The organism is Cryomorphaceae bacterium 1068, from assembly GCA_027214385.1.
GTDB lineage: Bacteria > Bacteroidota > Bacteroidia > Flavobacteriales_D > Cryomorphaceae > JAKVAV01.
This window is the reverse complement of sequence record JAPVXR010000020.1, coordinates 1-57671: the sequence shown is the minus strand read 5'-3', so window position 1 is coordinate 57671 and position 57671 is coordinate 1. Positions and strand designations below refer to the sequence as shown.

Sequence of the window (57671 nt, the reverse complement as noted above, 5' to 3'; positions counted from 1 at the left end):
GGCGGGCGAATGGACGCTGACGATAGTGGACAATCTCAATCTCGACGATGGAATGGTTTTCGGAATTTGTTTAACGCTAAACGGAGTACCCTGCATTGCATCAGTAGAAGGAAAAGCATTTTACGACTTTAATGGAAATGGCGTGCAAAACGATCCCGAACCCGGTTTTTCTTATGCCTTTATTGAAAACTCGATTAGCGGCGACCAATTCTTTGCCGGAGCTGACGGAGACTTTTGGAATTGCTCTGAAGAAGGAAACGGAACACTAGAAGTTCTTAACGTGCTTGAATACTACGAGGCAGCTGACGTCGACATTTCATTAATAGATGGCGATCAACTCGAAGATGTTTTAATTCCTATAACCGCTTCAGAAATCATCTCGGATGTAGCAGTCGATCTCATTTCTCTACAACCAAACAGACCTGGCTTTGAGGCAAACTACTTGGCGCAGATAAGCAATGTGGGAACCATCTGCGAAGATGATATCAGTGTCGAAATCATATTTCCCGATTATGTGGAAATTGTCAGCTCTCCTAATCCCGACCTGATTATTTCCGAAAATTCGGCTTCAATAGAGGTCGATCAAGCTTGTCCTTTCGGGCCATTTGAATTTAATCTGACGATTCTACTCGACGATACTGTAAGCCTCGGAACGATGCTTGAAGCAACCATTTCTGCCAATGTTTCAGCGGATGATCCAAATGAACTGAACAATACTTTCACCTCAGTAACGGAAGTAGTCGGCTCATACGACCCCAACGACAAGCAAGTGAGTGCGACAACCATCGGAGATGAATTCCTCGAAGATGGTTCGCCGCTTAAGTACACCATCCGCTTCCAAAACACGGGAACTTTTTACGCCGAGCGAGTGGTGATAGCCGATACCATCGACAGCGATCTCGACATTAATTCACTTCAAATTATCTCCACTTCGCATAACATGGAGTTGTCCCGTGAAGGAAACGTGCTATACTTCGAATTTGACCAAATCTTCCTTCCCGACAGCGCCACTGACTTTGACGGAAGTATCGGACATTTGCGGTACGAGATCGATCCGCTACCGACCTTCAGCGAAGGTGAGACCATCGAAAATACTGCCTACATCTATTTTGATTTCAATGAACCCGTTGTGACCAATACGGTGGTTACGGAATTTGGAAATCCATTGAGCGTATCGAATGAATCTGCGTTTGAAACACGCCTTTTCCCGAATCCCACCGATCAAAACATCACCATTTCTTGGGAGCAGGATGTGGAAGTGGATCGAATTGAGATTTTTGATTTATCGGGAAGATTGCTTCAAGGAAACAACATCAACAACTTATCTCAAACCACGCTTGATGTTTCTGATCTGGCAAGTGGAATTTATTTGCTGAAAGTGAATTCCAGTGGATTAATCAGTACGAGTATGTTTATGAAAAAATAACCAAAAACTCCATCATCATGAAACAGATAATTCTCATTCTATTAATTGCCTTATCGAGCACTACAGTTAAATCTCAATGCGAGCCCCCTGAAATAATCGATTGGGTAGTATTACCTGAATGGGAATGGACTTACGGAATCACGTTTTATGCCCCGGAGGCAGGCTCTTACACACTAACCGTGGAAATGGATTATGGACCGGCCGAAGGCGGTTCGGTTTCGTACCAAGTAGAGGCGGAAACAGTAGGTGTTAATTACGTGGTGATGTACCTCACAGCTCTTTACTACAATGATGAGGAAACCTACTATTTCAAATGCCTCTTGGTGCGCGACTGTGGTCAAGAAGACACCGGTACAGCAGAATTTTATATGAGCAGTCATTCATTATTGGGCGGTAATGATTTCGAGTGTGAAAACTTGGTTATGCCATTCGCGAAATTCTCAGAACAACCGGAAAACGTAGCCGAGACCATTCTCACCTATCCCGGTGACGGCGAGTTGGTTGAATCTTTTGAGATTTTTGTTGATATCGGACACGATAACCGCACCGACTTATCTATCGAGCTTGAGCACCCATCAGGTTTGACTATTTCGCTTTTGGATTTTGATGGGAATGAAGAAGGAAATAAGGACTTCAGTGTATTGTTCAGTGATCTCGGAATAGAGTCTCCCCAAGACTTCGATAATTTTATGGGACCAAGAGGTCGCTATCTTCCGGCTGAACCATTATCAACTTTCAATGGGCTACCTGCTCAGGGCGATTGGATTTTGAGAGTTACCGACAATACGGAAAACGACGATGGGGTCCTGTACGGAGTATGCCTTTCCCTTACATGTAGCCCAAACTATCGAGGTCACACCTATTATGATTTTAACTCAAACGGTCTATTGGATGAGGGTGAAGTTGCCTTTCCATTTCCGAGTATATTGAATTCAATAGATGGAAATGAACTTTTCGGAGCAGTTAATGGGGATTTCGCAGAATGCGGCGAAACGGGTAGTGGTGCGCTAGAGATACAAAACGTACCAAATTATTTTACTAGCGATCCCGTGAGTATAACTTTAGAACAAGGAGATCAATTTGAGGAATATTTAATTCCAATTATAGCAACAGAATTGGTCTCAGATGTAGCAGTCGATCTCATCTCGCTAGAACCTAATCGACCTGGGTTTGAGGCTACTTATCTCGCTCAAGTCAGCAATGTGGGAACCATCTGCGAAGATGATATCAGTGTCGAAATCACATTTCCCGATTATGTGGAAATTGTAAGCTCTCCTAATCCCGACCTAATTATAACCGACAATTCGGCTTCAATAGAGGTCGATCAAGCTTGTCCTTTTCTACCATTTGAATTCAATCTGACCATTCTACTCGACGATACGGTGAGTCTCGGAACGATGCTTGAAGCAACCATTTCTACCAATGTTTCAGCGGATGATCCAAATGAACTGAACAATACTTTCACCTCAGTAACGGAAGTAGTCGGCTCAATCGACCCCAACGACAAGCAAGTGAGTGCGACAACCATCGGAGATGAATTCCTCGAAGTTGGCGCTCCTTTGAAGTACACCATTCGATTCCAAAACACGGGAACTTTTTACGCCGAGCGAGTGGTGATCGCCGATACCATCGATTCCGATCTCGACATTAATTCACTTCAAATTATCTCCACTTCGCATAACATGGAGTTGTCCCGTGAAGGAAACGTGCTCTACTTCGAATTTGACCAAATCTTCTTGCCCGATAGCACTACCGACTTTGACGGAAGTATCGGACACGTGCGCTATGAGATCGATCCGCTACCGACCTTCAGCGAAGGAGAAACCATTGAAAATACTGCTTACATCTATTTTGATTTCAATGAACCCATTATGACGAATACGGTGGTGACGGAATTTGGAAATCCATTAAGCGTGTCGACTGAATCAGCATTTGAAACACGGCTATTCCCAAACCCCGCCGATCAAAACATCACCATTTCTTGGGAGCAGGATGTGGAAGTGGATCGAATTGAGATTTACGATTTATCGGGTAGGCTTGTGAAATCGCAAATTACCTCTGCCAACAACATTTTTCTCCTGGAAGTAAATGATTTATCGGATGGGATGTATCTGCTTAATCTGGTTGCGGGCAATTTGCAAAGCAGACAAAAGTTCATGAAAATAGCTGAGCGATAATTTCATCGTACCTTTCGGGAAACAGTAAACTACATGCGCATTTTCATCTACGTCGGATTAGTCATCATCTTTCTCGTGTCTCTTCTGATTGCACAAATCACAACACCAAAGAGAACGCCCTTCAGAAAAGTATTCACCAAGGGTCTGTACTACTCCATTATTGGTTTGGTCGGATTCTTAATCGCCATCGGAATTGTCGCCTTGGTCAACGACGTGCAATCGCGTAAGGGCAGTGGTGATGACTTTGCAAGAATGACCAAGGAACAAAAAACCATCTTGCGCGATTCGCTGCGAAAGGCCCTGCCAAATCCCACTTTCAAAGAACTCCAATCCACCTTTGTGGACTACAACTTCAATGGTGTTTTGATTCCATGCTATGAAACCGTGCACAAGCTGGACATAGCTTCTCTACAAGAAATAAAATCATTCCAAGTGGGTGACTCAGAACTGTCGGGCAATCTCTACGAAATAGAAACAGAAGCCGAGTTGACCGTCAATCAACCCGTCACCGACTTTCATTTCAAAGGCAAGTTCAATGTGCAATACGAGTTCTATGAAGGAGATTCCGACATCGACCCGGGTTGGAAGTTCTCCAAGATATTGATCAGCCATTGTCAAGTCATTTCGGCTCCCGAAAAGGAAAAAATAATTGGCAACTCTGAGTACTATCCCGATTTGAATCGAGACTAGCCCCCCTGTACCGCTGGAAGAATTTATCACTATTTTGGCGTTTGAATCCTTTAGAATATGTTGAGTTTATTTAGAAGGACACGAGCTAAATTGATAAAACAGGAGAAAGTGAAGAAGTATATCCTCTATGCTGTTGGAGAGATTTTTTTGGTGATGGTCGGAATCCTGCTTGCCCTACAGGTGAATAATTGGAATCAAAATAAGCTGGATAGAAAACAGGAAGTTCAATTGCTCCAACAAATTAAAGCCGACTTGCAATCAAATTCGGCTGAAATAAAATCGATGCGCTCCAAAATGGAGATTATCAAGGCTTCGGCAGACTCATTGCTGGAAGGCTTCCGCACACAAGAAGAAATCAGAGGTGTTGCATTTCACACTTCCCTCTTGCACCGCAGGTTTTTCTTCACTATGGCCACTTCGGGTTATTCACAATTGAGCGGATCACTCGGTTCACTCATCCAAAATAGTGAGCTGCGGAACCGCATCGCCCAGCTCTACGAAGGTGATTTTCGCGACATTCAGAAACGGCAAGAAATGCTCTCAAATCACATTGATAACCATCTTAGCCCGCAGTCTAACAGATTGTTTATAATCAAACAAAGAGTGGAATTCAAGATCCCTGATTTCGATGAATTTTCCATGGACTTCTATGATCCGAAAAACTACCAAGAGCTCATTCACAATTCTGAATATGCGAATACGGTTATCGTTCAAAAGAAATTGTACTCCATTCAAATAGCTCAATTGACAAAAACTTCAGAACACCTTGATTCTGTGCTTAGCTTGCTTGAATCGGAGATGAAAACGAGGAGTTTGTAAATATCCGAAGTCGCACTTTTTTGAAGATTTTCGAGTCTGTATCTCCACCAAATAATATCCTATTTTTGTCAGCTAACCCAATCAGTGATGAAGAAGCTTATCTCAGGCATTGTTTGCCTAATCGTTCTTTTTTCGTGCAAAGAAGAACAAGTTCAGGCTCCGCCTCCTCCGACCGTGCAAGTAGTAAAAGTTATAGAAGACACTGTCAGAATTGAAAAAGATTTTGTCGGTCAGGTATACGGAATTATCGATATTCCCATTCGGGCCAGAGTGGAAGGTTTTTTAGAAGGGATTCATTTTAGAGAAGGAATGAAAGTCACTAAAGATCAACTCCTCTATTCGATCGATCCTCAGCCATTTCAAGCATTGCTGACTGCCGCTCAAAGTCAATTGGCAGAGGCAAAAGTTGGTCAAGTTCGCGCCTCAAATGATTTGGATCGCGTTGAACCACTTGCTGATATGAAAGCAGTTAGTGAGCGTGATCGCGATGCGTCTATAGCCGAAAGGGATGCTTCTGAAGAAATGGTCAACGCTGCTGCAGCCAATGTAGAAATGCAAGAAATCCAGCTTAGCTACACTCAAATCAAGTCGCCTATCAACGGGCTTATTGGAAAAACACAAGCAAAAGTTGGTGAGTTCGTTGGTCGCAGCCCAAACCCCGTATTGCTGAATACGGTTTCAAGAATTGATTCAGTAAGGGTAGAATTCTTCATCACGGAAAATGACTACTTGCAATTGGCCAAGGAAATAAGAGAAGATATTTCGAATGGTCATGAGCGTGAAGTTTTTGGACTCAAACTCATCCTGTCCGATGGAAGTGTTTTCGCACATTCGGGGAAAGTAGATTTTATAAATCGAGAAGTAGATTCCAACACTGGTGCTCTATTGATTCAAGCATCGTTTCCAAATCCAGACGGGCTTATACGACCTGGTCAATTTGCCAGAGTTCGTGCTGTGATAAACGAGCTGGATAATGGCATGCTCGTTCCACAAAGAGCGGTTTCCGAATTTCAAGGCAGGTTTAGCGTAATGGTGGTAACAGATAGCAGCACCGTTACTCAAAAACCGATTGATATTCTCGGTAAGTACAAAGATTACTACATCATTTCGAAGGGCTTAACCAAAGGGGAATCCATTGTTTTTGAGGGAATTCAAAAAACCAAGGATGGCCAAAAAGTAAATGTGGAAGTCATTGAGTTTGAATCGCAGTATACCGAGTTGAGAAGCGCAAACTAGATGGAAGATAAGAACGACATCTTTTTTGTCCGTAGGCCAATAGTCGCCATAGTCATTGCTCTCTTTATGATCATCATCGGTGGCGTATCGATTTTGGGGTTACCGATCGAGCAGTATCCGAACATTACACCACCCGTTGTGCGAGTGAGCACCTCTTTTACAGGAGCGAATGCCGTAAGTGTGGAGCAATCTGTCGCCTCACCTTTGGAGCAAGAAATCAACGGCGTAGAGAATATGCTCTACATGAAGTCGACCAATGCCAATGACGGTACAATGTCTTTGGATGTGACTTTCGATTTGGGTACTGACCCTGATATGAACACGGTTTTTACTCAAACAAGGTCATCGGCGGCTACTCCAAAACTCCCTGAAGAAGTTAAAAGAATCGGTGTTAAGACCCAAAAGTCAATGCCCAACATTCTCATGCTCATTTCTATGACATCTCCGGACGGGCGCTATGATCAAAGCACCTTGGGTAATTACGCCATTATCAACGTGAAAGATGAGTTGGCGAGGATCAAGGGAATTGGCCGTGTGGATGTACTCGGAGCGAGTGATTACTCTATGAGAATATGGGTCAAACCTGATAGATTAGCCAAATTGGGTATCACCATTCCCGAAATAACCACCGCTATCCAAGAGCAAAATGTGATCTCTCCCGGTGGAAAATTCGGAGCAGAACCGGCACCAAAAGGAACCGAATTCACTTACACCGTTCGCCTGCCGGACAGATTAGTTACGGAGAAAGAATTTGAAGAGATAGTTATTCGATCTGCCGCTGATGGAAGTCAGGTTAGAATCGGAGATATTGCTCGCGTCGAACTCGGAGTAGAGAGCTACAATGCTTTTACTCGTTTGAATGGTGAACAATGTGCCCTCTTGTCGATCTACCAAGCTCCCGGTTCTAATGCGGTAGTCTTAGCAGAAGATGTAATAGCTGCCATGGATAAGATGGCTGAAAATTTCCCGGAAGGTATCGGCTACACCGTTTCTCTGGATGCGACAGAACCCATCACCGCAGGGATAGACGAAATCATTGAAACGCTTATTATCGCGCTTATTCTGGTTGTGTTGGTAGTGTTCATCTTTATTCAAGACTGGCGCGCCACACTTATCCCAACATTGGCTATCCCCGTTTCGTTGGTCGCGGCCTTTATGTTCTTCCCCCTATTGGGATTTACCATCAATACACTTTCTCTTCTCGGTTTGGTATTGGCCATCGGAATCGTGGTAGATGATGCCATTGTGGTGGTGGAGGCTGTGCAAGTGAATATGGACAAAGGAATGTCTGCCAAGCAGGCTACTTCTGCTGCCATGCGCGAAGTGACAGCCCCTATTATAGCCACCACCCTTGTGATGATTGCAGTATTTGTGCCTGTTGCCGCAATGGCGGGAATTACGGGTAAACTCTACCAACAATTTGCCATCACCATCGCAGTATCGGTTGTTTTTTCATCCATCAATGCACTGAGTTTATCACCGGCCCTCTGTTCGCTTATCCTCAAACCTAAGAGCAAAGAATCCGAAGAGAAAAAGCCAGGCCCTTTGCAACGATTTTTCAATTCGTTCAACCGAGGTTTTGATAAAACAACGGAATCATATTCAGCCACAGCGCGAGTCGTTACCGGTAAGTTTAAACGCGGAATAGTTTACGTGGTTATTGCGGGAATTGCAGCGGGTGTTTTCGGCTCACTCGTCCCTGGAGGCTTCTTACCGGAAGAGGATCAGGGCTATTTTTATGTCAACATTCAGCTGCCCAATGCATCTTCTCTTCAGCGAAGTGACGCCGTTTCAGAAAGGATTGAAAATCTGCTCATGGAACGCGAGGATGTAGAATATGTAACTACCGTCGCAGGATTCAGCCTCTTGGCAGGTGCAATGATCCCAAACACCAGCTTTATGTTCGTGAAATTGACCAATTGGGATCTTCGAGAGAAAACAGTAGCAGAAGTGATGCGGGAAGTCAATGTGATGCTTTCTCAAAATATAAATGAAGCTCAGGCAATGGCTTTCGGCCCGCCTGCCATTCCGGGACTAGGAAATGGCTCTGGTTTCAGTTTGATACTGCAAGATCGTGGGGGTAATGATCCGGTTTATTTGGCACAAAACACTTACAAGTTTATTGCTGAAGCTCAAAAAAGGCCGGAGATAGCCTCGGCGTTTACCACCTTCCAAGCCACTGTCCCGCAGCGCTCGATGGAAGTCAACACCGACAAGATTTTGAAATCCGGGGTAGCCATTGGCGATGTATACAGCACATTTGCCGCGTTTTTGGGCGGTGCTTATGTCAATGATTTTAATCGGTTCGGTAGACTCTACAAAGCGTATGTGCAAGCCGAACCCGAGTATAGGCAAAACGAACACGGACTCGAACTCTTCTATGTGAAAAATAAAGAAGGAGAGTCAGTACCCGTTTCTACTTTCGTGACGGTAAAAAATACGTCGGGTCCCGATTACACCAATCGGTTCAACCTATTGCGAAGCACCGAAATTACAGGGTCACCTGCACAAGGATTTAGTAGCGCTCAAGCACTAGATGCACTGGAAGAAGTCGCTGCCGAAACGCTCCCTGATGACATGACTTACTCTTGGAACGCAATGAGCTTCCAAGAGAAAAAATCCTCCGGACAGGCAGGAATTGTATTTGCCTTCTCGCTGCTTTTCGTATTCCTGATTCTTGCAGCACAATACGAAAGTTGGTCCATGCCTTTCGCCATCCTATTGGGAACGCCCTTCGCATTATTCGGGGCATTCTTGTTTTTGTGGTTCTTCCGGCTTTTCAGCGAAAGCTACCTTACAAACATCTTCGCACAGATCTCACTGGTGATGCTTATAGCAATGGCCGCCAAAAATGCCATTTTGATCGTAGAGTTTGCCAAAATGAAATTTGACGAAGGCCTCTCTTTAATTGAGGCTGCAGTGGCAGCAGCAAAACTTCGGTTCAGGCCCATCTTAATGACGGTATTCTCTTTCATTTTAGGAATTCTGCCTCTGCTGTTAGCTTCAGGGTCTGGGGCTGAAGCCAGGAAAGTAATGGGTGTGGCACTGCTAGGAGGCATGGGCATTGCCACAGCACTGGGAATTGTCTTCTACCCCATGCTTTTCGTTCTGGTTGGAAAAGTAGCTAAGTACGAACAAAATCGCGACGCCGAACTAATTAAAGAAGGAGGAGCATCATGAGAAAATTCGTTTTGATATTCTTAGTTCTTGCAGTTGCTTCCTGCAAAATGGGAAAAAACTACCAAGGCGCGGAACTAGAAATTCCTGATGGATACCGATTTGCAGAAGCAAACGACATTCCGGAAGAGTTCTTGGTAAATACCGATAGCCTCGAACCGGACACCACCATCGATTATGATTGGTTTGCCATTTTCGATGATCCTGTTCTCGATTCGCTTGTAGTAAAGGCCTTGACCTATAATCAAGATTTGGCGATAGCTGGAGAAAACATTGTACAAGCTCAATTGGCTCTTTCCAACCAAAAAACGGAGATGCTTCCCGAGTTCAGTTATCAAGTCGGAGCTTCTCGAGGAAACTTTCAGCAAATCGTGCTGAGCGAGCCTCAAAATCTATTCACTGGTTTCGGAACGGTAGATTGGGAACTCGACTTTTGGGGTAAATTTAGACGACTGAATGAAGCTGCCAGAGCAGATTTGATGGGTACCGTAGAAGGGTATAGAGCGGCACAGATTAGCCTTACCTCTACTGTGGCAGATCTTTATTTCCTCTTACTCGAATACGAAGCCAGGCTCGAAATTTCGCAGCAAACCGTGGCATTGCGAGATAGTATGCTCGGCATCATTGAATTGCGTTTTGATAAGGGTATCATACCTGAAATTGATGTCAATCAAGCTGAAATACAACTAGCTATAGCGCAGACGCAAGTTCCTGTTTGGCGAAGAGCAATAGCTCAAACGGAGCACCAGCTTAGCGTGTTGACAGGGCAAAACCCAAGATCTATTGAAGTTGGAAAACCTTTGACTCAGCAAGAGTTTAATGCTGACATGCCCGAAGGACTTCCTTTGGACATATTGTCGAGAAGACCCGATGTACTGGTGGCCGAACAAGCCCTCGTTGCACAAAATGCCCTCGTAGGTGCAGCTCAAGCAAACCGACTACCCAGTATCAGTCTTACCGGATTAATTGGAGTGGCTAGTAATGAGATAGACGGATTAGGAACCAATGCACCGGTTTGGAACGTTGGAGCTTCACTGCTAGGTCCGCTATTTTATTTCAACAGGCTTAAGCGAGTGGCCGAAATCGAAAAGAGTAAAAGAGACCAAGCACAATTAGCATATGAGCGAACTGTTCTCGAAGCATACCAAGAAGTAGAAGACGTTTTGATTGGCATCGAAACGTTGAAAGATGAGCTTATAGCGAGAGAGGCACACGTAACTGCCGCCACGAATGCCCAGAGACTCTCCGAAGCCAGATATTCGGAAGGAGTGACAAGCTACCTTGAATACCTTGAGTCGCAGCGTCAAAAATTTGAGGCTCAACTCAATTTTGCAGGTACCAAGCAGCAGCTACTCTCCTCCTATGCTCAGCTTTACCGAGCGCTAGGTGGCGGATGGCGAATTAATGAATAATAAGCTGAAGCTGCGCGATTGTTTGCTCAGCTATCTGTCTATTTTTTATCCAAGCTTTCATTCAATCTGCGGCGCATATCATTGTGCTCCTTCCTGATTTGCGTGGTCATTTCCATGACATATTCATGATCAATATCCATGTGTTGATGATCGTGCTTCATGGAGTCTAGTTTGGCTCTAAGCTCATCATCGGAAATCTTACCTCCGTCGTATCGTTTCTTAAAAGCCACATGCTCTCTCATGATGACCGAGTGGTTCTTCATGATGTTCTCATGCTCTTTGTAAAACTGAGTATGTCTTGCCGCATCGTTCATCAATGCAGTATCGGGTTTTTCCTGAGAATTTAAAAACTCCATCAACTCTTCGTGATTGGCCAGCATGACTTCATGCCGTTTATACACAAGCTCATGATAGTGATGACTGCTATCATGTTTCGCTAGCCAATATGAATATTCTTCCTGAACGGGAGATTGAGATGGCTCACAGGAAAAAAAGGCCCCGAGGAGCACAACGAATAAAACTGAAATCATAGTAGTTTTCATGTAGAGGGTTTTAAAAGTTTAATATGAAGTTAGCGATCATAAAATCAAATCAGAATGACATTCGTCATTTTTCAAATTGACTTTTTGACTATTGGCGGTATATTTGAGAATGTAGAGTCGTTGAAAGTCTCTAGCACATCAGAAAGAATCAACTGTTTTAAAGTGTTTTGACTTTCCAGCATCACTCAAATTAAATCGTTAACCAAAACAAATCATCATGAAAAGAATGTTACTTTTTGTGTGGCTCATAGCCGCCAACGGGCTTTTGGCTCAACCTACCCTAACCTTTCCGTTTTCCAATGACCTATTGGAGTCTGAACCGACTTTTAATGTCGGTGATGCAGTAGAACCCGGACCTGATGGTGAAAACCAAGTATGGGACTTTTCGTCAGGAAGCTTTCCTGAAGTACAAATGACCACTTTTGATTTACCGGAAAATACTCCTTTCGCATTGGCCTATCCCAATTCAGACCTTGTTGGAATTGCTGAAGCAGCAGGAGGTAACACTTATATCTTTTATAATTTTGAATCTGATGGGGTATACACGGCTGGTCTGGAGGTCATTGGCTTTGTTTCACAAGTTTATTCAAACCCGAGACGAGACCTATCCACTCCAATGACATTTGGGGATTCCTATACTGACTTAGCAGAGTTTACGACTGAATCTTTCGGTTTTGAAACCGAAGGAGTTTCTGAATACCAGTTGGAGGTAGATGGCTATGGTACTTTAATTACTCCCGATGCCACTTATCAAAATGTGCTTCGCATCCACACAGTGGAGACCACCGAACTTACATTCGACGTAGGTATAGGAGAGCCCATTGTTTCCGAAACGATTCTTGATAGCTACGGCTGGGTGATCGACGGATATCCCGTTCCGATTTTCTTGACCTTTCAACAATCTACTGACGGAATTTCTGATGGTGGAAACGCGCGATACCTTTCAGGAGTGCCATTGCTTACTTCAGATTACAATTCCCTGAAAGGAGTTTCTATTTATCCCGTTCCTGCGGTTGATTTTGTAAACCTCGATATGGGTGACAATCAAACAGGAGAAGCAACGATCAGAATCTTCGATATCCGCGGTGCGGTGATCAAGGAGTTTACCCAAGGAATGGCTCAAGTGACACGTTTTGACGTTTCTGATTTAGCATCGGGTTTCTACTCGATCAATATTCAAACAGAAGAGGGAATGGCGACTAAGCACTTTACGAAATAGAGCAGACCATTCTGCTAATATGAAGAGGAAGGGGTGGAGAGTTATCTCTGCGCTTTTTCAATTTCTATTAACCAATTCCTGATAGATTTTTTGACACTTTTCTAAAAGAGGCTCCAACCTTTCGGGAAAATCAATCTCCTTTTCGAAGTATGGTCGAAATCCAGTGGACTTATGCACATTACCATACCAGTACTCAGCCCAAATACCGTCTTCCGGTATCGGACCCACTTTCCATGAAAGCATGCCATCTTGAAAAGAAATTCCAATGGTATCGCAAAATTTGGTCAGGGCAGTTTTAGGATCAAGCAATATTTCCTTTGAATCCAAAACGATGGCCTTCTGTCCTATTCGTTCGAGATGATCCATTAGCATCAAGTGAGCTTCGTAGCCCACATCTTGCATGGAGGGATTGGGAATGACCTTGTCAAATGACACCAACATTTCGCGAGGATCGCGTGTCAATATTACATTAACACAGTCTTTCAAAAAGTCCAGCTTTAAATCGAACAGATGATGGGTCATGTGCTTGAAAAACGCCACGGGCTTCTTATGAGAGCCCATCATCATTTCCACCACTTTCTCACCGTCGTTTTCCATCGTAGACAGAATCTCATCTGATCTGGGGTGATATTCGTGTGCATCAGTATGACTGAGGTAATGAGCGTACAATGGTTCATCAAAAACCCGACAATCACTTCGCTGTGCGAAAGAATACATTAGTGCGGTGGACACATTACGAGGTCCCGACCAGAGACAGATTCGTGTAGTATTATCAGCCATTGCTTACTTCTTCTTTTATAAGTGATTGATAGAGTTGGTGAAGCTTTTTCGTCATTGGCCCATAGGTTCCTTCGCCGATTGTTCGTCCGTCAATTTTGGTCACTGGGGTAAGACCTCCAAAGGTTCCCGTTACAAAAGCTTCGTCAGCTCCATAGACATCATAGAGTGAAAAATCCTTCTGATGACAAGGGATTCCGTTTCGCTCACAAACCTCGATCACCTTGGCTCGCGTGATTCCGTTCATGCAATATTGACCGGTCGAAGTCCATACTTCTCCTTTTCTTACGATAAAGAAATTAGTGGCGTTGCACGTTGAAACAAAACCGCGGACATCGAGCATCAGCGCTTCATCTGCTCCCGCCTCCAAAGCTTGGATAAGGGCTTGAACTTCGTGGAGCTTGCTGTGGCAATTGAGTCGCGGGTCAAGGTAGTCGGGAGAACCTCGACGAATCGTAGAGGTGAAAAGAGTGATTCCTTTTTCCCGCGTTTCTTCGGAAGCCTTTTTGTGCTCGGCTATGATCACCAAGTTAGGTCCGGAAATGGTCAAACGCGGATCTTGAGAGGGAGTCTTCTTGATTCCACGCGTTACCATAACTCGCACGTGGACATCGTCTTCCATTTTGTTTGCGTGAAGCGTCTTTCTGATCGTCTCTACCAATTCTTCTCTCGAAAAGGGAAGCTGCATTCCTATAGATGCGGCACCTTCCCAAAGACGGTCGAGGTGATCATCAATAAAGCAGAGTACTCCGTGGTGTAGTCGGATGCCTTCCCAAACACCATCGCCGACCAAATAGCCACTATCAAAAACAGAGATCTTGGCGTCTTCACGAGGTAGAAGTTCATTATTGATGAAGATTAAAACTGAGTCGTTGCGAGAGTCAGAAAGTGCATTGTGGGTGCCATGTATCATAAGCTCAAATATGAGAAAGGGATTTCGAAAATAGAATTCTTTTTTGGTACAAACTCCCTTTTCCTATCTTGCTCACATGTTCAGGCACTTTACCCTTTTTAGTCTGCTATTGATTCTGATTTCATGCGGACAAACATCCCCGAAAGCACCCATCGAGCCAGTTTCCATCGAGGAGAATTACACCCAATTTGTCAATCCATTTATTGGCACAGGTGGTCACGGACATACTTTCCCTGGTTCTACTCTTCCCTTTGGAATGGTTCAACTCAGCCCTGATACGCGCCTCGACGGATGGGACGGATGTGGAGGATACCATTACAGCGATTCTGTGATTTATGGATTTTCACATACCCATTTGAGCGGAACGGGAGTGAGCGATTACGGCGACATTCTGCTAATGCCTACCAATGCGGTTGTTTTCAATAATGGCGCCGATGGTGAAGTGGGTTATTCGTCTTCCTTTTCTCATGAAAATGAAGAAGCCAAAGCGGGTTATTACAAAGTGAATCTTGATGACACCGACATTGAGGTTGAATTAACGACCACACTCAGAGCTGGAATTCATCGCTATCATTTTCCAACTTCAGAAAACCAAGTCATCATTTTGGATTTGGAGCACCGCGATAAATTGCTCGATCATAAAATAGAAAAAACCTCTCCCACTGCCCTCTCGGGGTACCGCCATTCTCAGGCTTGGGCAAATGATCAGCGTCTATTCTTCTATATCGAGTTTTCACACCCCATCGAGAGTGAAGTATTCAATGCAGATCAAAAGCCAACCAAAGGAGCCTTTGTCCTTGACAATCCTGAGAACGAACCAGTCATTGTAAAAGTGGGTATTTCGGCCGTCGACGAAGAAGGGGCAAAGCAGAATATGCTCGAAGAAATAGGCGGCTTGAGCTTCGACGAAGTGCGGAAAAATGCGCAAGACGCGTGGAATACTCAACTCTCAAAGATCGCGATTGAAGAAAGCGACCTGGATCGAAAAACGACTTTTTACACCTCGCTCTATCATACGATGATTGCGCCAAATCTCTACCAAGATATCGACGGACGTTACCGTGGAATGGATTTAGAAATTCACGAGACCAAGGACTTCGATTACTACACGGTATTCTCACTTTGGGACACCTACCGCGCGGCACATCCGCTCTTCACCATCATCGAGCAAGAGCGAACAAATGATTTCATAAATACCATGCTGGCGAAGTACGAAGAAGGTGGCATCATTCCGATTTGGGACTTATCGGCAGGCTACACGGGTTGCATGATCGGCTACCACGGCATTCCGGTTATTGCCGATGCTTACCTCAAAGGAATTAACGGCTACGATGAGGAACTCGCCTTCGAGGCCATGATGCATTCCGCCACAAGAGATCACTTGGGACTGGAAGGCTACAAGAAAAATGGCTTTGTAGCGGTAGAATCCGAAAGCGAATCGGTTTCCAAAACATTGGAATATGCCTATGACGACTGGACCATTGCCCAAGTGGCAAAAGCCATGGGTAAAACGGCTGATTACGAAACGTACCTCGAACGAGCACAGTCATACAAAAACCACTTTGACCCGTCTACCGGATTCATGCGGGCGCGTTTTAGAAATACATGGTTTAGCCCCTTTGATCCCTATGAGGTTAACTTCAATTATACCGAAGCCAACGCTTGGCAGTACAGCCTCTATGTGCCACAGGATATTTCGGGTCACTTTGGATTGATGGGTGGAAAGAAGAAGTACGAAGGGCATCTCGACCAACTCTTCAGCGCCAAAAACGAAACGGCCGGAAGACACCAAGCCGATATAACCGGATTGATCGGTCAATACGCGCATGGCAACGAGCCAAGTCACCACATGGCTTACTTGTATAATTTTGTAAACAAGCCATCAAAATCTCAGGAGATAGTCAACGAAATTCTCACCACTCTGTACTCTAACTCCCCCGATGGTATTTCGGGAAACGAGGACTGTGGTCAAATGAGCGCTTGGTATGTTTTCTCGGCATTGGGTTTTTACCCCGTCACACCAGGAAGCAATCATTACATCATTGGTTCTCCACTCGTAGAAAAAGCAACCATCAACCTGGAAAACGGAAATCAATTTACCATAGTAGCCAATGGAGTTGAAGAGGGCTATAAGTACATCAAGTCTGCAAGCCTGAATGGAGAATCCTTGGAAAGAAGTTACCTGGAGCACAACGAAATTGTAGCTGGCGGTACATTGGTTTTTGAGCTTTCGCCAAATCCCACCGACTGGGCTTCGACAGATGCCGACATCCCTCAAACGGAGATAAAAGAACACCTTATTCTCACCCCTCCATTTATCGCAAACGGAGAATCGGCCTTTAAAAATACGACTTTGGTCGAGCTTGGTCATATCGACCCTACAGTAGAAATTTACTATCAATGGAATGAAGCAGAGTTCCTTCTCTACAAAGAACCATTTGAGCTTTCTGAAAAAGGAAAGCTCAGCGTTTACGCTAAAAAGGATGAACAGGAAAGTGTTCGCTTGGAAACGGAGTTTTTTAAGATCGATCCGAATGTGACAATTGAACTGGACAGTGAATTCGCTAATGAATACAGCGCAGGTGGCAACGATGCCTTGATCGATGGAATTCGCGGAACGAGTGATTTTCGAACGGGGTCGTGGCAGGGGTATCAAAATCAGGATGTCGTGGCTACGATAAATCTCGGAGATATGAAAACAGTGAGTCATATCGAAACAGCTTTCCTGCAAGACCAGAAGAGCTGGATATTTTATCCAACTTTGGTGACGCTGGAAGTCTCAGCCGATGGTAAGACTTGGGAATCCGTCAAAACAGTTGAAATTCAATCGACCGCTCAATCTGACGAAATTGCGGTGAAAGAAATTCAAGTTGATTTTTCCGAGAGGAAAATAAAACGGGTAAGACTTACCGCAAAAACAGTAGGCCCATTGCCTGAATGGCATATTGGCTATGAATACGAAGGGACCGCTTGGGTATTTATTGATGAAATAAGCGTTGAATAATGGACCGTAGAAAATTCATCCGATCAACAGGTCAAGTAGGACTTGGACTCGCAGTAGTAAGCTGTGGCGTTAGCCCTGAATCCGAGCAAAAAGCAGCTCCGGCGAAGGTCAATTCAGGAGGCCCTATCTCAATCTGCACCTGGGGATTTGTGGATGCAAATCAAACTTCGGGCAACGCACTTGAAAAAGGAAAATCAGCGCTAGATGCTGCCATTGAAGGTGTTTCAGTCGAGGAAGCGGATATCAAAAACACGACCGTTGGAAGAGGCGGAGCACCCGACCGTGAGGGCAGAGTAACTTTAGATGCATGCGTCATGGCTCCTGATGGAAATGCCGGAAGTGTTGTATGCGTGCAAAACATTACTCATGTCGCATCCCTAGCACGAAAAGTAATGACCGACACTCCGCACGTGATGCTCGCAGGAAAGGGGGCCGAAGAATTTGGATACCAAAATGGATTCCCTAAAGAAGATTTATTGACGGAAGAAAGCGAAGCCAAATACAAGGAATGGTTAAAAGAAAAAGACTATAAACCAATAATCAATATTGAAAATCACGATACCATCGGGATGTTGACTCTTGATAAAAACGGAGATATTGCAGGAGCATGCACTACTTCGGGTCTCGGATATAAGATGGCCGGCAGAGTTGGCGATTCGCCTATCATTGGAAGTGGTCTTTTTGTCGACAATGAGGTGGGCGGTGCCTCAGGAACAGGATTGGGAGAAGAAATCATGAAACAAGTCGGAAGCTTTTTAATAGTTGAGCTAATGAGGAACGGAATGAGCCCTGCCGAGGCGTGCAAAGAAGCGGTAATGCGGACCGTTAAAAAATCCAAGGATATTAAAGACTTTCAAATTGGCTACATCGCAATAAATAAAGCTGGTGAAACGGGAAGCTACAGCCTTCATGAAGGATTCGCCAGAATGGAGTTTCGTGGTGGGAAGAACAATAGAATCGCGTCGGAGTTTTACTTGGGTTAACTTGTTGGTGTTACATGTTTTGCTATTGGTTACACCGAGCTCTCCGAGATTTTTTTGACTGATGTGCTATTCAATCTGAGAGCACAGAGCTCGCTAAAGCTCGAAAGAGTATTACGAGATATTAATTGACAAACCTTTTTATGCCATGCTTCAGAAGTCGCACATTAAAATTAATGAGCAACGCTTTTTTGTACTTGGATAATTGCAGGTATGTTAGAACTTGGGCAGTATGAACGTCCAATATTACTTCGACATGCTTTAATTCAACAATCGCTTCTTCGTTTACTACCATATCAAGCCGATACCCTTGATCCATCTTAATCCCTTTATAGTGCACAGGCTGCCACACCTGTTTCTTAACTTCAAAACCGTTTAGCACCAATTCATGAGCTAAGCTTTTCTCATAAACAGATTCGAGGAGACCTGGGCCAAGTGTTTTATGAACTTCAATAGCAGCTCCAATAATAGCCGAAGTCAATTCATCTTTTTTCATTTTAAAGGATGCCTATTTAATTATTTGGTTCTCCTTCGAGCTCTAGCGAGCTCTGTGGCCTCTCAATTAACACGCCTGAGAATCATCAAAATCTCGGCGGGCTCGGTGTAACAGCAGAATTGCTAAAGTCTATATTTGCCAACTCTTAACAAGATAAACTTTTAAAATTGACAAATAGCTCTCAAGTGAAAAGCAACAAATACACCGTTCCTTTTGCCATTATCACCTCTCTCTTCTTCTTGTGGGGGTTTATTACCGTTTTAGTCGATAGCCTCATCCCGCGATTGAAGGATGTTTTTGAACTCTCCTATTTCGAGGCGGGGTTGGTTCAGTTTGCCTTCTTCTTGGCTTACCTTTTATTGTCCATTCCGGCGGGATTAATCTTAACTCGAATTGGCTACCAAAAAGGAGTAGTACTAGGTCTTTCGACAATGGCCATAGCCTGCCTCCTCTTCTACCCCGCTGCAGGAGAGCGGATTTTCGGGCTGTTCATGCTGGCCTATTTCACCCTTGCGGGTGGAATGACAATTCTGCAAGTAGCGGCTAATCCCTATGTGGCCGTTTTGGGCGATGAGTCAAAAGCCTCTAGCCGACTCAATCTGGCACAAGCATTCAATAGCGTGGGAACGACCATCGCACCGATCGCGGGCGCAGCCTTCTTGCTGAGTGACTCCATTAAGACCCAAGCTGAAATTGATGTCTTGGACGAAGTAGCTCAAATGGACTATTACATTTCAGAAGCGAGTGCCGTTCAAGGACCCTTTCTTTGGTTGGCCGCGGCAATCGGATTCTTGGTTCTATTCTTCATCGTGGTTCCCCTTCCGAAAATCATTAAAGACCATCCGCAAGGTGGCTACAAGGAGGTGTTGCAAAACAGAAAAACGCAACTTGGAGCACTTGGGATTTTTCTCTACGTGGGAGCGGAAGTGGCTATAGGAAGCTATTTGGTGAGTTACTTTCTCGACATGAATTTGGTCGAACCAATTCGCGAAAGTCAATTCATGAATTGGATAGCCTCCATTTTTTCCGGTGGAAATCTGCAGTCTATTGATGGAAAAGCAGTAGTGGGAAGTTTTGTATTCATTTATTGGGGTGGCGCCATGTTGGGGCGTTTTATCGGGAGCTTGCTAACCAATGTTCTCTCACCGAGCAAAGTACTTGCGGGTTTTGCAGTCATGGCCGTTTTGATGGTAGTGATTTCCATGAGCACCGCAGGACTCGTTTCTATGTTTGCCATCTTGTCGGTTGGGCTTTTTAACAGCATCATTTTCCCAACGATATTCTCGCTCACACTAGAAGGTCAAGGCGATTTGAAACCGCGAATTTCGGGAGTGCTTTGTACGGCTATTTTCGGAGGCGCATTGATCTCTCCGCTCTTCGGCGCATTAGCAGATGGACTTGGTTTTAAGTTGGCCTTTTTACTGCCGATTGCTTGTTACGGCTATGTTTGGTGGTTCGCAAGAAGATCTCGGTCGGCAGCGTGATTTCACTTGTGAAGCTCAATTCATCTCTGCGAGCTTCCCCAACCGCATACGATGATGGCGCTGCAAGATCACTGGGTAGAGATTTCCAATAAGATTAATCCCTGTCGCCATAGTGGCCATCAGATAGTATTCGTCAAAAGCCAAGATGACACTGAGAATTCCAATCACAATAAGAGCCGCCAAGTGACCAAATTCCGATTGTTTTGTTTGGTAGATGAAATTCCGAATCCCACTGCGCGTACCATCAAAATACTTTTGACGATTTTTCGCAGTCCCCCAAAAAGTAAACATCAATAAATTTCTAAAGGCAGCAACTCCTAGCGAGCGAAACCAAAAAGAAATGATCGCTGGATTTGAGATGGAATAATACTTTTTTGGCAAAAGCCGATAAGTAGGAAACCCAAATCCAACGAAGGCAAAGATCCCGGTGGTAAAAAGGTTGAGCAGAAAGGCGAGAATCAAGTCTAGGTACCAATCGAACTCTTGACCTTGGATAGCGGTAAGACTCACCATCAAACGCCAAGTCTGATAAATCAGAAATACTGAACCTAAAACCAGTAGTATTTTTCGAAGAGTTCCCAAGAGAATATTTTGCTACAATCAACTACTTCTAATTGTAACCAAGAAATTTCGATCGAAAAATTTAAAATCACTAATTGTAAAAAAGCAACGCCAAACGACGTTGCTCATTTTCATTTCTAATTCTATTCAACTACGGTTCCATCAGCATCATTTGATCTCCGCCACCGATAATGACTTTGGCATTGGGAGACTTGGAGAGTTCACGATAGGCTTCAATGGTTTTGTATTGAATGATCTGTGGCGTCAAGCCTTCAGAAATGATGCGATTGGCATCTCTTATTCCTTCAGCTTCGATGGTGCGCCGCTCAGCTTCTTGGCGCTCCTTCTGCAGCACCCACTCCATACGTTGCGACTCCTGCTCGGCTTGAAGCTTGTCTTCGATGGAGGCGTATAACCCCTGCGGTAATTGGATACTTTTCATGAGTACAGCTTCAATGACAAATCCGCGATCACCGATAATTTTCATCATTTGCTCTTTAATCTCTGTTTCGATTTCGTAGCGATTACCCGTGTGCATATCCTTGGCCATGTAACGTGCCGATACATCAGCGGCAGCTGCCCTGAAGACCGGAAGAATGACCGTGCTTTCATAATCCATCCCAATGTTGCCGATTACATCAGTGGCTTTTTCTTTTTCGACGTGATAAAGGATAGAAATTTCTGCATTGACATTAACACCTTCTTTCGATGGAAGATCTAGATTCACTTCGAGGTTTTCCGTTCGAACCGGAACGACGATAATGCGAGTGGCAAATGGATTATAGGCTTTTGCCCCTGGAGGAATAACCTTTTCATCAATTTTTCCGATGGTCCTTTTAACACCTACGGTTCCTTGACGAATAGTAACACAACTTGAGAGAAAAACAACCGCGGCACATAGCAGCGATATTCGAATGGTGAGCGCTTTCATGGTTTTATCGTTTTGCGAAAGCATGACACTCATTTAGGTCTATGAACAACAGCTCATCTAATTACCTTATGCCTATACTTTCAGTTAATAACATAATTTATTTTTTATGTATTATCAAAACGGATGCCAATATGGATTTGTTTACAAAGCGACTATGATACCGAAATCAACTGCTGTATCTTCGAAGACTAGTCTCTATATTTAAACTTCTGGAAATCTAACTTCAATTATGAAACGTCTTTTTTTAGTCTGCTCGCTCGCACTGATAAGCTATCAAGCACAATCGCAGATTTTGATTTCACTTTTATTCGGGGATAAGTTGAACTCGCCCAACGTAGAATTCGGTCTTGAAGGAGGATTTAGCTGGTCTGAAATGAATGCCCTTGAAGCAAATAAGGCCCTGTCCAGTTTTAATCTCGGCCTTTATTTTGACATTAGAGCCAAGAATAATCTTTGGATTTACACTGGCCTATTGCTGAAGTCAAATTTGGGAGTGAGCAAATTGTCAGAAAAAGACTTGAATGCAATCGAAGCCAACTACTATGGCGCAGATGGGACATACAGTCAGACGTTGAATTATTTTGTCGCTCCCCTTTTTGCGAAATACAGGTTTGACAATCATATCTATGTAACTCTTGGACCTCAATTCGGATTACTCAAAAATGGACTTGTTGAGTTTGAAACAGAAATGGATGATGTTTCAACAGTTAGCGAGCAAACCAATACGGATAAACTGAATCGCTTCGATATGGGTTTTTCTTTAGGGACGGGCTATACTCTGATGAAAGGAAAAGGAATGTCTATTGGTGTTCGGTACTATTATGGTCTTTTTGATGTTTACAAATCAATATCGGGCTCGCACAATAGCAGTTTATACCTCCAAGCCAACATTCGTATAGGAGCAGGAAAAAAGAAATCTACATCGGATAATTAAGTAGCATCACCCACTTTTTAATTCTCATCAAGTAGCAAGAAAATCACCAAGAGCCACATCAATCCCTATCTTCGCAACTCAAATTCTTCGAACTCTTATTCTTAAAGAATCACGGTATGAAAAAGATACTCGTCTTCGTCAACTTCATTGAAGCGTCACAACGCGCGATAGATCAAGCGGTAGCATTTGGCCGGATGCATGGATCTGAAATCTTTGTCAGTCATATTTCTGATGGCAAGAATGATCCCGAAAAGCTCAAGTCAGATCTACAGCCTTATTTGGATCAAGTGAACGAAGCAAGCCTTAAGTCTGAACTGATTTTTAAAGAAGGTGGATTTTTTGAAACAGCAATACAAATTGCAAACGGAGTGTCACCCGATTTGGTAATCGTTGGCACCAGAGGTGCTGAAGGCTTTGATATGAGTTTGCATGGATCAGCCATTTACAAACTGGTCAGTGAGTTGCCATTCAGCTCATTGGTTCTCCCTACCGACTCTCATGTAGCAGAAGAGGGTTATAGAAAGGTGATGTTTCCCGTCTCACCTCACCCCAAATTCTTGAAAAAGGTGATCGAGACCAGAAAAGTTCTTGCTGAAGACGGTGAGATCGTTGTACTTGCTGTGCTCAGAAAAGGGGTAGAACTCGACGAGGATTCAAGAGCCAACTTGGATTCAACAATGGCGTACCTCAAGGAAAATGAAGTGAAATCAAGTGTAATTGAATTCGAAAGAGAAAACAGAAGCCACGGCTACGCTGCCATCACTCTAAAGAAAGTCAAAGAAGCAGGAATGGATTTAGTCTCTATCATCTCCAATGTATCGGAGCGTAATAAGCACTTTGGAAAGATGGAGAAAGAAGATGTCTTACTCAATGAGCAAGGGATACCCGTGTTTTGTGTAAATACGGCAATTGACTAGCTACTATCGCCTTCCGCGATTTTGCCCACCGCTATTTCTTCTCCCTCTTCCGCCACCATTCTCCTTATTTTTCTTGCGATTGGCAAAAAACTCTTGTTTGCGACGCTGCTTTTCTTTTTCCGCTTCTTTCTTCTCCTGAGCGTTCATAGGCCTATCCGTTTGCGGGAAAGGATTGTCCTTAACTACCTCAATTGTTTGCCTGGTCAACTTCTCAATATCTCGAACATATGCATTCTCTTCAGGCTCACAAATGGAGATGGAAACACCCTCTTCTCCTGCTCTTCCACATCGACCAATTCGATGCACATAGGTTTCAGGCTCATTCGGGATATCATAGTTTATCACATACCGAAGCTTGTCGATATCGATACCTCGAGCAGCAATATCCGTCGCTACCAAGAGTCTGATTTTACCGTCTTTGAATTCACTTAAGGCTCTTTGCCGCTGACCTTGACTCTTATCACCATGAATGGCTGCACTTTCAATTCTTTTCTTCCGAAGATCTCTCACGATTCGATCGGCACCGTGCTTGGTACGCGAAAACAGCAATACCTGATCAAGATCGGGGTCTTTGAGCAAATGGAGGAGCAATTCCTTCTTGCTCGACTTATTGGTCATATAAAGTTTCTGTTGAATGGTCTCCGCTGTTGACGAAACCGGACTTACTTCTACCTTTTTCGGGTTTCTCAAGATTTCATTAGAAAGCTTGAGAATACTCTTCGGCATGGTGGCTGAGAAAAAGAGCGATTGACGCTCTCGTGGTAATTTCTTTAAAAGCTTTTTGATATCGTGGATAAACCCCATATCAAGCATACGGTCTGCTTCGTCCAGAACGAAATACTTCACATCGTTTAGCGAGATATAACCTTGATCCATCAGATCGAGTAGTCGACCGGGAGTGGCCACCAATACATCTACTCCGGAGCGGAGCGCATTGGTCTGAGAACCTTGAGAAACACCTCCGAAAACGACTGTCGTTTTTACGTTGGTATATCGCGCGTATGCATCAAAGCTTTCACCAATTTGTATTGCGAGCTCCCTTGTCGGGGTGACGATCAACGATAAAATTTTGCGTCGTCCGTGAGCTCTGTCTTGATCTTGTTCTAAATGTTGAATAATGGGAATTGCAAACGCTGCTGTTTTCCCTGTTCCCGTTTGAGCACTGCCTAGCACATCCTCTCCATCTAAAATGAGCGGGATGGCTTGAGCTTGTATATCGGTAGGTGAAGTGTAGTTTTCATCCCTCAATGATTTGAGGATGTTGGGTATTAACTTTAATTGTTCGAATGTCATTTGTGTAATTGAAAATTAGCTCGCACAGAATGTAAAACCGGTAATTGACGGCTGCGAGACTTGAGAACAGGATGTGAAAAGATGCAATGATTTGATTGTAATACGTCAACACTCCCTAACTCGGAATGCACAAAGGTAGCAGAACTTGTCAGACTCATGTACTAAAAAAAATCAGTCGACTACTTCTTTTTCAGAACTCCCGATTCGATCAACTGCTCAAACCCCGCATACATGGTCTCCTGCAAAGGTCTGTAGGTAACGCCAAGCTCCTTCTTACTCTTGGTGTTATCCGCTTTCCAATTCATATTGATATTATTTCTCACCCATCTTCGTGTCACTACCTTATTTACAATAGGACCTATAATCATGAGTAACCATTTGGGTAAGGCCTTTTTGGGAACGGGATAACGGTCGCCAAAATCCATGTTAAGAATCTGTGCCAATTCCAAAAAATTCGAGTTATGACCACTTACGATATGTCTTCCTTCGGCAGTAGGCCTGAAGCCTGCTTGATAATGAGCTTCGGTCAAATCACGCACATCTACAACTCCCACACCTGCATTGGGCACACCCGACTTCATGGTTCCATCACCCAACTGCTTGAGCAAATTCATACTTTCCGAAGTATTGGTTTTCGCATTCAGCGACGGGCCCATAACCATGCTCGGATTCACTGCTACCAAATCCCATCGTGTTTGCTCTGCCTGAATGCGCCAAGCTTCCCTCTCTGCAAGGGTCTTTGAATAAGAATAAGGTTGGTGGTTCAGAGAAGCGGTTGTGTTCCAAATTTCTTCTGTAAACACACCATTTGGCGTAAGCTCCAAATCACTGCAATCAGTGTATATCGCAGCACAACTACTGGTTAGAACTACTCGTTTCACCGATGGTGTTTTATTGGCTTGCTCCAAAACATTTTCGGTACCTTTTACAGCCGGATCGATCAATTCCTTTTGTGGGTCTTTCACATCAGTGGTGAAAGGCGATGCCGTATGGAAGACCAATTCGCAGCCATCCATTGCCTCAGCATAAGAACCGTCTTGCAATAAGTCAGATTTGAAATACTTGATCTGTCCGCTCGAATTTGAAGCTATTGACTCTAAATGTGCTAGCTTTTCTTTGTTTTCGGGATTTCTAACGGCTGCGTGCACTGTCATTCCTTCTTCCAAAAGTCTTTTTACCAGCCAGCCCGCCACATAGCCCGTAGCACCTGTAATCAGGATAGGTTTCGTCTTATCTATTTGCATTTTATCAGCTTATACATTCTACAACAAAGGAAATGGTTTAATGACAATGCCAAAGTTTAAACCGTTGTATTTGTTTATTAAAATCCAAGGTTGGGATTACTTGGATTAAAATTTTCTACACAAAAGTTAACAATTGACTTATCTTGCAGTTTCTTAAAACATTGTGATGAATCGATCTGCGCTGACAACCTTATTCTCCATTTTCTGCCTTTTAGCTTTTTCCCAGTCAAACAACTCTCCTTACACCGATTTGGTATGGTCTGATGAGTTTAATGGAAATGGCTCTATTAACACAACCAAGTGGCACCATCAGACCCTATTGCCTAATGGCAATAGCTGGTTTAACGGGGAACTTCAACACTACACTGATCGAGATGAAAACTCCTATCAGGAAAATGGATCATTATTTATAAAAGCCATCAATGAATCCTTTTCTGATCAAGGTGTCACCAAGCAGTACACCTCCGCGCGACTCAATTCAAAATTTGCCTTTACCTACGGTCGGGTTGTGGTAAGAGCTAAGCTTCCTCAAGGTGCCGGAACGTGGCCTGCCATTTGGATGCTGGGTAAAAACATTACAGAACCCGGAGGATATTTTTACAATCAATTTGGTACTGTGGGATGGCCGGCTTGCGGCGAAATAGACATTATGGAGCATTGGGGTGTCAACCCAAACTATGTCTCCTCCGCACTGCACACGCCATCATCTTTTGGAGGTACCTTCAACGTAGGAGGAACAAACCTTCCGGATGTCTTCAACACTTTTCACATTTATGAGATGGAATGGAGCCCGGAACGTATTGTTTTCAGTGTAGACGGCAATGAGTTTTATACTTATGAGCCTGAAGTTCAAAACCCCGACACGTGGCCATTCGACAGCGATCAATATCTATTGTTGAACGTTGCCATCAATGGTGACATCACTCAAAGCTTTGATGAGTCGGCAATGGAAATAGATTATGTAAGAGTATACCAAGAGCCCTCAGCCGATCTCAGCTTCAATCCTACTTCACAGGTTTTCGTGAACGGCGTTTTGCTTTCTTGGGATCTTCCTGAAGGTGCCATTGGCTGCGAAGTTCGCGGAGGCCAGGTAGGCGGAAATGACGGTGCAAGTCTTACGATTCTCAATTCAGATCCTTCCTTCGCTTTTGTAAATTCAAACGCCCTTGGAAATGGTGATTACCAATGGAAGGTGCGTTGTGCAACGGCGATTAATCCACCACAAGGAATTACGGAATTTTCTATCTACGACACCTTTTCCTTTCCACTTGTAAACGGAGCAATCGAAGCGCCCGACGACGTGTATAACGAGACCATTGGCAAATGGTAGCAAGCGCTTTCCTTATTTACTGCTTCGCATTAGGGGTAGCAACTTAGGGACAAAGGAGCAATCTCACCAAAGGTAAAACAAGCAAAGCAGAACGAGACAAGAACACACTGTTCTTTACCCCCGCCAAGCACATCAATTATATTCCAAAAAATTATTATTTTCACGGTATAGAGCCGACCTCGCATCGTAAGTATCACAGAAGTACAAACGCAGCAGGAGAAAGAGTGTAGAACGTTTTTATTGGAGATACGCAGCATGTGGGTTGGTTAGTCGTTAACCAAAACCTACTTGATGTGAAAGACAAAGCACTTTTTTTAATCTACAAGTCCAAGAAAGAACTATCGTTCAGTTTTAGATCCAAAGGCGGATACACCTTGCTGGACTGGATGGAGGTAGAAGACGAAAAAACCCTTAAAAGAAACCTGCGCTGCATACGGCGAGCCAATAATACCAATTCTTACATCAGGGAATTGACTACAAATAAGACCAAAGAAAAATGGGTTTATATCTTGAGAAACAGCGACGGTGACGAAATTCTCAGAAGTAGACCTTACTCATCTCGGCAACGCTGCGATGAGGGCCTGGTCAACTTCATTGAGCAAAAAAAAGCCGCTAAGGAATGTGATGTTACAGAAAGGTTTTAGCAGATTGAGTTTGATACTCCTTCCTCCGCTCCGCAGGTGGTAGATAGTAGCTAGAATTCTTCTTTCAGCATTTCACAATACATATTATTACGCCTCTACTTTCTGATGTCTATCGCTAAATTGTCACTACAAGATGGTTCGGACGTCGTGCAGCAATACCGGTAAAAAGGGTATCACGATAAGTTGAACATGGTAGAGCAATTTTCCAATCATGTAGAATGAAGTTTGCCACTGCGCGCGTCACTTTTTTTCCGGGGTTTTGCGCATTAACGAATTGTACCCTCAAGTTCGCTTTAACTTGCGCAAAAATTGCCTTTCGACGGCCTTGAATTTTGTTTACTTTGTTTCAACCGAAGGCGGTGCAACCGACTGAGCTCACGAATACCGATTAAAGCCAACAATTCATGAGTAACACAAAGTAAAGAGAAACAGAATTTTTCGAAGCACCATACTCCCTTACACCCGCTCCGTAGTCGAAGGTAAAACCAAAACCCCCGAATCGCAAATCGCCATTCGGGGGTTTTAGCATAAGAGGAGAACGAGGTTTCTCCGTAACAAAGGCTGTCAGGCAGCCATGATTTCTGCAGGGTCGCTGAAACCACTCTTGTCCGTGCGGCCCACGGCCTGCACTTTAAACCAGTAAGTCTGCCCGCGGTTAAGGTTGCTTATTTCTGCTTTGCTTCGCGAGGTAAGCGCCACAGCTGTCCAGTCCGATAAGGGCAAAGCCGGGTCGGTAGACATCAACACCTGGTAGTTCAACGCATTCTCCACACGGGCCCAATCCAGCTCGATCATACCCCTGTGGTCGGTGTACATCGCCTTAAGCGATTGGGGCACGCTAAGCGGCGGCACGGGCTCCGACGTATTTCTGATTTTAAACCCCGATGACAAGATGATGCTACCATCGCCGGCTGCCACCATACTTACATAATTTGCCAGCACCCGTATCATATCCTTCAGTTCAGTGGCCGCCTGATTGCGGTCAAACCTGTCCTGCCTCGTACCGTCGTCAGCTGCTATAACCAGCGCGTCGAGCTCATCCTTCTTCGCGGTAAGGTCTGCGAGCGAAGGTTGCGGATCGGCAAAGTTTGCATTCCCCGTCATCCGTGCGATTAATTTTTCCGTGAAGTCAATCAGCGCTGTTGGGTTGAGCCGCGCTACGCTCATCTTCACTTTGTACATGATAATTTGATTTATAAAAGCATTGGCTACGTTGCCGCCGCAGTTGCCTGATAAAACGGGAAGGGCTGCGAAACGGTTACGCATCTACCTGTATTGCAGCACTTTGCGGAGCTGCTAAAATCCACGTTTCCAATCACTGTTAAATTTTGACGTCAAAATTTAACAGTCTTTCGTTTTATGGATCTTCATCTCTGCTATGCCTTCGCGCCCTAAGCTTTTAGAAAATCAAACTGTTAAATCGCCTTTTTTTTGACCGCCCGTATTGCGCTCTTTTCAGGCCCGCTCAGAAGGGGCCATTTAACAGTTTGCACCCCGAAAAAAAAATTCATTTTTTTTTGAAACCGTGCATATGCTTCCGCAAAAAAAGCCTCAAATCCCCACCCTATTTTGCCTCTTCCAAGCCTCCGATTCCATCCAAATCGGGTTCCGATTCGATCAAAAAAGCACTTTTTCACACGTTCAAAAGTGTTTTGCACACGTTCAAAATGTTTTTGAACACATTCAAAAGTGTTTTGCATACGTTCAAAAAGTCTTTGAACACATTCAAAAGTTTTTTGCACACATTCAAAATGTTTTTGAACACATGCAAAAGTTTTTTGCACACGTTCAAAAAGTTTTTGCACACATTCAAAAGTTCTTTGAACACATGCAAAAGTTTTTTGCACACGTTCAAAAGTTCTTTGCACACATTCAAAAAGTCTTTGAACACATGCAAAATGGCTTTGCATACATTCATCGGGATTTTCACCCAGGCAAAAAGCCGGTGCATCCATTCAAAACCGCTTTGAACGAATGCCATCGGGAGATAGGCTTGGGAGAATACCCTTAGCCGTTAGAAAATCTGTGGCTTAGAATGGCATCCGAGAAAAAGGAATTGGTATTTTGTGGGGGATCAAAGGCTCACGAAAAATCTGTAGAATAGCCCTGCATCTTTGGAGATTTCCTATTTTGTAAGCGTAAATTAATTCAGCAACCACAAGGGAGTGTAACTGTTATTCCATAGGCAGGATAATGTAGTGGGATGCGCTTATTTAGTTGTTGGCATTAATTAGAAAATGAGACAGAATAAACGTTTGACAACTTGGATGCCGCTCATAATCTTTCTAGTGCTAGCTAGCAGTTTGATTATAGTCCCAGATTTTAGATCGGCCATTCATCTTGAATATCTCGAGTGGAAAAGCAGCCTAGTTGAACCTAAAATAATTCCTGGAATGATCGCGAAGTTTGAAGAAAACAAAGTGAACCTGTACGCACTGCTGGATGAGAGTTTTAAGCTCAACGAAATTTATTTAGTTGAATATCGAAATGAAAATCGCGTTGAAGTGCAAGCTTTCTTTCCCCCTCTCAAATACGATGAAAACTGCTATGGGCTTTACGAGGAGTATTTTCCACTTTCATTAGACGAAGAAATCAGCTCGGCATCAGGATATGAAATCACATTTGTTTCGGCAGATAGCATTCAATTGAAATTTGACAATGAAAACGTGACCTTGAATTCTTGGTCTTTACATGTCACCGATTCCTTGGACAATATTCTAAACAACGAATACTTAAATCGATTGGGTTTGACGAATCGAATAAGGAATACTATTAATCTACTTGATTCGGTCAACTGCTATGTAATTCAAAATGGATGTGACTTTAAGTATATCGGACACCTTGGTGAGTACAGTTATGTTGTAAATCTCATGGATTCTTCAAAGATGAAGAAAATAGGAATAAAACCTAGCGAAAATATTTTGGACAGTACATTTCACATTTCAAAAGTTAACTATGGCTCGGCATCCTCGGATGTCTACTACACGAAATATGAATAAACTAATGCCAGAGAAACTGAAAATATTGATGTGCTTCCTGATCTTGACGACCAGTATCAAATGTCAAGAATCAATTGATGAACAATTAATTAACTCAATTGTACAAACGGAATTACAGTTTCACAAAGATCAGCAAATCAGGATTACAAGTTCGGTCGACAGTTCAAGATTAAATCATCATTTGAGAATTATTGATTCATTGAAAGAAAGTAGTCTTTTGTCTAGAAATCGTGAAGACACACTTGTACTTAACCCTCAAGAAATTCAGATGATTGAAGACTTTTTTAAAGATATGACAAACCTATCCATACCAAATATTAAAGATTTAGAGCATATTCCTGGAGATGAATATGTTAAATACTTGATGAACCGTGACATTGATTATGTTGTAATTTCAGTCTCTAGACCACTTTTCATTCGAAACAATGAATTTGGAATATGTTATTTTTCGAGTTTATCAGGTAAAGGAAACATTACTGGACCGACATCAATCAGCGTCTATAAACAAAAGGACGGCATTTGGACACGAACGTACGATTTGAGTTCTGGAATTTTTTAAAAAGAGAAACACTAATGCCAACAATACCTAAGAATACATGCCCTTCGGGACACGTTTCTTAGCTGAGCGTCGTATTTAATTATTGGAAGATGACTATTAAAGTGAGATATGAAGCAGATGAATTCAAAGAAGATTTTCGAAGGTACCTGATATACGTGCATAAAAGGCAGTGGATAGAAATTCTAATTGGTTCAATTGTTCTATTCATTTTCCTCTTTGTTGACCATTTAAACTCTGTTGAATATTTTAATTTTTACCCTATGGTCTTTCAAATTGGACTACCTGCTGTGGCTGTAGGTGTTGGGATACTCGTATTATTTGAAATCGTATACCTTACCACTGGAATGATTGATATACAGAAAACAGCGAGTAATATCCCAACAAAAGATGAATCAATAACACTTTACAAAACACATATTGAGTTCAGTTGGAAAAGTGAAAAATTCAGTTGTTTCTGGAGTTCATACAAAAAAGCCGTTCTCTTGAAAAATTCTATCTTCCTAATCCCAAAGTCCCGAAAAGGAATGCCCGTCAGAGTTAACTCAAAAGAAGTTGGGCAAGGGGGATTTAGTTTGATTATGGGTGAGATTCGAAAACACTATAAAATAAAAGACTGAATACATCAGCATAAAAGAACCCATAGCTTCCCCGGAAATGACAGGTGGTTTTTTAACTTTTAATTGTCGTGGAAGGTCAATTTGGGGTAGATACCAAAGGTTTCCAAACCCTGTTGGCAGTGGTAGTTTTTAGCTTATTAGATTAATCAATTTTCTATTCTGCTCTAAGAATGTATCCATATCAAATTGCCCTTCTGAATATTCTTTAATTTCCTTTTCAATACCTTTTATTTTCTCTTCTTCACCTAATCCTAAATACGCTTGCGCTAGACTCTGATAAATCCAATGTTTGTCTTCTCTTGTTTTAAAGTCTTTATCAGCAATTAGCTCATTGCAAATCTCAATTACTTTTTCTCTTACAATTCTTGCCTGAACGAAATAGGAGTCAGCTACTTTTTGGTCAGAAGAATGTTTGGATAAAACATTGAATAGATAGGCTAAGTTAATTCCGTTATAATAGTCATCATTAATATGAAATCCCTTTTCGTAGAATTTAATTGAACTTTTCAGAAAAGAAATATCACCTGTTTCTTCGAATAGTCTTTTATCAATTGCACCTGACAACCCAAGTGTCTCAATGTCAGTCGTATCTTCAGGGTTCAATGGTTCTAATATTTTTGCTGCATTAATTAATGCTTGTTTTGGGTTTGGACTTTTGGATTTATAGGTGACCAAAGCCAAGCGCTGTATTAAGAATCTATTGTTTTCTTCAAATCGCAAACATATTTTATATAGCTCTTGAGCTATCTTGAATTCGTTATTGTTCTTTGCTTTTTCTGCGTCTTGAATCAATTCTGAGAGAGTCGGTTCAGCATTGGTTCTCTCCTTAAGGACTGGCTTTGTTGCACCCTTAAGTTGAGGTGGCTCTAAATCTGGCAGATAAGTGTAAACCGGACTATCTTTTCTTTCATCTTCAAGTATTGATTTGACTTTTTTCTTAAGTTCTCTTTTAAACCTTTTAGATTCTGTCACTCCAATATCTTTACCAAGGTGTTCATATGGTTCGATTACTGTATGGTTCACATCAAAAGGATATTTACATTGGTCTTCTGAAATAACAATAGTTGTATATGGCTTCAAGGCATGTCTCACTCCTAACTCATACAATGCGTTTGCATTTAGGGTGGACAAATCAGCTACGACAATATCAGCCTTATATATCCATTCATACATTGGAACATCAATAACACCTGTATGTCGAATATCTTTTGCCCGAAAACATTTGATTTTCAGATTATCGAAAACGGGTTTTATCAAGTTTTCAAAAGTTTTATCAAGGTCTAAGGTACGCCCACTCTCATAGTCCTTTTTAGGACCATAGCCCATTATAACAAAGCAAGTTTTTTCCGCGTAATCAGGCATTATTTATAGCGTTGGTAATAGATAAATGTGTAAATGACATAGCCCAACTAACACCTATACCATATAACCCTAAAGGAGTTGTGTTTGAGCGATCGGTTTTTACAGCAATTATTTTTTTACCGAGCGAATGAGCTTTTTCAATTTCCCAATTAACCCAATTGCTTCTGTAGGTACTTTTACCTACAATTATTAAGAATCTGGAGCATTCATTAATTTTTCTACTCAAAACCGCCTTAATGGTTGTTGCCCTAGTACTATTGATTGATACATCAGCAGAGTGATCGCTAATTGAAAAATCAAACTGTCGATTTCCATCCCAAGCCAATAACAGGTTCTTAAAATGTCTATCATTGTCGTAATCGTAGCTTATAAATACTTTCTTTTTTGCCATTTATTTTCTTTTTTTTGTTTTCAAATCACCCCCATTAACTGCATACAACCAAAACTAAAGCAGTCTATTCATTACACCCCTCCTATAAGAGGGATAATATGAATAGAAGAATAGACCTATTGCGTATATCCCCCTTCTGTCTTGTATAGCCTTATGGCCATTTCCCATTTACGTGGTTAACGACTCAAAAGTCTGCTCCCAAGATACCCCTTGTCTTTCAAACCCTCTACAGGAGATTTCCTGTATTTTGAGAGGAAAATTCCTGTTGTTTCAGGGGGTAAAACCCTGAGGTTTGAGGGGGTGATTACCTCTGCTCCGCTGGGTCTGCGACCCTGCGGCAAGAACAGGCACCGCAAACCATAATCTAGCTCCTCAGGATTTGCAATCCTGCGGTACCCGATTTATTTCCACCTGATTACCTTAGGTTCCCGAACCCAAAGTAGCAGGAAGTCATCTCTCCGGTTTTTCCATTTTATGTATATCTTGTGTGTCAGCATAACCTTAAAACCTTTTTTGTCATGAAACCAAAACGACACACCCTTATCTCAGCCGCTGAGTTGGCACCGCATGTAGGCCGCAGAAGCATAGTACTGATAGATGCCCGTGGCGGCAAGGACCCCAAAGAAGCCTACGAACAGAAACACATCAAAGGAGCTCGCTACGTGGACTTGGAGTATGAACTATCCGATATAAAGAAAGACCTCTCCAAAGGAGGTCGGCATCCCCTGCCCACGCCACGCGCTTTTGGCAAGGTATTGGGTCGGTTGGGCATTACGCCTCAATCGCGCGTGGTGGTCTACGACGATCAGGGCGGAGCCAATGCCGCGGCCCGCTTTTGGTGGATGCTGCGCTCCATCGGTCATAGGCGCGTGCAGGTGCTCAACGGTGGCCTCCAAGCCGCCGAAAGGGAGAATATACCCATGAGCAGCACTGCACCCCGCTTTGAACCTGCCCCGCCCTACCCCGCCAAAGAATGGCAATGGCCCACAGCCACTATGGCCGATGTGCGCACCATGCAGAAGGAACGGGAGGCTGATAAGAGCTGGTATAAGATGAAATACAATGTGATCATGGACGCACGGGAAGACCACCGCTACAGGGGACAGTCAGAACCGATAGATTTGGTAGCCGGCAGTATTTCTTATGCTATCAATACTCCCTACACGGATACTATGAACGAACAGGGCATGATGCTGCCTACTGCTGAAATAAGGGAGAAGTACGAGGATTTTCTTTGGGATTGCAGTCCTATGGTTTGCTGCGGCTCGGGTGTTACGGCCTGTCACCTTATCCTGGCTTTGGAGTCGGCGCGCTTTGAGCCTCCTGCACTGTATGTAGGCGGCTGGAGTGAGTACAGCCGAAACAAGAATAAGGCAATGCTGTCTGAATCGGATGAGATATGGAATGAGAAAGAGAAACGCAATGAGGTATTTACAAAGTATGGCACGGTACCCGACTTGCACGTCGAGGAAAGCAGAGTATCTTATAGGATTGACCTATAAAGATCAATTTGGGGATAGATGCCACAGGGTTATTACTCAGCGTCGCCGGACGAAGTTCAATCCCGTAGATCCGTACTTCAAAATAAGCCGCACATTGGCCCCGTCTCAGAGAAGATTTTCTATTTTGTGTGCAATTCAAAAAATACACAATCGGAGGCAGGCACCCGTCAACCCAAAAGCCGGATAAGACACACTAGTGTGTTATATTCGTCAATATTAGGGGTAAAAGCACACTAGTGTGTGATATTTGCTTGTTAGCTACAAGCTAAATCAAACAACTAAATTTTAAATACAATGACACTAGAAAAAGCTCAAAAATCGCTTTTAATTTTAGCTGGTATTGGATTAATTCCGATTGCTTTAGGATATGGTTTTATGCCAGAAAAAACATTAACCCCTCTTTATGGATTTGATGTCGAAAACGTAAATCTAAAACACATCATGAGAGCTGTAATGGGGTTGTATTTTGGACAAATAATTATTTGGTTTCTAGGAGTTTCTAGTACCAAATTGAGAATGCCTGCGATGTATTGTTTGGTTGTATTTATGCTAGGCTTGGCAGCTGGGAGAGTATTAAGCCTTATTCTGGATGGAGTTGCACATTGGCTATTGATTGTTTACTTGGTTTTAGAATTAACTATTGGCTTAATTGGGTTAAGTTTGATTAGGAAGGAAAACAAAACAAAGTAAAACCAGTAGCTAACAATGTATAAACTGCATAAAAACGCAGCTTATACTAGACGTTAGCGTGCATTAAAACAGATATGAGAAAATTAGCTCTCTTCTTAATGATTGTCGTCGTAGGTTGCTCCCCTGAAAATCAGCCATTGGAAAAGAATGGACTAAAGGCTTTCAATGAAACTCTTGGGGTAGAAAAATCCAAAGCACTCGACGAAGCGGTGGTGTCATTTGAAGAGTTCTTAACAGTGAATTACCCAAATCAAAAGACCTACTCCGAACGAGCGTTCTCTTTTTTATTGGAGCTTGATTCTGCTTGCCGTGATGGACTGAACTTTGGTGCAAATTGGCCTTGGCAGTTTAATACAGAAGATAATAGTCGAATAGTCGACTTATTTGAAAACTCAGGTTTAAGGAGAGAACTTTGGTTGTACGGTTATGAAGAGTATTACCCCAAAAATGACCTCACCGAATTGCTTGACACAAGCATAATGTATTTCTTCCCAGATACATTTTCTCCTGTAACTCTTCGCAGTGATTCCATTCTTATGGAAGAAGCGGAATGGTTCTCAAGGATGCAGGGGTATGATTATGACACCTTGCTTAAATCCATGAAGGCTAAAAGAGAGATGAGAAAAAATTCACTTTACTATAACGAGTATGGGGATTTCATTTACGCGTTGATGAAATATTCAGAAGATAGTTCGTATGTGAAGAGTTATTCTGAAGCTCAAATTCAAATAGCTCTTTCACCGTGTGTTTTAGTTCCTTCATTAATCGAATTCAATGAAACCGAGGTGGACTTGTCAGACTCTTTCATAAAACGAATAGTTGTGGTAGAATTTTATTATCCGATGATAGACGTGCTAAGCAAAAAATAAAGACGACACGCCAACATTGAGTAAAATGCAGAGCTTCCTATCGTCGCTTACGACATCTTACCCTGAGCGTTAGCAAGCATAAAAGAAAATTAAAATGAAGAGATTAATTAATTTGATAATAGTATTAAGCTTATATCAGAACCTTTGTTTTGGTCAGACCAATAACAGCATAGATTCTAGTACAAATCAGATTAATATAGGCATTCGAGATCAGGTATATTCCCAAATCTTAGGTGAAGAAAGGGAAGTATTGATTCACGTCCCAGAGTCACGTATATACGGACTAAAATACCCAGTAATCTATTTATTGGATGGTGAGTTTCATTTTGAATCCGTTTATGGAATTATGAGGTCCAATGCCATCAGCAGACTAATACCAGAGATGATAATAGTGGCTATTCCAAATACAGATAGATATAGAGATTTATCCACCTCTCATATTGGGGATGACTCAAACTCGTCAGGGGGTGCTGAGAACTTTACCAAGTTTATTACTAATGAGTTGATTCCATATGTCGACAGCACGTATCCTACAGTATCTCACAGAACTTTGATTGGACATTCGCTTGGTGGTTTAGTTGTAGTAAATGCCCTATTGAACCACTCCACATTTTTCGATAATTACTTAGCAATTGACCCAAGCCTTGGATGGGATAATCAGAAATTACTAAATGAAGGAAGACTTCAAGTTAAAGAGGGTAATTATGAAAATAAGGCACTATATGTAGCCATTGCAAACACAATAAATAATGGCAAATTAACTGATATGAATTTTGAAGATGCATTGAAAGATACGACAACTGCTACACTTCATTTAAGGTCAATTCATGAGTTTTCTGAGTTGGCTAAATCTAATGATCAGTTAGCTTCGAAGTGGAAGTATTATCCAGATGAAACTCACGGAACAGTTCCTATTGTTGCCGAACATCATGCTCTTAGATTTCTATTTTCTTGGTTTAAATTTGAAGATTGGGACGAATTCTACGCTCCTGAACCAAAACTTTCGGGCAAAGAACTAGTAGGATTGATTGAGTCTCATTTTAACATTATTTCAGAGAAACTAGGATATACTTATCTCCCTGAGGAATATGAAATTAACAGGTTGGCCTATATGTTTTTGGGTAGAAACGATTTTGAAAGAGCATTCCCCTTCTTTGAATTAAACGTAAAAAATTACCCTGACAGTCCAAATAGTTATGATTCTATCGGAGATTACTATATCAGTATTTCTGATTCAGCAAATGCTATAAAATGTTTATCCAAGTCGTTAGAGTTAGGGGGAGTCGATGGTACTAAACAAAAATTGGAGGAATTGAAAAAAGGAAAATAATACGCTTGCTAACACTATGTAAAAATGCATTAAAACGCATTTTACATTAACCGTTGTAGCGCAATAACCTGCTCCGCAGAGTAAGCTAACTACATTAATCCTTCAGCCAAAACTTCGTCTCGCTCTTTCTTTTGCGGGTCTTCCTCGCGGTAACTCTCCACATGAAAAACGCTGAACAAAAAACCGACGTACCGCACTCCGATCGTTCCAAACTCATACTCGTAAGTACTGAAGATAAAATAGGACTGCCTGCGGCTTTCGCCCATCTGAAGCAGATCTGCATTCGTAAAGTTCGTTCCTCCATGAACCGCTCCGTATTTCTGAGACACTTTGTTCAGGAATTTTTCTTCTGACGGATTGCTCAGAGCCATGAAGACAATACCCATTAGGAGGACAATTCCCGGTCGGATGATTCGCTTTAGCATAAACCTTGAACCAAATAGTGGGCAAAAAGGTTTTGACTTGAGTGAAAATCAAAGAGTGCCGTACCTGTACAAATCAAAGTGAAGTGATGTACCGCATCCAAACAAGGAAAGGGAAAGTATGGATTTTCGTTTGTCCGGAATGTCAAGCGAAACATGCCAAGGGAGAGTTTTATCGGTATGGCGGGACGTGGAAGGGCTATCGGCATTAGTCTAACTCACAACCAATTCCACTTGGCCATCTCGATAAGAGATTTTACCGTAAGGATCGCTCTTAATCAAAAACGGTCCGTCCAAATCAGCGTAATCGGCAAGAGGAGCAATAGCTCTGGCCACCGCCACGGACACGCTCGACTCGGCCATGCAGCCCATCACGGTTTTCAGGCCGAGGCGCTTGGCTTCCTTCAACATCTCGACGGCTTCGATTGGCCCGGTGCTTTTCATCAGCTTTACCACTACTCCATCGAACGCGTCGGCGTGCTCTTTCAAGTCTTTCAATCGCTTTACGGACTCATCGGCAAAGATGGGAAGCTCGGGCGCCGTCTTGAGCTTGGCATGCGAAGCAATGTCTGCGGCGTGAAAGGGCTGCTCGATAAAAAGGCAGTTCATCTCTTCCAGCAAGCGGACGATCGGCATGGCCGTTTCCAAATTGCTCCACCCTTGGTTGACATCCACCGAAAAAGGTTTGTTTGTCAATTCCCTAAAATTCTGAAGTAATTCCATGTCATCGTCTGAGCCGAGTTTCAGTTTGAGGGTCTTGAAAGGTGTGGCCTCTTCGATCTTCTCCTTCATCTCGGCTTTTGAGGAAATGCCGATGGTGTAGGATGTTTCGATGGGTCGGTCGGCGATGCCCAATAATTCTCCGACGGTTTGGTTTTGCATTTGCGCCGCCATGGAAACAAGTGCCATCTCCACTCCCGCTTTTGCGGCAAGATTTCCCTCGGCAAAATGATCGAGATAAGCTTTGGAGGCAGCTAAGTTTTCGGGATTCAGTTTGGCCGGATCAATGCCATTGGCGAAAGCCAAAACAGAGTCTACACTCTCGCCGAGGTAAGGCGGCAGCGAAGATTCGCCGACGGTGGTAAGGCCATTTGCGGTAAGCCGAATGTACACCACGTCAGTATGGCTGCGAGTGCCAATGGCCAATTTAAAAGGTCTTTTCAGTTCCAGCCGATAGGGTTCTGCCTCGATTTTCATTTCACCCGAAGGACGGTAAACTCTCCCGAAAAAGGGTCGAGGTTGTCGATTAGCATAGGTACTAAATCGGCACCAAACTCTTCGTACAAAACGGAAAAATTGAGATTCCGTTCCTGCAAGCCATTTCGTGGAAAGAGGGCGCTGTGGAGCTTATGCAGTCTTCCTGTCAAGATGTTGTGTTTTTTCTTCTCAGCACGGAGCATTTTCTTCTCCAAGTTGATGACGATGCGCTCGGAACGCACGTAGCCGCTTCTTACGGATTTTTCCAAGATCTTGTCCACCTTTCGCAGTTTTGCTTCCATCTCCAAGAAGAGGGCCTCCAGCTTTTCGCGAGCCTCACGTAGGTTTAGCTCTTCTTCGCTGGTCTCTTTTACCAGTTCTTGCTCCAATTCGAAAGCAGAGTTTCTAAATAGCTCTTCGGTGGTCAAGCCCAATCTGTCCATGCGGTGCGAAGACGCTCGATCGATCACCATGACCGAATTGCGCAACATGAGAATGGGCATCGGCACCTCGAAGGAATCAAAAACTCTCTTTAGCTGAAACCAGTAATTCAACTCGCCACCGCCGCCGATGTAAGCGAGATTGGGCAGTATCATTTCCTGATAAAGCGGGCGCAAAACCACATTGGGACTGAATCGCTCCGGATGATGCTCCATTTCTTCTTTAAGCTCTTCTGCCGAAAACCGGATAGGGGAATTGAGTACCTCATAGATCCCGTCTTCGGCCTCCACGATGCGCTCGCGCAATTGATCGTGGAGGTAAAACAAGTTGATCTCGCGAGGAGTCACTTGCAAATTGTAATTCTCTTTTAGCTCTTTATTCGTTTGCGAAACGGCCTTGAATGATGTCTGTTCCACGATCTCTTTGGCGAAAGCCGGAACCATCGCACCTTTAAGAACGGCATCATCGCCATCCAGGCTCACCACTCCATAAGATCCAAAGAAATGGTGAACGAGGTAACGGGTGGCATCGGCCACGTTTTTGTGTTTGAGGTAAGCCGATTTGAAGATCTCCAGAATCTCGCCTGAGCGGTAACCGATACCGAGTTTTTCCTTCATCAATTCGAGAATCTCCTCCATACCCACGAGCTCCATTCGCCCTACGGCGCCGCCTTGGCCACTCTCCCACTCTATTTTTCCGTTTGGCAAAAAGAAGTGATTGGCCTCTTCAAAATCGTGGTCTTCGGTGGCCATCCAAAAAACGGGAACGAAATGGTATTCGGGATAGGTCTCCTTGAGTTGGCGACAGGTATTGATGGTGGAGACAATCTTGTAAAACGAGTAAAGCGGCCCAGTGAAAAAACAGACCTGATGTCCCGTGGTGACCGTAAAAGTTTTGTCATTGGCCAAAGCCTCAATGCTATCCGACTTTAGCTTGGCCTTGGCATATTGGTCTTTGAGGGCACTCACCAAGAGGTCGCGAAAGCCGTAACTCGCTGACTTCTCTTTGAGTTGAGCCTCGAAGGATTCGATCTCGGGCCGTCGGCCGTAAAAGGGCTTGAGCTGATCGGCATCTCGGAGGTAGTCGAGAATGGCTTTTCCAAAGTATCCCGTCTCTTGGTAAGGGATGGACTTTCGATCGATGGAAATAGTAGCTGGGGTCGATTCGGGCATGGTGCAAAAATAGACAATCTGATTGGCGATATGTTCTGAGGTTTCTGAATTGATTTTGCAAAAAAATTTGAGAATGCCCCTGTGCCATTGCCCTACATCGCAGCGCAATAGCCAATAGAGCTTTATTGGTTTGGCGATGTGAATTGGGTTATAAGATATTTTACACCGAGCCCACAGAGAATTAATCGCAGAGCGTGTTAGTTTTCTGCGAGAACACTGAGTTCGCTGAAGCTCAAGGGAGATCACAGAGCTATAAGCATTACAAGCTCAAGCGAATGACCCGGCTCGGCTAACTCCCTCGATCGCACATGCGATCCTCGGTGAACTCTAAAACACCCTACACGTTAAAAAATTCTCGGTGAACTCAGCGTAAATCAAAACCCTGTAAAACCTTTTGCTGCGCTCTGGTTCACTTATCAACTAGCTGTAGCCGGTCACACCTACAATCATTTATTGTAAATTGGCGTTCCTAAAATTCAATAAATACATGCCTAACAAATTTATACTCGGGGCTACGGCTTTGGCGATTACCCTGAGCGCGAGTGCGCAAGACGGTGAAACCATCAAAATAAAGCCCGAAAGCGGCTATTCATTCACAGTAGTGAAAGACATCGAAGCTACCCCGGTTCAGAATCAAAACCGCACCGGAACTTGCTGGAGCTTTTCTGCTTTAGGCTTTTTCGAAAGCGAACTCATTCGGACAGGTGCAGGTGAACACAACCTAAGCGAGATGTACGTAGTAAACAATACCTACAAGGAAAAAGCAGATCGATACGTGCGGATGCATGGCCACACTAATTTTGGTGCAGGTGGTGCTTTTGTAGACATTGCCCACGTGTGGGAAAAGTACGGAATGGTACCCGAAGAAGTCTATGACGGATTGGAGTACGGCACAGAAACCCACAACCACTCGGAACTGGACAATATATTGACAGCCTATGTGGAAGCGGTAGTAGAAAACAAACAAAAGAATCTTACTACAAGCTGGCAAAAAGGCTACGACGCAGTAGTAGAAGCTTACCTTGGGGAGGTACCATCAGAGTTTGAATACCGCGGAAAGCGCTACACTCCTAAAACCTATGCTGAAGATTTGGGCTTGAACATGGACGATTACGTGTCCATCACCAGCTACACGCACCATCCGTTTTATGAGAAGTTTGTACTGGAAATTCCCGATAATTGGTTGCACGTCCAGAGCTACAATTTGCCCATCGAGGAATTGATGCGCGTGATGGAAGAGTCGGTGATGAATGGCTACTCATTTGCATGGGGTGCAGATGTATCGGAAAAGGGTTTTGCCTTCAGAGAGGGGTTGGCAATTCTTCCGGAAGACGAATCGACCATTGATGTAAAGGGAAAAGACAACAACCAGTTTAACGATGCAGGTGCAGACAAAATCTCCAATGCTTTTGAAACACCTGTAAAGCAATTGGATGTGGATCAGGAAATGCGCCAAGAGCAATTTGACAATTGGCAAACCACCGACGATCATGGTATGCAAATCACGGGAATCGTAGAAGACCAAAACGGCGACAAGTACTTCCTCGTGAAGAACTCTTGGGGAACGAAGTACAACAACCTCGACGGCTACTTCTTTGCCAGCGAAGCTTACGCAAAGTTGAAAACGATGAACATCTACCTCCACAAAGATGCCATCCCGAAAGACATTGCGAAGAAATTAGGACTATAATCAAAAGGCACCGCTCGGTGCCTTTTTTTATTGAAAAGCTTGTTGATCCTCGACTTTAATAAGAATAGCGACTATTGCTCAAGCATAGGCCCCAATATTTCCCACACGTTTTCGCGTACAATAAGATTTCCCTTAGGGTTAGGGTGTATCCCATCATCTTGATTAAGTGAATCTATTCCTCCGACTCCCTGCAAAAGAAAAGGGATAAGTTCGATGTCCTTGTTAAGAGCGATTTCTTTGAAAATGGGGTTGTAAGCTGCCATGTATTCTGAGCCCATGCTCGGTGGCACCATCATACCTGCCAGAATTACTTCTACCCCTTTCTCTAGCGCACGCACTTTATCGATGATTTCCAGTAGGTTCTTTTGAGTCTGCTCGGGCGGGAGGCCGCGTAATCCATCATTGGCGCCCAGTTCGAGCACGAAAATATTCACCTCATAATTACCGAGTACCCAATCGAGGCGATTGAGACCCGTAGCAGTTGTCTCACCGCTTACACCTGCATTGATCACCTCATAGTTTAACCCAAGCGAGTCGATGCGCTGTTGGATTAAGGCAGGAAAACTTTCCTCTGTTTTCACGCCATAACCCGCCGTGAGGCTATTGCCAAAAAAGAGAATCACCTGTTTGTCCTCAGCTCGCTCCGTATTTACTGTGGTAGATTGAGTCGTTTTTGCCGTCTCCTCCTTTGGAGCGGTATCACCACAAGCAGAAAAAACCAAGAGTCCCGTGGTGACGACGAGCAGTTTAATATTGTTAATTAGCATAATCGATATCTATCAAACAAAACATCCGGTAGCTTTGTCGGTTTTGAAACTATTCCTTTTATCCGAAACCCCATATTTCCATGAATAACGAGCCCATTTTACGGATACGCGAACTTACGAAGAACTACAAAAGCGGATCTCGACAGTTGACTGTACTCAACAAAGTGAGTCTCGATGTGAAACGCGGATCTACTTGCGCAATTGTGGGGCCTTCAGGGAGTGGTAAGACCACCTTGCTAGGACTCTCGGCGGGCCTAGACGTACCTTCCTCGGGCTCGGTTACCCTCAACGGAATTTCGCTCGACAAACTCAGCGAGGATGAAAAAGCACAGGTGCGCAGTGCTCATGTGGGGTTTATTTTTCAAAGTTTCAACCTGCTTCCTACGCTTACTGCCTTAGAAAATGTCATGATTCCATTGGAATTGAAGGGTGACAAAAAGGCTCGAAAAAAGGCAAATGACTTGCTCGAAAAAGTAGGATTGGCCGATAGAGGAGGCCACTACCCCACCCAGCTTTCAGGCGGGGAGCAGCAAAGAGTGTCGATTGCACGGGCTTTTGCCAATGAGCCTTCTATACTCTTCGCCGATGAGCCCACTGGAAATCTAGACGGCGAGACGGGCACCACCATAGAAGAATTGATCTTCCGACTCAATACCGATGCCGGAACGACATTGATCCTCGTTACCCACGACCTTGATCTGGCGCAACGCGCCGGACGGATAATACACATGAAAAACGGAAAATTGTTTTCCGACACCTTAGCCGACTCCGTATCGTGATGGGAACGAATAAAGCAGGATTCGGTTGGTTGACAAAAATGGCTTTGCGCGACAGCCGCAGAAATGCCTCGCGACTTCTCCTTTTTATGAGTAGCATCGTTTTGGGTATTGCCGCCTTGGTGGCCATCAATTCCTTTGGCGAAAACCTAAACGATGAGATCGATGGAGAAGCCAAAGCACTGCTCGGCGCCGACCTCGAAATAAGTAGCCGCACGCCGATTCCTGATGAAGTGAGGCAACGTTTTGACTCGCTCGGATTTGAAATGTCTGAGGAAATGAGCTTTGCCTCCATGGTTTACTTTCCCAAGAATGACGGCACGAGACTCATCAACGTGCGAGCGGTGGAAGAGAACTTTCCCTTTTACGGAGAGATCATTACCGAGCCTGCCGGCAAAGCGACCAAGTTTACCGAAGGGCAAAAAGCCTTAATAGATCAAACACTCTTGCTCCAATTTGACGCCTTTCCCGGCGATTCAGTGAAGGTTGGAGAAGTGACCTTCCTCATCGAAGGTAGCGTGCTGGAAGTGCCCGGGCAATCTGCCATCACCACCACGGTTGCACCTCCCGTTTTCATTCCCCTTCGCCTGATGGAAGAAACGGGGCTGAATCAATTGGGAAGCCGAATTAATTATAAGATTTACGCAAAGTATCCCGAGGGATTTGACAATGCCGTTTTTACAGAATACCTCTCACCTTGGCTCGAAACAACCGAATTGAGTTTCGATGATGTGGCTGAGCGAAAAGAGGAAATTGGAGATGCTTATTCAGACCTTACGGGTTTTTTGAACCTGACGGCTTTCGTAGCTCTCATCTTGGGATGTATTGGTGTGGCGGGTTCCGTCCATATTTACCTCAAAGAAAAAACCACGGCAGTGGCGGTTCTCCGCGTTCTCGGTGCTTCGGGTCGGCAAGCAATGGCCATTTTCTTGATCCAAGTGCTGGCAATGGCCCTAATCGGGTCAGTGCTAGGAGCATCGCTGGGGGCGGCCATTCAGTATTTTCTACCCGCTCTTTTCGACGATTTCCTTTTGGTAGATGTGGCTATTAGTCTCAGCTGGTCTTCTATTCTCGAAGGCATTCTCACTGGAGTGATTGCCGCCGTGCTATTTGCTCTTCTTTCCCTGGTGCGTTTACGAAAGATATCGCCACTTAGGGCCATTCGCACTTCCCTTGAGCCGGCCGTTAAGGATAAAGCGCCATGGGTGGCGGGAGCAGGAATTCTCGTCTTTATCCTTATTTTTTCGCGATTGCAGCTCAACGAGTGGAGCAGTGCCCTTTCTTTTTCGCTAGGCATTCTGGTAGCTTTCGCCATCTTGGCGGGGCTGGCGCAACTAGCCATCTATTTCGCCAAGCGCTTTTTCCCTTCGAGGAGCCCTTTCGTATGGCGGCAGGGCTTGGCCAATCTCTACCGACCGAATAATCAAACACTCATTCTGGTGGTCACCATTGGGCTGGGAACCGCTCTGATCACTACGCTTTTTATCAGTCAGGAGCTTCTTGTCGACAAGGTGAAGTTGACCTCCGCACCCGAGAGCCGCCCCAACATGGTACTTTTTGATATCCAATCAAATCAGGTAGAAAATGTGCGGGAACTAACCCAGAAAAGTGGCCTACCCGTGATCAGTGAAGTGCCCATCGTCACTATGCGACTGGAAGGCATTAAAGGCCGGGGCATAGAAGAGTTGAGAGCCGATACTACTGCCAACATCCGCGACTGGGTTTTGAGCAGGGAGTACCGTGTGAGCTACCGTGACAGCCTCAGCGAATCGGAAACATTGCTGAGCGGTCAATGGCAGGAAAATTACAAAGGAAGCGGCGACAGCATTTTCGTGTCACTCGAGAAGCGACTTCGTGAAGACATGAACGTAGATCTCGGTGATGAACTCATTTTCAATGTACAAGGCGCTCGCTTGAAAACCTATGTGGGGAGTATTCGAGAAGTAGATTGGCAGCGAATGCAAACCAATTTTCTGGTAGTGTTCCCGAAAGGAGTATTGGAAAATGCCCCGAAATTTCACGTTCTGCTCACGCGGTTTGAATCACCCGATCAATCCGCTTCTTTTCAGCAAAAATTGGTAAAGCAATTCCCAAACATATCCGTCATTGACCTGCAATTGGTATTGGAAACCATCGACACGGTGCTTTCCAAGGTGAGCTTTGCCATTCGTTTTATGGCCTTCTTCAGCATATTCACCGGATTGCTGGTGCTCACGGGCTCAGTGCTTATCAGCAAATACCAACGCATGCAAGAGAGTGTTTTACTACGCACCCTCGGCGCTCGGCGAAATCAGATACTTCTGATTAATGCCATGGAGTATTTTCTATTGGGAAGCTTGGCGGCCATGTCGGGTATTGTAATTGCTTTGATGGCAGGAAGCCTATTGGCTTGGCTCAGTTTCGAAACCACTCTCACGCCCGATTTATTGGTCCTTCTCGGGGTTTACCTTACCATCACTTCGCTCACCGTATTAATCGGACTCAGCAATAGCCGTAGTATTTTAAATAAGCCTCCCCTTGAGGTACTGAGGAAAGTGGTATAAGCTGGCTATAGATGCCATCCCGTAAGACATCACAAAGAAATCAGGACTAACAAAAAAGGCAACTTTCAATGCCTCTTTTATTTGGGAAGATCTTTTTACAAGCCTCCCAAAAAGTTTCCAAGACTACTTTCCAGAGGCTTGCTCATACTTCATATACCAATCAAAATGATCGATTAGTATTCTTTGTTTTTCTGCCCTGACAAATTCAAGATAGGTTAGAGCCACGGGAGATAGCTTTTTCCCTTTCAGCCAAATCAATCTCCATTCTGTTGTGATAGGCAATCCCTCGGCTTCTAGAATATGCATTTGCCCGTTTAGCAGTTCATTTTGTATCCCAATTAAAGGCATTATGGAATAGCCCAGTCCTGCGATAACTGCTTGTTTTACGGCCTCGTTTGAAGTAAGCTCCATCTGCTTTCGCTGCTGTCCTTCACGAGAAACAAAATAGGATTCCATCGAAGCCCTTGTGGCAGAGCCCTCTTCCCTATAGATAAGGGGCTTGTTCTCCTTTCTCTCCACTTGATTTCCGATGAAATAAAGCTTGTTTTCAATCAGGATTTCTTCTTCTACATTCAACTTTTCGGGCAATACAGACACCAAGGCAAAATCGATCTCATTCTTTTTCAGGCTATCAACCACCTTTGTTTTGTTCGTCACGTCCAGTAAGAGGTCTATTCCCTTGTGTTTTTCGAGAAACTCCGTTAAAAAGAATGGAATGACATACTTACCGGTAGAGGCAGCAGAAATGCGCAGCTTTCCCGTCACGATGCCCTGGAAAGCCTGAGTTTTATAATTAATACTTTCCAATTCCTGTACCATGCGCTCGGCGATCACTGCTATTTCTTTTCCAAAATCAGTGATATATAGCTGCCGACCGATAACCTCTGTCAGCGGAATCTCGAATTGGTCTTGCAACTTTTTTAACTGTATGGATACGGCAGGCTGAGTCATAAATAACTCTTCCGAAGCTTTGGTAATACTACGTGTCTGTACAACTTTCAGAAATATTTGAAGCTGATGAATGGTATAGTTCATAAACTATCGTTTATACACATCATAATAAATATAAATGCAAATATATGGATCAACTTTCTAACCTTTGCCCCACAAACAAAAAAAATCATGACAAATTCATCACCCGAATTACAAGGAAACAAATTAGTTGAAAAAGCAGATTACGATCTGATTAAAGGAGACTTCACACCCGAAGAAGCCTTGGAAATTCTTAATTATTTAATTGATAAGAAAATCAACTTCCATGAGTTGAAGACTTTCAGTACTGAGATCAGATTTGGTCAAGTACATGAAAAATCAGTAAAGCGCACGGAAGAATTGAAGCAGAGTAAAACTGCCATCAAAGAACTTATTCAATTGGCGGAAGAAAAAGGCAAGACTTTACGCTTAAAATCTAGCGTAACAATAGAATTTCTCTAGACGGAAAACTCAACCAAAACATTTAAGCAATGAATCAATCCTTAATATCTCTGATTGCAGTAGCATCACCTGTAATATTTGCTCTTACTGCTTTGGTTTCGTGGTTTGAGCGAGGTTTACGTCCGTCTACTGTGAAAAAGATGGCAGTAGTCTCCACTTGGATCAGCATTGTAATAGCCGCAATCAGCGGTTTTTTTGTGTTCGAGTATGGAATGCTTGAAACTTCGTTTATTGACATAGAAGGCCTTGGCCTCAGCTTGCGTTTTGATTCGGTGAGCACCCTAATGTTTGGCATGATTGCACTCATTGGTTTTATCGTGGTGCGCTTTAGCCTGAACTACTTAGATGGCGACGAAAGACAAGGTGCATTTATCGGCCGGCTTGCGGCCACTATGGCATCCGTTCAACTTCTGGTTCTTTCTGGGAATCTCGCCATTCTTTTTCTATCATGGGTTCTCACCAGCATGTCTCTGCATCGCCTTTTGGTTTTTTACAAAGAGCGACCGGGCGCGATCATCTCCGCGCGTAAAAAGTTTATCCTTGCGCGGTTGGGTGATGCTTGTCTCCTAGCAGCGACCGTTTTGCTCTACACTCTCTATGGTACAGGCAATCTGGAAAGCATTTTTGATTCACTACAAACAGCCATTGCCTCAGGTCAAACTCCCGAAGGAATTGAAACTGTTGCAGGTCTGCTCGCAGGAGCCGCATTGCTAAAGTCCGCACAATTTCCTACGCATGGTTGGTTAATAGAGGTGATGGAAACACCGACTCCGGTGTCGGCGTTGCTGCATGCAGGATTACTCAACGCAGGACCATTTCTTATCATCAGAATGGCCTACGTCATGGACGCGAGTACTTATGCGTCAATGGTACTAATCGGCATTGGAGGGTTTACTGCACTGTTTGCGTCAGTCGTCTTCCTTACTCAAACCTCAGTCAAGACGGCCTTGGCTTATTCAAGCATCGCTCACATGGGTTTCAGCTTAATGACTTGCGGACTCGGGGCTTATGCAGCAGCTATGCTGCACTTGGTAGCCCACTCCTTCTATAAAGCTCATTCATTCCTATCATCGGGTAGTGTGATTGACACCATTCGATCAGCCAAAGTAAAATCGGCTAAAAGGATTGGTAGCCCTGTTAGAATTGCACTTGGAATACTACTAGGTCTTGGTGTTTACACTGGATTCGCTATCCTTTGGGGAATTGACCCGATAAAAGAACGTTCGCTTCTAATAATCGGCGGAATAATAGCATTGGGGCTTTCCAGACTCTTTACTTCCGCATTGGATTCGAATGGAAGCATGAAGTTGATTTTGAGGGCATCTTTTCTTTCTCTCGTTGTCACGACTGCATTCTTTACCTTGGAATCGGGAATGCACTTCATATTGGCAAATGAGCTGCCCGTATTGGCCATTCCAGGAACACCGGAAACCATTCTAATGGGTGGTATCCTACTGATTTTCACAGGCACAGTATTTATCCAAATCATTGCCCCCCTCATTTCGACATCACCATTCACTAGAGCTTGGGCGATCCATTTGAGAAATGGTTTATATGTAAATACCGTTTTTGACCGAACGGTGCGTTCGCTATACTCTCATGGAACAGAGCGCAAACCTCAAGTGATAGAGAGCCTTGAGCAAATCAATCACCAACAGGTAGAAATCAAAAAACCTCTAGTTGAGACCGTCTAACCTCCCTCATTCTCAATCCGAACATCATGAAAGACTTAAACATAGCTAACAGTCAAGTGGACATCTTCAAAAAGCTGAATGCTGATCAAAAGCGGCTGGTAAACACTTTGAGAACAGCTTGTAAAAAAATTGCACCAGTGTGGCCTTTGGAAAACTTTGTTGCCGTAAATCCATATCTCGGATTTACTGATAAAAAGTTCAGTTCAGTAGCCCAAGAACTAGCAGCGGCAGGAGGTATTCAGATGACTTTACCTACTTCTTTTTACTTACAAAAGATTAAAGAGGGCCGGATTCAGATGGATGATCTGACAACTGCATTAAATAGCCGAAGAATCTATACGGATGCATGGAAATTCATTGAAGGATTAGAAAAGGATTCACATAACTGCGAAGAAACATCAACGTTCGCGACCGTTGCTGATATTGCCACTCAAGTGACCAATAAAGACTGGAATCGCTTTATCGTTGGCAGAATATCTACCTGGGCAGCTTCATACTTTGACAATGGCCAAGCTGTTTGGTCTACTGCTGATCAGAAGGCGGGATTGTTTGCGTCGTGGAAGGCCGAAGCCCTTATTGACCGCACCCCTGAATTAAGCGGATTAAAGGGATTTAGAAAATTGATAAAAGCCCTGCCTGATCACCCCGTTGAAGCAACTGAATATGCTTTAAATCAACTGAAGATTTCAGATGATGGAACTTCTCTCTACCTCCATCGCTTACTTCTCCGTATGGGAGGTTGGTCGGCATATGCTGCTCGACTGGATTGGGATAGCGAGTTAAATGGTGGTAAGGATGGAAAACTGATGGAATTTTTGGCCGTTCTCTTGTGTTGGGAAATCTGTTTACTTGAAAGTCTTCACTCACAGGAATTAGAAACCAAATGGAATAGTGCGCGCTCTATATTGGCGCATGTTAATGTCGAAAAAGACCTCAACCAAAACCTGATCAACAACCTGATTCTGCAGGAAGCATTTGATGCATCTGCCCAACGTCATCTTGTAAGTAAGTTTAAGGGAGAGCAGAAGAGTGAGGAAAAGAAGACTAAACAAGCCAAAGCGCAAGCCATCTTTTGCATTGATGTGCGATCAGAAGTATACCGTAGAAATCTTGAGTTGGCTGATAGCCAAATTGAAACGCTCGGATTTGCCGGGTTCTTTGCTTTCCCTATCGAGTATGTACCCGTAGGTCATGATCATGGCGAAGCGCAATGTCCTGTTCTATTGACTACGGGACCAAAAATAATGGAGCAGTTGCCCGATGAGGATCAAAACAAATCGGCCCTAAATAATCGAATTCTGCATAGACAAGTTCAACAAGTCTGGAAGTCTTTCAAATCAGGAGCAGTGACTTGTTTCAGCTTCGTAAGTCCAATGGGGTTGAGCTATCTACCAAAGATCTTTACAGATGCTTTTGGCTGGACCAGACCTGTCCCCAATCCTAATACGGTAGGAACGAAAGATGATTTTTCTGAAAAGAAAGGAATCAGCCTGGCTACGGATAAAGATGATCCGACCGTAGGAATCTCATTGGATCAACAAATTGAAATGGGTCAAAATGCTTTGAAGGCCATGTCGCTGGATAGTGATTTTGCGAAATTCGTAATGATTACCGGCCATGGGTCTACGATGGTCAATAATCCGCATGCTACAGGATACGACTGCGGCGCTTGCGGAGGTCATACGGGTGAAGCCAATGCCAGAGTAGCGGCCGCGGTTTTGAATAATCCTAAAGTGAGAACGGCATTGCTCGAGGCAAATATTTCCATCCCATCGAATACGGTATTCCTCGCCTGTCTTCACGATACGACTACTGATGAAGTGAGTATTTTGAATGAGACAGATGTACCCGCTGATAAAGCTGAAGACTTAATCGACCTAAAGAAGTCTCTAGCCATAGCTGGTAAAGCAACCAGAACGGAACGTTCTCTGCGATTAACGTCAGGTAACGCTTCTCAAAGCGACAAGGCAATGATGGCAAGAAGTAAAGACTGGGCACAATTGCGTCCCGAATGGGGACTAGCGGGATGCTCTGCTTTTGTGGTAGCGCCACGCGGAAGAACCAAAGGAATCGATCTCGAAGGAAAGTCCTTCTTGCACTCGTATGAATGGAGGAAGGATACGGAGTTTTCAGTCCTGGAACTGATCATGACGGCACCGATGGTAGTAACGAGCTGGATCAACTTGCAGTACTACGGTTCGACTGTAGACAACAAAAACTTCGGGTCGGGAAATAAGACCCTTCATAATGTAACCGCCGGAGTTGGCGTACTTGAAGGATATTCAGGTGACTTAAGAGTAGGACTGCCATTGCAGTCAATACACGATGGGGAGCAATTTCAGCACGACCCACTCCGCTTGAACGTGATCATAGAAGCACCGATTGAAGCCATGAATTCCATCTTGGAGAAACACAAAGCCGTCAGAGACTTATGCGACAATGGATGGATATACCTGATGGCCATGGATGATGAGGGAAAAGTATCACATCGCTACAGCGGAAACCTGACTTGGGAAGAAGTTCTTAGAAACGCTGCTTAACTCTGCAGCAAGAGAAAAGTTAGTAAGCGATACTTTCGAAAGTCCTTCTCAAAATGTATTTCATATTGGGATTAGTCTTATCACTATTTTTTTACAGAAAAAGGTGATATGGCACCAGCGATGAATATCTGAAAATATTCGTTAAGGTGTGCTGATTGGACTTTTTTAATCACTTCGCTAAGATTCAGATCTCCTACGCCATCAAATCTCGCTAAAAATGACGTAGATCACACCTTTAAGCTTAAGGGAATACGTATTTTTGCAGCCGCATGAAAGTGCTCAACATAATATTTATTGGATTCGTCCGATTCTATCAAGTTGCCATTTCGCCTTGGTTTGGTGCCAACTGTAGGTTCACTCCCACTTGCTCCAGCTATACTATAGAGGCCATTAATGAATGGGGAGCGTTTAAGGGAACTTGGATGGGAATTAGGCGTATTTCAAAATGTCACCCCTGGGGATCACACGGGTATGACCCGGTTCCCCGAAAGGAGAAAACAGAAAAAACGAAAAGTTAATATGCGTTGGATTATCATTTTAAGTTTGGGATTGGCCGTGATGGCAAGTTGCGGAGATTCAGGTCGGGGCCAAAACCGAACCATCAAAGAGGCGGCAGCAATACATGAGGAAATCATGACGAGGCACGATTCCATCTACTCTGCATTGATGCAGGTAAAGACCCGTGTGACAGCAGAATTAGAGGAAGGTATTTCTAACAAGGATAAAAAATCTGCTTACGATGCAATGATTCGGAGCATTGACAAGAGTTTTCGTGCTTTGGCCTCTTGGGAAGAGTCGGTAGTTTCGGTACCTGGTTACGAACACAAACACGACGGAGATCACCACCACAGCCACGATCCTATGAAAGAAGAAATAGCTGCAGGAATGAGCGACAAAGAGATTTTGGAGCTCCAAATAGCACTTAAAGAAAGACTCGATGAAGTAGCTGCTCAGATTAGAGGGCTGCTCATTACAATAGACATGTACGATCAAAATGGTTAACAGACCCAGAAGAAACCGCAAGTCACCGGCGATTCGAAGCTTGGTGCGTGAAACTCGATTGACTCCCGATCGATTGATCTACCCGCTATTCATCACGGCAGATAAATCGGCGTACAATCCAATTTCTTCATTGCCCGGACAGGCACAACTAGGCGAAAAAGAACTTCTACGAGAAATAGAGGAATCGTTAAAACTCGGCATCAATGCCTTTGTTCTCTTTCCCGCTGTAGAGGAAGAACTCAAAAATGATACTGCATCTTATTCATGGGCAGAAGAAAACTTTTACCTGCACCGAATCAAAGGCATTAAAGATCGATTTCCCGAATCAGTTTTGATGAGCGACGTGGCCATGGACCCATACAGCTCTGACGGACACGACGGCTTGGTGAAAAATGGTAAGATTTTGAATGACGAAACACTGCCCATTTTATCAAAAATGTCCGTAGCTCAAGCGCAAGCGGGGATTGATATCATAGGTCCATCCGATATGATGGATGGCCGAGTTGGAGAAATCAGAACAGCACTGGACGAAAACGGCTACACTGATGTGTCTATCATGTCGTATACTGCTAAGTATGCCAGTGCGTATTACGGTCCTTTCCGAGATGCACTGGATTCAACACCAAAATTCGGGGACAAAAAAACCTACCAAATGGATCCTGCCAATTCCTTGGAGGCATTACGAGAAGCTTTGCTGGATGAGGAAGAAGGTGCCGACTTCTTAATGGTTAAGCCCGCACTGTGTTACCTGGATATTATAGCCAAGTTAAAGGAATTCAGCTCATTGCCCATATCCGCTTACAATGTTAGCGGAGAGTATGCCATGATCAAAGCAGCAGCAGAAAAAGGCTGGCTTGACGAGGCAAAAGCTGCTGACGAGATGCTTCTTAGCATAGCGCGCTCCGGAGCAGATATAATTTTAACTTACTTTGCGAAAGACTACGCAACCCGATTCCTGAATGGAAATATTCACCATTGATATCCACACGCATATTCTCCCTGAGAATATTCCCTCCTTTCGGGAGCGCTTTGGATACGGTGGCTTTATACACTTAGATCATCATGTGCCTTGCCGCGCAAGGATGATGATGGATAACAAATTCTTTCGCGAGGTAGAAGACAATTGCTGGGATGCCGAAGCCCGCATGAAAGAGTGCAATGAACAGCACGTTGATGTTCAAGTTCTGAGTACGGTCCCCGTCATGTTCAGCTATTGGGCCAAACCTGAAGACTGCCTTCAGGTTTCTCGTTTCCTCAATGATCATATTGCTGAAATTGTCGATCGCTATCCGAAGAGGTTCGTTGGCTTGGGAACACTTCCCATGCAAGACCCTGAGCTGGCTATCCGGGAATTACAAAGGTGCAAGGAAATAGGCCTGACGGGTGTTGAAATTGGTTCCCATGTAAACGACTGGAATCTCAATGACCCAAACATTTTCCCTGTTTTTGAGGCTTGTCAAGATTTAGACATGTGTGTCTTCATTCACCCGTGGGATATGATGGGCAAGAGTAAGATGGAGCGCTATTGGCTACCTTGGTTGGTAGGAATGCCCGCAGAAACATCGCTGGCTATATGCTCAATGATATTTGGTGGAGTTTTTGAAAGATTACCAAAACTAAGAGTAGCTTTTGCTCATGGTGGAGGTTCTTTTCCGGCTACCGTAGGTCGTGTAGAGCATGGGTTTAATGTTCGTCCCGATCTATGCGCGGTAGACAATAATGTTAACCCTCGAGACTATCTCGGTAAGTTTTGGATAGATTCTTTGGTTCATGATCCAAACGTGCTGGATTACGTTGTGAAATTGATGGGAGCCAACCGAATAGCCTTGGGGACGGACTATCCCTTTCCTTTGGGAGAACTTCAGCCAGGCCAACTCATCCACTCCATGTCTTATGACGACGAGCTGAAAGAGCAACTATTGAGCGGTTCCGCACTCTCTTGGCTCAATTTGGCCAAAGACAAATTCAGCTGATTTTTCCCTACCCCACTTTCGTAAAAAAAAACATCTTAAAGCTCAGCTTGTTAAGAAAACGACATTGTTCATGTTTTGGCTGACTGTCGTACAAAAAAACCCGCGCTAGTAGTTAATATTGTGTGTGCAACAAACCTTCTCCGAAAATCGGGGTAGCCAAAAACCTAATGTTAAATACCTTAATATGAAAACACTAAAGAACATGTTCATCGCTTGCATGGTTTTTTCAAGTCTTGCCCTCTTCGGCCAAACTGAAAATTCACTGGCCATTCAAGAGGACGGAACTTTCCAAATTCCATCTACAAATCTCAAAGAAGTCTATTCAATCGACATTTCCTCTTTGGAATTGAATTCAATCGAAGAGGCTGTAGAATTCTTCTCTGAGAAAAACACCAACTTAATCATGTTCAGACCCAATGCGGACGGAACAACCGCAACGGTATTCTTGCAAATTAATAGAAAACCCGAATGGTCTGTTTCTGACTGGAACAATACCATCTCTGACATCAACCTTCTTGAACAATAAATCCTAATCAAAACCAAACATGAAACGATTTTTTACCCAATTCTTCGGAATACTAGCGGGTTGTCTTTTATTAAATACAGGGTTTGCTCAGCTTTCTGCAACCGAATCATCGGATGCGAACGAATTGATCGAACTCTTTCTAAACGACAACGGCAATTTGACATACTCCAATGCAACCTTAATTGGTGCTGAAGGTGCCTCCGGTACTTATATGAATGCCGACTTCGGCGCGAGCGAAGGAGTAATACTCTCTACAGGAGTAGTAGTAGACGCTGCGGGTCCAAACAACTCGATGGCGACAACTACTGTAAACGGAGTTGCAGGCGATGACGACCTGGAACAATTGACTGATCAATCAACGAATGATGCTGTTTCGCTCTCAGCGGATTTTGTAGCTGAAGGAAGCAATATCAGCTTTTCATACTTGTTCGCATCAGAAGATTACAGTGCTTATGTGTGCTCACCATTCTCTGATGTGATGGCCGTATTTGTCGACGGAGGAGAATATGACAATCAAAATATTGCTTTGGTTCCCGGGACCGATTTATTGGTTACATCCAATACCATAAACTCGGGCTCAATCGAAGATAATATATGGAGTGAAGAAGGATGCCCTGAAGGAGGACTGGATAATAGTGCCTACTATGTGGACAACGAAGGCGGGCTGAACCATGAGTACAACGGACGCACTATATCACTAGAAGGTGAGTTCACCGTTACTCCAGGCGAATCGTATACAATAAGATGGGTGATTGCTGACGGAGGAGATGCATTATTCGATAGCGCGTTACTCTTGGAAGCAGGTAGCCTCAGCTCTTCTGATAGTGAGTGCACCGCCGTAGGTGGAGAACTGACCGTAGATGGTCCGACCACTGTTTGTAAGAGCGATGGAATCGATGACAGCTTCACGCTCCAAGTAGAAGGAGCTGAAGGTGAAAATCAAGTTTTCGTAGCTACTTTCCTGAATGG

At 43.8% G+C, this 57671-nt stretch carries 50 protein-coding genes and 1 pseudogene (1 of these 51 running past the window's edge); 34 read left to right on the top strand and 17 right to left on the bottom strand.

Translation table 11 applies throughout. The annotated features are described in order from the left end of the window. The 7 genes from O3Q51_17575 to O3Q51_17545 form a co-directional block, all read left to right on the top strand. Window positions 1–1426, top strand: the 3' portion of a protein-coding gene (locus O3Q51_17575) for a T9SS type A sorting domain-containing protein (protein MCZ4410630.1). 749 nt of this gene lie to the left of the window's left edge; the window shows 1426 of its 2175 coding nt (coding positions 750–2175); its start codon lies beyond the left edge, outside the window; the stop codon is at window positions 1424–1426. 17 nt (window positions 1427–1443) lie between these two features. Next, a complete protein-coding gene (locus O3Q51_17570; protein ID MCZ4410629.1) occupies window positions 1444–3603 on the top strand; it encodes a T9SS type A sorting domain-containing protein in 2160 nt (719 codons plus the stop codon). A gap of 33 nt (window positions 3604–3636) precedes the next feature. Further along, on the top strand, window positions 3637–4293 hold the full coding sequence (locus O3Q51_17565) for a hypothetical protein (protein MCZ4410628.1): 657 nt from the start codon (window positions 3637–3639) through the stop codon (window positions 4291–4293). Window positions 4294–4401: 108 nt separating this feature from the next. Beyond that, window positions 4402–5112 carry a DUF6090 family protein gene (locus O3Q51_17560; protein MCZ4410627.1) on the top strand — a complete coding sequence of 237 codons (711 nt, stop codon included), beginning with the start codon at window positions 4402–4404 and terminating at the stop codon, window positions 5110–5112. Window positions 5113–5199: 87 nt separating this feature from the next. Further along, entirely contained in the window at window positions 5200–6348 is a 1149-nt protein-coding gene (locus tag O3Q51_17555) for an efflux RND transporter periplasmic adaptor subunit (protein ID MCZ4410626.1), read from the top strand. After that, on the top strand, window positions 6349–9528 hold the full coding sequence (locus O3Q51_17550) for an efflux RND transporter permease subunit (GenBank protein MCZ4410625.1): 3180 nt from the start codon (window positions 6349–6351) through the stop codon (window positions 9526–9528). It begins immediately after the preceding gene. Beyond that, window positions 9525–10937 (top strand): efflux transporter outer membrane subunit, encoded by a 1413-nt coding sequence (locus O3Q51_17545; protein ID MCZ4410624.1) that lies wholly within the window; start codon window positions 9525–9527, stop codon window positions 10935–10937. The genes O3Q51_17550 and O3Q51_17545 overlap by 4 nt, the downstream gene beginning before the upstream one ends. A gap of 38 nt (window positions 10938–10975) precedes the next feature. Here O3Q51_17545 and O3Q51_17540 read toward each other — a convergent pair whose 3' ends face one another. Then, window positions 10976–11479 (bottom strand): hypothetical protein, encoded by a 504-nt coding sequence (locus tag O3Q51_17540; GenBank protein ID MCZ4410623.1) that lies wholly within the window; start codon window positions 11477–11479, stop codon window positions 10976–10978. Window positions 11480–11696: 217 nt separating this feature from the next. On the opposite strand from O3Q51_17540, the gene O3Q51_17535 reads away from it, so the two are divergent. Beyond that, a complete protein-coding gene (locus O3Q51_17535) occupies window positions 11697–12698 on the top strand; it encodes a T9SS type A sorting domain-containing protein (protein MCZ4410622.1) in 1002 nt (333 codons plus the stop codon). Window positions 12699–12755: 57 nt separating this feature from the next. On the opposite strand, the gene O3Q51_17530 is transcribed toward O3Q51_17535, so the two are convergent. Next, window positions 12756–13478 carry a sulfotransferase family protein gene (locus O3Q51_17530; GenBank protein ID MCZ4410621.1) on the bottom strand — a complete coding sequence of 241 codons (723 nt, stop codon included), beginning with the start codon at window positions 13476–13478 and terminating at the stop codon, window positions 12756–12758. Further along, entirely contained in the window at window positions 13471–14388 is a 918-nt protein-coding gene (locus tag O3Q51_17525) for an aminotransferase class IV (GenBank protein MCZ4410620.1), read from the bottom strand. Before O3Q51_17525 ends, O3Q51_17530 begins: the two co-directional genes overlap by 8 nt. Before the next feature lie 76 nt (window positions 14389–14464). Between O3Q51_17525 and O3Q51_17520 the strand changes: the two genes are divergently transcribed. Both O3Q51_17520 and O3Q51_17515 read left to right on the top strand, forming a co-directional pair. Continuing rightward, entirely contained in the window at window positions 14465–17392 is a 2928-nt protein-coding gene (locus O3Q51_17520; GenBank protein ID MCZ4410619.1) for a GH92 family glycosyl hydrolase, read from the top strand. After that, a complete protein-coding gene (locus O3Q51_17515) occupies window positions 17392–18375 on the top strand; it encodes a N(4)-(beta-N-acetylglucosaminyl)-L-asparaginase (protein MCZ4410618.1) in 984 nt (327 codons plus the stop codon). Before O3Q51_17520 ends, O3Q51_17515 begins: the two co-directional genes overlap by 1 nt. A 121-nt stretch (window positions 18376–18496) precedes the next feature. On the opposite strand, the gene O3Q51_17510 is transcribed toward O3Q51_17515, so the two are convergent. Further along, the gene (locus O3Q51_17510; protein ID MCZ4410617.1) at window positions 18497–18868 is read right to left on the bottom strand and encodes a GxxExxY protein; all 372 of its coding nucleotides are present in this window, start codon (window positions 18866–18868) and stop codon (window positions 18497–18499) included. A 185-nt stretch (window positions 18869–19053) separates the two neighbouring features. Here O3Q51_17510 and O3Q51_17505 point away from each other — a divergent pair, with 185 nt between their 5' ends. Then, window positions 19054–20352: a sugar MFS transporter gene (locus tag O3Q51_17505; GenBank protein MCZ4410616.1), complete on the top strand. Its 1299-nt coding sequence runs from the start codon at window positions 19054–19056 to the stop codon at window positions 20350–20352. 15 nt (window positions 20353–20367) lie between these two features. Here O3Q51_17505 and O3Q51_17500 read toward each other — a convergent pair whose 3' ends face one another. Then, a complete protein-coding gene (locus O3Q51_17500) occupies window positions 20368–20934 on the bottom strand; it encodes a hypothetical protein (GenBank protein MCZ4410615.1) in 567 nt (188 codons plus the stop codon). A gap of 130 nt (window positions 20935–21064) precedes the next feature. Then, entirely contained in the window at window positions 21065–21844 is a 780-nt protein-coding gene (locus O3Q51_17495) for a prohibitin family protein (GenBank protein ID MCZ4410614.1), read from the bottom strand. 229 nt (window positions 21845–22073) lie between these two features. Here O3Q51_17495 and O3Q51_17490 point away from each other — a divergent pair, with 229 nt between their 5' ends. Then, window positions 22074–22778, top strand: coding sequence for a porin family protein (locus tag O3Q51_17490; protein ID MCZ4410613.1), 705 nt, complete (start codon window positions 22074–22076; stop codon window positions 22776–22778). A 116-nt stretch (window positions 22779–22894) separates the two neighbouring features. Continuing rightward, window positions 22895–23695, top strand: a complete 801-nt coding sequence (locus tag O3Q51_17485) for a universal stress protein (GenBank protein ID MCZ4410612.1) — start codon at window positions 22895–22897, stop codon at window positions 23693–23695. A gap of 3 nt (window positions 23696–23698) precedes the next feature. Here O3Q51_17485 and O3Q51_17480 read toward each other — a convergent pair whose 3' ends face one another. Further along, window positions 23699–24988: a DEAD/DEAH box helicase gene (locus O3Q51_17480; protein ID MCZ4410611.1), complete on the bottom strand. Its 1290-nt coding sequence runs from the start codon at window positions 24986–24988 to the stop codon at window positions 23699–23701. A 179-nt stretch (window positions 24989–25167) separates the two neighbouring features. Then, complete coding sequence (locus O3Q51_17475; protein ID MCZ4410610.1) at window positions 25168–26232, bottom strand: NAD-dependent epimerase/dehydratase family protein; 1065 nt, start codon at window positions 26230–26232, stop codon at window positions 25168–25170. A gap of 241 nt (window positions 26233–26473) precedes the next feature. Between O3Q51_17475 and O3Q51_17470 the strand changes: the two are divergent. Next, window positions 26474–27220: pseudogene (locus O3Q51_17470) on the top strand (glycoside hydrolase family 16 protein). A 635-nt stretch (window positions 27221–27855) separates the two neighbouring features. Further along, window positions 27856–28206 carry a hypothetical protein gene (locus tag O3Q51_17465; protein ID MCZ4410609.1) on the top strand — a complete coding sequence of 117 codons (351 nt, stop codon included), beginning with the start codon at window positions 27856–27858 and terminating at the stop codon, window positions 28204–28206. A 564-nt stretch (window positions 28207–28770) separates the two neighbouring features. On the opposite strand, the gene O3Q51_17460 is transcribed toward O3Q51_17465, so the two are convergent. Together O3Q51_17460 and O3Q51_17455 are read right to left on the bottom strand one after the other, a co-directional pair. Next, window positions 28771–29472 carry a fibronectin type III domain-containing protein gene (locus O3Q51_17460; protein MCZ4410608.1) on the bottom strand — a complete coding sequence of 234 codons (702 nt, stop codon included), beginning with the start codon at window positions 29470–29472 and terminating at the stop codon, window positions 28771–28773. A gap of 149 nt (window positions 29473–29621) precedes the next feature. Next, window positions 29622–30161 carry a hypothetical protein gene (locus O3Q51_17455; GenBank protein MCZ4410607.1) on the bottom strand — a complete coding sequence of 180 codons (540 nt, stop codon included), beginning with the start codon at window positions 30159–30161 and terminating at the stop codon, window positions 29622–29624. Between the two features lie 438 nt (window positions 30162–30599). Between O3Q51_17455 and O3Q51_17450 the strand changes: the two genes are divergently transcribed. The 3 genes from O3Q51_17450 (at window position 30600) to O3Q51_17440 (ending at window position 32381) form a co-directional block, all read left to right on the top strand. Next, window positions 30600–31205: a hypothetical protein gene (locus O3Q51_17450; protein MCZ4410606.1), complete on the top strand. Its 606-nt coding sequence runs from the start codon at window positions 30600–30602 to the stop codon at window positions 31203–31205. A gap of 4 nt (window positions 31206–31209) precedes the next feature. After that, window positions 31210–31764 carry a hypothetical protein gene (locus O3Q51_17445; protein MCZ4410605.1) on the top strand — a complete coding sequence of 185 codons (555 nt, stop codon included), beginning with the start codon at window positions 31210–31212 and terminating at the stop codon, window positions 31762–31764. Window positions 31765–31853: 89 nt separating this feature from the next. After that, window positions 31854–32381, top strand: a complete 528-nt coding sequence (locus O3Q51_17440; GenBank protein ID MCZ4410604.1) for a hypothetical protein — start codon at window positions 31854–31856, stop codon at window positions 32379–32381. A gap of 129 nt (window positions 32382–32510) precedes the next feature. Here the strand turns inward: O3Q51_17440 and O3Q51_17435 are convergent, their stop codons facing one another. Together O3Q51_17435 and O3Q51_17430 are read right to left on the bottom strand one after the other, a co-directional pair. Then, window positions 32511–33743, bottom strand: coding sequence for a hypothetical protein (locus O3Q51_17435; GenBank protein ID MCZ4410603.1), 1233 nt, complete (start codon window positions 33741–33743; stop codon window positions 32511–32513). Next, the gene (locus tag O3Q51_17430) at window positions 33736–34134 is read right to left on the bottom strand and encodes a TIR domain-containing protein (protein MCZ4410602.1); all 399 of its coding nucleotides are present in this window, start codon (window positions 34132–34134) and stop codon (window positions 33736–33738) included. Before O3Q51_17430 ends, O3Q51_17435 begins: the two co-directional genes overlap by 8 nt. A gap of 518 nt (window positions 34135–34652) precedes the next feature. On the opposite strand from O3Q51_17430, the gene O3Q51_17425 reads away from it, so the two are divergent. The 4 genes from O3Q51_17425 (at window position 34653) to O3Q51_17410 (ending at window position 38525) form a co-directional block, all read left to right on the top strand. Further along, window positions 34653–35636 (top strand): sulfurtransferase, encoded by a 984-nt coding sequence (locus tag O3Q51_17425; GenBank protein ID MCZ4410601.1) that lies wholly within the window; start codon window positions 34653–34655, stop codon window positions 35634–35636. A 294-nt stretch (window positions 35637–35930) separates the two neighbouring features. Beyond that, complete coding sequence (locus O3Q51_17420; GenBank protein MCZ4410600.1) at window positions 35931–36326, top strand: DUF4345 domain-containing protein; 396 nt, start codon at window positions 35931–35933, stop codon at window positions 36324–36326. A 74-nt stretch (window positions 36327–36400) separates the two neighbouring features. Further along, a complete protein-coding gene (locus O3Q51_17415; protein ID MCZ4410599.1) occupies window positions 36401–37195 on the top strand; it encodes a hypothetical protein in 795 nt (264 codons plus the stop codon). 94 nt (window positions 37196–37289) lie between these two features. Then, window positions 37290–38525, top strand: coding sequence for an alpha/beta hydrolase-fold protein (locus O3Q51_17410; protein ID MCZ4410598.1), 1236 nt, complete (start codon window positions 37290–37292; stop codon window positions 38523–38525). Window positions 38526–38614: 89 nt separating this feature from the next. Here the strand turns inward: O3Q51_17410 and O3Q51_17405 are convergent, their stop codons facing one another. From O3Q51_17405 to bshC, 3 genes are all read right to left on the bottom strand, one after another. After that, window positions 38615–38950 (bottom strand): hypothetical protein, encoded by a 336-nt coding sequence (locus O3Q51_17405; protein MCZ4410597.1) that lies wholly within the window; start codon window positions 38948–38950, stop codon window positions 38615–38617. Between the two features lie 210 nt (window positions 38951–39160). Then, on the bottom strand, window positions 39161–40144 hold the full coding sequence (locus tag O3Q51_17400) for a dipeptide epimerase (protein ID MCZ4410596.1): 984 nt from the start codon (window positions 40142–40144) through the stop codon (window positions 39161–39163). Continuing rightward, window positions 40141–41757, bottom strand: coding sequence for a bacillithiol biosynthesis cysteine-adding enzyme BshC (gene bshC / locus O3Q51_17395; protein ID MCZ4410595.1), 1617 nt, complete (start codon window positions 41755–41757; stop codon window positions 40141–40143). Before bshC ends, O3Q51_17400 begins: the two co-directional genes overlap by 4 nt. Window positions 41758–42244: 487 nt before the next feature. On the opposite strand from bshC, the gene O3Q51_17390 reads away from it, so the two are divergent. Continuing rightward, complete coding sequence (locus O3Q51_17390) at window positions 42245–43447, top strand: aminopeptidase (protein ID MCZ4410594.1); 1203 nt, start codon at window positions 42245–42247, stop codon at window positions 43445–43447. 71 nt (window positions 43448–43518) lie between these two features. Here O3Q51_17390 and O3Q51_17385 read toward each other — a convergent pair whose 3' ends face one another. Further along, window positions 43519–44214 carry an arylesterase gene (locus tag O3Q51_17385; GenBank protein MCZ4410593.1) on the bottom strand — a complete coding sequence of 232 codons (696 nt, stop codon included), beginning with the start codon at window positions 44212–44214 and terminating at the stop codon, window positions 43519–43521. Window positions 44215–44294: 80 nt separating this feature from the next. Between O3Q51_17385 and O3Q51_17380 the strand changes: the two genes are divergently transcribed. Both O3Q51_17380 and O3Q51_17375 read left to right on the top strand, forming a co-directional pair. Beyond that, entirely contained in the window at window positions 44295–44993 is a 699-nt protein-coding gene (locus O3Q51_17380; protein ID MCZ4410592.1) for an ABC transporter ATP-binding protein, read from the top strand. Continuing rightward, window positions 44993–47533 (top strand): FtsX-like permease family protein, encoded by a 2541-nt coding sequence (locus O3Q51_17375; GenBank protein ID MCZ4410591.1) that lies wholly within the window; start codon window positions 44993–44995, stop codon window positions 47531–47533. Before O3Q51_17380 ends, O3Q51_17375 begins: the two co-directional genes overlap by 1 nt. 123 nt (window positions 47534–47656) lie before the next feature. On the opposite strand, the gene O3Q51_17370 is transcribed toward O3Q51_17375, so the two are convergent. Further along, window positions 47657–48568, bottom strand: a complete 912-nt coding sequence (locus O3Q51_17370) for a LysR family transcriptional regulator (protein MCZ4410590.1) — start codon at window positions 48566–48568, stop codon at window positions 47657–47659. 87 nt (window positions 48569–48655) lie between these two features. Between O3Q51_17370 and O3Q51_17365 the strand changes: the two genes are divergently transcribed. The 9 genes from O3Q51_17365 to O3Q51_17325 form a co-directional block, all read left to right on the top strand. Continuing rightward, window positions 48656–48967, top strand: a complete 312-nt coding sequence (locus tag O3Q51_17365; protein ID MCZ4410589.1) for a hypothetical protein — start codon at window positions 48656–48658, stop codon at window positions 48965–48967. Window positions 48968–48996: 29 nt separating this feature from the next. Next, a complete protein-coding gene (locus O3Q51_17360; GenBank protein MCZ4410588.1) occupies window positions 48997–50661 on the top strand; it encodes a proton-conducting transporter membrane subunit in 1665 nt (554 codons plus the stop codon). A gap of 26 nt (window positions 50662–50687) precedes the next feature. Further along, entirely contained in the window at window positions 50688–53201 is a 2514-nt protein-coding gene (locus O3Q51_17355) for a DUF2309 domain-containing protein (GenBank protein ID MCZ4410587.1), read from the top strand. Window positions 53202–53470: 269 nt separating this feature from the next. After that, entirely contained in the window at window positions 53471–53719 is a 249-nt protein-coding gene (gene yidD / locus O3Q51_17350) for a membrane protein insertion efficiency factor YidD (protein ID MCZ4410586.1), read from the top strand. Window position 53720: 1 nt separating this feature from the next. Then, window positions 53721–54203, top strand: a complete 483-nt coding sequence (locus O3Q51_17345; protein MCZ4410585.1) for a hypothetical protein — start codon at window positions 53721–53723, stop codon at window positions 54201–54203. Beyond that, entirely contained in the window at window positions 54190–55182 is a 993-nt protein-coding gene (gene hemB / locus O3Q51_17340) for a porphobilinogen synthase (GenBank protein ID MCZ4410584.1), read from the top strand. Before O3Q51_17345 ends, hemB begins: the two co-directional genes overlap by 14 nt. Then, window positions 55163–56176 (top strand): amidohydrolase family protein, encoded by a 1014-nt coding sequence (locus O3Q51_17335; GenBank protein ID MCZ4410583.1) that lies wholly within the window; start codon window positions 55163–55165, stop codon window positions 56174–56176. The genes hemB and O3Q51_17335 overlap by 20 nt, the downstream gene beginning before the upstream one ends. A 184-nt stretch (window positions 56177–56360) precedes the next feature. Further along, window positions 56361–56702 carry a hypothetical protein gene (locus tag O3Q51_17330; protein MCZ4410582.1) on the top strand — a complete coding sequence of 114 codons (342 nt, stop codon included), beginning with the start codon at window positions 56361–56363 and terminating at the stop codon, window positions 56700–56702. A gap of 19 nt (window positions 56703–56721) precedes the next feature. After that, window positions 56722–57671, top strand: a 950-nt coding sequence (locus O3Q51_17325) for a choice-of-anchor L domain-containing protein (GenBank protein MCZ4410581.1), incomplete at its 3' end; no start/stop codon positions are given.

Excerpts from the sequence above, each read along its gene's own strand:
- O3Q51_17570 (MCZ4410629.1), top strand. The coding sequence starts at position 1,444 with ATGAAACAGATAATTCTCATTCTATTAATTGCCTTATCGAGCACTACA.
- O3Q51_17565 (MCZ4410628.1), top strand. The coding sequence starts at position 3,637 with ATGCGCATTTTCATCTACGTCGGATTAGTCATCATCTTTCTCGTGTCT.
- O3Q51_17555 (MCZ4410626.1), top strand. The coding sequence starts at position 5,200 with ATGAAGAAGCTTATCTCAGGCATTGTTTGCCTAATCGTTCTTTTTTCG.
- O3Q51_17550 (MCZ4410625.1), top strand. The coding sequence starts at position 6,349 with ATGGAAGATAAGAACGACATCTTTTTTGTCCGTAGGCCAATAGTCGCC.
- O3Q51_17545 (MCZ4410624.1), top strand. The coding sequence starts at position 9,525 with ATGAGAAAATTCGTTTTGATATTCTTAGTTCTTGCAGTTGCTTCCTGC.
- O3Q51_17540 (MCZ4410623.1), bottom strand. The coding sequence starts at position 11,479 with ATGAAAACTACTATGATTTCAGTTTTATTCGTTGTGCTCCTCGGGGCC.
- O3Q51_17535 (MCZ4410622.1), top strand. The coding sequence starts at position 11,697 with ATGAAAAGAATGTTACTTTTTGTGTGGCTCATAGCCGCCAACGGGCTT.
- O3Q51_17530 (MCZ4410621.1), bottom strand. The coding sequence starts at position 13,478 with ATGGCTGATAATACTACACGAATCTGTCTCTGGTCGGGACCTCGTAAT.
- O3Q51_17525 (MCZ4410620.1), bottom strand. The coding sequence starts at position 14,388 with ATGATACATGGCACCCACAATGCACTTTCTGACTCTCGCAACGACTCA.
- O3Q51_17520 (MCZ4410619.1), top strand. The coding sequence starts at position 14,465 with ATGTTCAGGCACTTTACCCTTTTTAGTCTGCTATTGATTCTGATTTCA.
- O3Q51_17515 (MCZ4410618.1), top strand. The coding sequence starts at position 17,392 with ATGGACCGTAGAAAATTCATCCGATCAACAGGTCAAGTAGGACTTGGA.
- O3Q51_17510 (MCZ4410617.1), bottom strand. The coding sequence starts at position 18,868 with ATGAAAAAAGATGAATTGACTTCGGCTATTATTGGAGCTGCTATTGAA.
- O3Q51_17495 (MCZ4410614.1), bottom strand. The coding sequence starts at position 21,844 with ATGAAAGCGCTCACCATTCGAATATCGCTGCTATGTGCCGCGGTTGTT.
- O3Q51_17490 (MCZ4410613.1), top strand. The coding sequence starts at position 22,074 with ATGAAACGTCTTTTTTTAGTCTGCTCGCTCGCACTGATAAGCTATCAA.
- O3Q51_17485 (MCZ4410612.1), top strand. The coding sequence starts at position 22,895 with ATGAAAAAGATACTCGTCTTCGTCAACTTCATTGAAGCGTCACAACGC.
- O3Q51_17480 (MCZ4410611.1), bottom strand. The coding sequence starts at position 24,988 with ATGACATTCGAACAATTAAAGTTAATACCCAACATCCTCAAATCATTG.
- O3Q51_17475 (MCZ4410610.1), bottom strand. The coding sequence starts at position 26,232 with ATGCAAATAGATAAGACGAAACCTATCCTGATTACAGGTGCTACGGGC.
- O3Q51_17460 (MCZ4410608.1), bottom strand. The coding sequence starts at position 29,472 with ATGCGTAACCGTTTCGCAGCCCTTCCCGTTTTATCAGGCAACTGCGGC.
- O3Q51_17455 (MCZ4410607.1), bottom strand. The coding sequence starts at position 30,161 with ATGGATGCACCGGCTTTTTGCCTGGGTGAAAATCCCGATGAATGTATG.
- O3Q51_17450 (MCZ4410606.1), top strand. The coding sequence starts at position 30,600 with ATGATCGCGAAGTTTGAAGAAAACAAAGTGAACCTGTACGCACTGCTG.
- O3Q51_17445 (MCZ4410605.1), top strand. The coding sequence starts at position 31,210 with ATGCCAGAGAAACTGAAAATATTGATGTGCTTCCTGATCTTGACGACC.
- O3Q51_17440 (MCZ4410604.1), top strand. The coding sequence starts at position 31,854 with ATGACTATTAAAGTGAGATATGAAGCAGATGAATTCAAAGAAGATTTT.
- O3Q51_17435 (MCZ4410603.1), bottom strand. The coding sequence starts at position 33,743 with ATGCCTGATTACGCGGAAAAAACTTGCTTTGTTATAATGGGCTATGGT.
- O3Q51_17430 (MCZ4410602.1), bottom strand. The coding sequence starts at position 34,134 with ATGGCAAAAAAGAAAGTATTTATAAGCTACGATTACGACAATGATAGA.
- O3Q51_17425 (MCZ4410601.1), top strand. The coding sequence starts at position 34,653 with ATGAAACCAAAACGACACACCCTTATCTCAGCCGCTGAGTTGGCACCG.
- O3Q51_17420 (MCZ4410600.1), top strand. The coding sequence starts at position 35,931 with ATGACACTAGAAAAAGCTCAAAAATCGCTTTTAATTTTAGCTGGTATT.
- O3Q51_17415 (MCZ4410599.1), top strand. The coding sequence starts at position 36,401 with ATGAGAAAATTAGCTCTCTTCTTAATGATTGTCGTCGTAGGTTGCTCC.
- O3Q51_17410 (MCZ4410598.1), top strand. The coding sequence starts at position 37,290 with ATGAAGAGATTAATTAATTTGATAATAGTATTAAGCTTATATCAGAAC.
- O3Q51_17405 (MCZ4410597.1), bottom strand. The coding sequence starts at position 38,950 with ATGCTAAAGCGAATCATCCGACCGGGAATTGTCCTCCTAATGGGTATT.
- O3Q51_17400 (MCZ4410596.1), bottom strand. The coding sequence starts at position 40,144 with ATGAAAATCGAGGCAGAACCCTATCGGCTGGAACTGAAAAGACCTTTT.
- bshC (MCZ4410595.1), bottom strand. The coding sequence starts at position 41,757 with ATGCCCGAATCGACCCCAGCTACTATTTCCATCGATCGAAAGTCCATC.
- O3Q51_17390 (MCZ4410594.1), top strand. The coding sequence starts at position 42,245 with ATGCCTAACAAATTTATACTCGGGGCTACGGCTTTGGCGATTACCCTG.
- O3Q51_17385 (MCZ4410593.1), bottom strand. The coding sequence starts at position 44,214 with ATGCTAATTAACAATATTAAACTGCTCGTCGTCACCACGGGACTCTTG.
- O3Q51_17380 (MCZ4410592.1), top strand. The coding sequence starts at position 44,295 with ATGAATAACGAGCCCATTTTACGGATACGCGAACTTACGAAGAACTAC.
- O3Q51_17375 (MCZ4410591.1), top strand. The coding sequence starts at position 44,993 with ATGGGAACGAATAAAGCAGGATTCGGTTGGTTGACAAAAATGGCTTTG.
- O3Q51_17370 (MCZ4410590.1), bottom strand. The coding sequence starts at position 48,568 with ATGAACTATACCATTCATCAGCTTCAAATATTTCTGAAAGTTGTACAG.
- O3Q51_17365 (MCZ4410589.1), top strand. The coding sequence starts at position 48,656 with ATGACAAATTCATCACCCGAATTACAAGGAAACAAATTAGTTGAAAAA.
- O3Q51_17360 (MCZ4410588.1), top strand. The coding sequence starts at position 48,997 with ATGAATCAATCCTTAATATCTCTGATTGCAGTAGCATCACCTGTAATA.
- O3Q51_17355 (MCZ4410587.1), top strand. The coding sequence starts at position 50,688 with ATGAAAGACTTAAACATAGCTAACAGTCAAGTGGACATCTTCAAAAAG.
- yidD (MCZ4410586.1), top strand. The coding sequence starts at position 53,471 with ATGAAAGTGCTCAACATAATATTTATTGGATTCGTCCGATTCTATCAA.
- O3Q51_17345 (MCZ4410585.1), top strand. The coding sequence starts at position 53,721 with ATGCGTTGGATTATCATTTTAAGTTTGGGATTGGCCGTGATGGCAAGT.
- O3Q51_17335 (MCZ4410583.1), top strand. The coding sequence starts at position 55,163 with ATGGAAATATTCACCATTGATATCCACACGCATATTCTCCCTGAGAAT.
- O3Q51_17330 (MCZ4410582.1), top strand. The coding sequence starts at position 56,361 with ATGAAAACACTAAAGAACATGTTCATCGCTTGCATGGTTTTTTCAAGT.